The organism is Acidovorax sp. DMC1, from assembly GCF_056314325.1.
In genome coordinates this window covers 149,559-205,867 of sequence record NZ_JBQUYO010000002.1, presented here as the reverse complement: position 1 = coordinate 205,867, position 56,309 = coordinate 149,559, and the positions used below count along the sequence as shown (strand labels likewise).

General features: G+C 67.1%; 48 protein-coding genes (2 of these 48 cut by a window edge). 19 read left to right on the top strand and 29 right to left on the bottom strand.

Annotated features, from left to right (window positions below):
• The 5 genes from ACT531_RS05370 to ACT531_RS05350 form a co-directional block, all read right to left on the bottom strand.
• Positions 1 to 299, bottom strand: partial view of a VOC family protein gene (locus ACT531_RS05370; protein ID WP_476016758.1) — the 5' portion only. Its footprint begins 244 nt before the window's first position; 299 of the gene's 543 nt are visible here — the first part of the coding sequence; its start codon is at positions 297 to 299; its stop codon lies off the left edge, out of view.
• 109 nt (positions 300 to 408) lie between these two features.
• Positions 409 to 1,209, bottom strand: coding sequence for a transporter substrate-binding domain-containing protein (locus ACT531_RS05365; protein WP_476016757.1), 801 nt, complete (start codon positions 1,207 to 1,209; stop codon positions 409 to 411).
• Between the two features lie 51 nt (positions 1,210 to 1,260).
• Complete coding sequence (locus tag ACT531_RS05360; RefSeq protein WP_476016756.1) at positions 1,261 to 2,043, bottom strand: amino acid ABC transporter ATP-binding protein; 783 nt, start codon at positions 2,041 to 2,043, stop codon at positions 1,261 to 1,263.
• Between the two features lie 14 nt (positions 2,044 to 2,057).
• Positions 2,058 to 2,744 carry an amino acid ABC transporter permease gene (locus ACT531_RS05355; RefSeq protein WP_476016755.1) on the bottom strand — a complete coding sequence of 229 codons (687 nt, stop codon included), beginning with the start codon at positions 2,742 to 2,744 and terminating at the stop codon, positions 2,058 to 2,060.
• The gene (locus ACT531_RS05350; RefSeq protein WP_476016754.1) at positions 2,741 to 3,424 is read right to left on the bottom strand and encodes an amino acid ABC transporter permease; all 684 of its coding nucleotides are present in this window, start codon (positions 3,422 to 3,424) and stop codon (positions 2,741 to 2,743) included. Before ACT531_RS05350 ends, ACT531_RS05355 begins: the two co-directional genes overlap by 4 nt.
• A gap of 229 nt (positions 3,425 to 3,653) precedes the next feature.
• On the opposite strand from ACT531_RS05350, the gene ACT531_RS05345 reads away from it, so the two are divergent.
• The gene (locus ACT531_RS05345) at positions 3,654 to 4,700 is read left to right on the top strand and encodes a LacI family DNA-binding transcriptional regulator (protein WP_476016753.1); all 1,047 of its coding nucleotides are present in this window, start codon (positions 3,654 to 3,656) and stop codon (positions 4,698 to 4,700) included.
• A 25-nt stretch (positions 4,701 to 4,725) separates the two neighbouring features.
• Here ACT531_RS05345 and ACT531_RS05340 read toward each other — a convergent pair whose 3' ends face one another.
• On the bottom strand, positions 4,726 to 5,676 hold the full coding sequence (locus ACT531_RS05340; protein ID WP_476016752.1) for a DMT family transporter: 951 nt from the start codon (positions 5,674 to 5,676) through the stop codon (positions 4,726 to 4,728).
• Positions 5,677 to 5,825: 149 nt separating this feature from the next.
• Here ACT531_RS05340 and ACT531_RS05335 point away from each other — a divergent pair, with 149 nt between their 5' ends.
• Entirely contained in the window at positions 5,826 to 6,731 is a 906-nt protein-coding gene (locus tag ACT531_RS05335) for a LysR substrate-binding domain-containing protein (RefSeq protein ID WP_476016751.1), read from the top strand.
• A gap of 16 nt (positions 6,732 to 6,747) precedes the next feature.
• Here ACT531_RS05335 and ACT531_RS05330 read toward each other — a convergent pair whose 3' ends face one another.
• Complete coding sequence (locus tag ACT531_RS05330; RefSeq protein ID WP_476016750.1) at positions 6,748 to 7,509, bottom strand: DeoR/GlpR family DNA-binding transcription regulator; 762 nt, start codon at positions 7,507 to 7,509, stop codon at positions 6,748 to 6,750.
• Between the two features lie 158 nt (positions 7,510 to 7,667).
• On the opposite strand from ACT531_RS05330, the gene ACT531_RS05325 reads away from it, so the two are divergent.
• Positions 7,668 to 8,300, top strand: a complete 633-nt coding sequence (locus ACT531_RS05325; protein ID WP_476016749.1) for an NUDIX domain-containing protein — start codon at positions 7,668 to 7,670, stop codon at positions 8,298 to 8,300.
• Between the two features lie 21 nt (positions 8,301 to 8,321).
• On the opposite strand, the gene ACT531_RS05320 is transcribed toward ACT531_RS05325, so the two are convergent.
• A complete protein-coding gene (locus ACT531_RS05320) occupies positions 8,322 to 10,694 on the bottom strand; it encodes a penicillin acylase family protein (protein ID WP_476016748.1) in 2,373 nt (790 codons plus the stop codon).
• A 137-nt stretch (positions 10,695 to 10,831) separates the two neighbouring features.
• Between ACT531_RS05320 and ACT531_RS05315 the strand changes: the two genes are divergently transcribed.
• Positions 10,832 to 11,929 (top strand): GlxA family transcriptional regulator, encoded by a 1,098-nt coding sequence (locus ACT531_RS05315; RefSeq protein WP_476016747.1) that lies wholly within the window; start codon positions 10,832 to 10,834, stop codon positions 11,927 to 11,929.
• A gap of 158 nt (positions 11,930 to 12,087) precedes the next feature.
• Entirely contained in the window at positions 12,088 to 13,053 is a 966-nt protein-coding gene (locus ACT531_RS05310) for a class I SAM-dependent methyltransferase (RefSeq protein ID WP_476016746.1), read from the top strand.
• A 111-nt stretch (positions 13,054 to 13,164) separates the two neighbouring features.
• Here the strand turns inward: ACT531_RS05310 and ACT531_RS05305 are convergent, their stop codons facing one another.
• Positions 13,165 to 13,668 (bottom strand): flavodoxin family protein, encoded by a 504-nt coding sequence (locus ACT531_RS05305; RefSeq protein WP_476016745.1) that lies wholly within the window; start codon positions 13,666 to 13,668, stop codon positions 13,165 to 13,167.
• A gap of 122 nt (positions 13,669 to 13,790) precedes the next feature.
• Here ACT531_RS05305 and ACT531_RS05300 point away from each other — a divergent pair, with 122 nt between their 5' ends.
• The gene (locus ACT531_RS05300) at positions 13,791 to 16,595 is read left to right on the top strand and encodes a PAS domain S-box protein (protein ID WP_476016744.1); all 2,805 of its coding nucleotides are present in this window, start codon (positions 13,791 to 13,793) and stop codon (positions 16,593 to 16,595) included.
• A gap of 31 nt (positions 16,596 to 16,626) precedes the next feature.
• Here the strand turns inward: ACT531_RS05300 and ACT531_RS05295 are convergent, their stop codons facing one another.
• Positions 16,627 to 17,142 (bottom strand): EVE domain-containing protein, encoded by a 516-nt coding sequence (locus tag ACT531_RS05295; protein ID WP_476016743.1) that lies wholly within the window; start codon positions 17,140 to 17,142, stop codon positions 16,627 to 16,629.
• Between the two features lie 314 nt (positions 17,143 to 17,456).
• On the opposite strand from ACT531_RS05295, the gene ACT531_RS05290 reads away from it, so the two are divergent.
• A complete protein-coding gene (locus tag ACT531_RS05290) occupies positions 17,457 to 18,569 on the top strand; it encodes a DUF3592 domain-containing protein (protein WP_476016742.1) in 1,113 nt (370 codons plus the stop codon).
• Between the two features lie 25 nt (positions 18,570 to 18,594).
• Here ACT531_RS05290 and alkB read toward each other — a convergent pair whose 3' ends face one another.
• The 5 genes from alkB to ACT531_RS05265 form a co-directional block, all read right to left on the bottom strand.
• Positions 18,595 to 19,248 carry a DNA oxidative demethylase AlkB gene (gene alkB, locus ACT531_RS05285; protein ID WP_476016741.1) on the bottom strand — a complete coding sequence of 218 codons (654 nt, stop codon included), beginning with the start codon at positions 19,246 to 19,248 and terminating at the stop codon, positions 18,595 to 18,597.
• 64 nt (positions 19,249 to 19,312) lie between these two features.
• Positions 19,313 to 20,068: a 2OG-Fe(II) oxygenase gene (locus tag ACT531_RS05280; RefSeq protein ID WP_476016740.1), complete on the bottom strand. Its 756-nt coding sequence runs from the start codon at positions 20,066 to 20,068 to the stop codon at positions 19,313 to 19,315.
• Positions 20,065 to 21,198 carry a bifunctional DNA-binding transcriptional regulator/O6-methylguanine-DNA methyltransferase Ada gene (gene ada, locus ACT531_RS05275; protein WP_476016995.1) on the bottom strand — a complete coding sequence of 378 codons (1,134 nt, stop codon included), beginning with the start codon at positions 21,196 to 21,198 and terminating at the stop codon, positions 20,065 to 20,067. The genes ACT531_RS05280 and ada overlap by 4 nt, the downstream gene beginning before the upstream one ends.
• Positions 21,199 to 21,424: 226 nt before the next feature.
• The gene (locus tag ACT531_RS05270) at positions 21,425 to 24,244 is read right to left on the bottom strand and encodes a DEAD/DEAH box helicase (protein WP_476016739.1); all 2,820 of its coding nucleotides are present in this window, start codon (positions 24,242 to 24,244) and stop codon (positions 21,425 to 21,427) included.
• A gap of 39 nt (positions 24,245 to 24,283) precedes the next feature.
• A complete protein-coding gene (locus tag ACT531_RS05265; protein ID WP_476016738.1) occupies positions 24,284 to 25,156 on the bottom strand; it encodes a helix-turn-helix transcriptional regulator in 873 nt (290 codons plus the stop codon).
• Between the two features lie 162 nt (positions 25,157 to 25,318).
• On the opposite strand from ACT531_RS05265, the gene ACT531_RS05260 reads away from it, so the two are divergent.
• From ACT531_RS05260 to ACT531_RS05250, 3 genes are all read left to right on the top strand, one after another.
• A complete protein-coding gene (locus ACT531_RS05260; protein WP_476016737.1) occupies positions 25,319 to 25,795 on the top strand; it encodes a DUF3237 domain-containing protein in 477 nt (158 codons plus the stop codon).
• 70 nt (positions 25,796 to 25,865) lie between these two features.
• Positions 25,866 to 26,903, top strand: coding sequence for a Bug family tripartite tricarboxylate transporter substrate binding protein (locus tag ACT531_RS05255; protein ID WP_309824266.1), 1,038 nt, complete (start codon positions 25,866 to 25,868; stop codon positions 26,901 to 26,903).
• A 168-nt stretch (positions 26,904 to 27,071) separates the two neighbouring features.
• Entirely contained in the window at positions 27,072 to 28,751 is a 1,680-nt protein-coding gene (locus ACT531_RS05250) for a DUF6351 family protein (RefSeq protein WP_476016736.1), read from the top strand.
• Between the two features lie 79 nt (positions 28,752 to 28,830).
• Here ACT531_RS05250 and ACT531_RS05245 read toward each other — a convergent pair whose 3' ends face one another.
• The 3 genes from ACT531_RS05245 to ACT531_RS05235 form a co-directional block, all read right to left on the bottom strand.
• Positions 28,831 to 29,346 carry a hypothetical protein gene (locus tag ACT531_RS05245; RefSeq protein ID WP_110958627.1) on the bottom strand — a complete coding sequence of 172 codons (516 nt, stop codon included), beginning with the start codon at positions 29,344 to 29,346 and terminating at the stop codon, positions 28,831 to 28,833.
• A gap of 96 nt (positions 29,347 to 29,442) precedes the next feature.
• Entirely contained in the window at positions 29,443 to 29,694 is a 252-nt protein-coding gene (locus tag ACT531_RS05240; protein ID WP_015014032.1) for a GlsB/YeaQ/YmgE family stress response membrane protein, read from the bottom strand.
• An 83-nt stretch (positions 29,695 to 29,777) separates the two neighbouring features.
• A complete protein-coding gene (locus tag ACT531_RS05235) occupies positions 29,778 to 30,485 on the bottom strand; it encodes an adenylate/guanylate cyclase domain-containing protein (protein WP_476016735.1) in 708 nt (235 codons plus the stop codon).
• Positions 30,486 to 30,644: 159 nt separating this feature from the next.
• Here ACT531_RS05235 and ACT531_RS05230 point away from each other — a divergent pair, with 159 nt between their 5' ends.
• Positions 30,645 to 31,094: a hypothetical protein gene (locus tag ACT531_RS05230; RefSeq protein ID WP_476016734.1), complete on the top strand. Its 450-nt coding sequence runs from the start codon at positions 30,645 to 30,647 to the stop codon at positions 31,092 to 31,094.
• 43 nt (positions 31,095 to 31,137) lie between these two features.
• On the opposite strand, the gene ACT531_RS05225 is transcribed toward ACT531_RS05230, so the two are convergent.
• Entirely contained in the window at positions 31,138 to 31,725 is a 588-nt protein-coding gene (locus ACT531_RS05225) for a C40 family peptidase (RefSeq protein WP_291442932.1), read from the bottom strand.
• Positions 31,726 to 31,921: 196 nt separating this feature from the next.
• Here ACT531_RS05225 and ACT531_RS05220 point away from each other — a divergent pair, with 196 nt between their 5' ends.
• The 4 genes from ACT531_RS05220 (at position 31,922) to ACT531_RS05205 (ending at position 36,462) form a co-directional block, all read left to right on the top strand.
• Entirely contained in the window at positions 31,922 to 33,094 is a 1,173-nt protein-coding gene (locus ACT531_RS05220; protein ID WP_476016733.1) for a PQQ-dependent sugar dehydrogenase, read from the top strand.
• A 222-nt stretch (positions 33,095 to 33,316) separates the two neighbouring features.
• Positions 33,317 to 34,846, top strand: coding sequence for a thymidine phosphorylase family protein (locus ACT531_RS05215; RefSeq protein WP_476016994.1), 1,530 nt, complete (start codon positions 33,317 to 33,319; stop codon positions 34,844 to 34,846).
• Positions 34,847 to 34,848: 2 nt separating this feature from the next.
• On the top strand, positions 34,849 to 35,760 hold the full coding sequence (locus ACT531_RS05210) for a ribose-phosphate diphosphokinase (RefSeq protein ID WP_476016732.1): 912 nt from the start codon (positions 34,849 to 34,851) through the stop codon (positions 35,758 to 35,760).
• A 99-nt stretch (positions 35,761 to 35,859) separates the two neighbouring features.
• Complete coding sequence (locus ACT531_RS05205) at positions 35,860 to 36,462, top strand: isochorismatase family protein (RefSeq protein WP_056062923.1); 603 nt, start codon at positions 35,860 to 35,862, stop codon at positions 36,460 to 36,462.
• An 85-nt stretch (positions 36,463 to 36,547) separates the two neighbouring features.
• On the opposite strand, the gene chrA is transcribed toward ACT531_RS05205, so the two are convergent.
• Positions 36,548 to 37,900, bottom strand: coding sequence for a chromate efflux transporter (gene chrA, locus ACT531_RS05200; protein WP_476016731.1), 1,353 nt, complete (start codon positions 37,898 to 37,900; stop codon positions 36,548 to 36,550).
• Positions 37,901 to 38,085: 185 nt separating this feature from the next.
• Here chrA and ACT531_RS05195 point away from each other — a divergent pair, with 185 nt between their 5' ends.
• Entirely contained in the window at positions 38,086 to 39,987 is a 1,902-nt protein-coding gene (locus tag ACT531_RS05195) for a propionate--CoA ligase (RefSeq protein WP_476016730.1), read from the top strand.
• A 51-nt stretch (positions 39,988 to 40,038) separates the two neighbouring features.
• On the opposite strand, the gene ACT531_RS05190 is transcribed toward ACT531_RS05195, so the two are convergent.
• The 5 genes from ACT531_RS05190 to ACT531_RS05170 form a co-directional block, all read right to left on the bottom strand.
• Positions 40,039 to 40,485, bottom strand: a complete 447-nt coding sequence (locus ACT531_RS05190) for a GNAT family N-acetyltransferase (RefSeq protein WP_060986499.1) — start codon at positions 40,483 to 40,485, stop codon at positions 40,039 to 40,041.
• Between the two features lie 97 nt (positions 40,486 to 40,582).
• Positions 40,583 to 44,401, bottom strand: coding sequence for a sensor domain-containing protein (locus ACT531_RS05185; RefSeq protein ID WP_476016729.1), 3,819 nt, complete (start codon positions 44,399 to 44,401; stop codon positions 40,583 to 40,585).
• A gap of 169 nt (positions 44,402 to 44,570) precedes the next feature.
• Entirely contained in the window at positions 44,571 to 45,497 is a 927-nt protein-coding gene (locus ACT531_RS05180) for a DMT family transporter (RefSeq protein WP_476016728.1), read from the bottom strand.
• A complete protein-coding gene (locus ACT531_RS05175) occupies positions 45,494 to 46,045 on the bottom strand; it encodes a methylated-DNA--[protein]-cysteine S-methyltransferase (RefSeq protein ID WP_476016727.1) in 552 nt (183 codons plus the stop codon). The genes ACT531_RS05180 and ACT531_RS05175 overlap by 4 nt, the downstream gene beginning before the upstream one ends.
• Positions 46,046 to 46,125: 80 nt before the next feature.
• The gene (locus tag ACT531_RS05170; protein ID WP_476016726.1) at positions 46,126 to 47,745 is read right to left on the bottom strand and encodes a DNA-3-methyladenine glycosylase 2 family protein; all 1,620 of its coding nucleotides are present in this window, start codon (positions 47,743 to 47,745) and stop codon (positions 46,126 to 46,128) included.
• A 151-nt stretch (positions 47,746 to 47,896) separates the two neighbouring features.
• Here ACT531_RS05170 and ACT531_RS05165 point away from each other — a divergent pair, with 151 nt between their 5' ends.
• From ACT531_RS05165 to ACT531_RS05155, 3 genes are read left to right on the top strand one after another with little or no spacing between them, the layout of a single operon-like run.
• Positions 47,897 to 49,285, top strand: a complete 1,389-nt coding sequence (locus tag ACT531_RS05165; RefSeq protein WP_476016725.1) for a phosphomannomutase/phosphoglucomutase — start codon at positions 47,897 to 47,899, stop codon at positions 49,283 to 49,285.
• A gap of 20 nt (positions 49,286 to 49,305) precedes the next feature.
• Positions 49,306 to 50,085: a carbon-nitrogen hydrolase family protein gene (locus ACT531_RS05160; protein ID WP_476016724.1), complete on the top strand. Its 780-nt coding sequence runs from the start codon at positions 49,306 to 49,308 to the stop codon at positions 50,083 to 50,085.
• The gene (locus tag ACT531_RS05155) at positions 50,082 to 51,455 is read left to right on the top strand and encodes a 3-deoxy-D-manno-octulosonic acid transferase (protein ID WP_476016723.1); all 1,374 of its coding nucleotides are present in this window, start codon (positions 50,082 to 50,084) and stop codon (positions 51,453 to 51,455) included. Before ACT531_RS05160 ends, ACT531_RS05155 begins: the two co-directional genes overlap by 4 nt.
• Positions 51,456 to 51,507: 52 nt before the next feature.
• Here the strand turns inward: ACT531_RS05155 and ACT531_RS05150 are convergent, their stop codons facing one another.
• The 4 genes from ACT531_RS05150 to ACT531_RS05135 form a co-directional block, all read right to left on the bottom strand.
• Complete coding sequence (locus tag ACT531_RS05150; protein WP_476016722.1) at positions 51,508 to 52,842, bottom strand: TolC family outer membrane protein; 1,335 nt, start codon at positions 52,840 to 52,842, stop codon at positions 51,508 to 51,510.
• 102 nt (positions 52,843 to 52,944) lie between these two features.
• Entirely contained in the window at positions 52,945 to 53,286 is a 342-nt protein-coding gene (locus ACT531_RS05145; RefSeq protein ID WP_015014056.1) for a rhodanese-like domain-containing protein, read from the bottom strand.
• A 33-nt stretch (positions 53,287 to 53,319) separates the two neighbouring features.
• A complete protein-coding gene (locus ACT531_RS05140; RefSeq protein WP_422846711.1) occupies positions 53,320 to 54,033 on the bottom strand; it encodes a protein-L-isoaspartate O-methyltransferase family protein in 714 nt (237 codons plus the stop codon).
• Positions 54,034 to 54,074: 41 nt separating this feature from the next.
• Positions 54,075 to 56,309 carry the 3' portion of an efflux RND transporter permease subunit gene (locus ACT531_RS05135; protein ID WP_476016721.1) on the bottom strand. 948 nt of this gene lie beyond the right edge of the window, so the window shows 2,235 of its 3,183 coding nt (coding positions 949-3,183); its start codon lies off the right edge, out of view — the gene reads right to left on this strand; the stop codon is at positions 54,075 to 54,077.

Genomic DNA, 56,309 nt, shown 5'->3' with positions numbered 1-56,309 from the left:
CTGGTCCAGTAGGCCACGTGCTGCAGCCCGGTGCGCCCGGCCTGCAAAAAGTCGCGGTACATCGAGGGCACCTCGTTGCGGGTCTGGATCAGCTCGACCTGCACGTAGCCCGAGTTGGCCAGCGCCACAGAGTTGTGCGGCTCGTGCGACTCGCCCCGGTAGACGTAGTTCTTGATCGGAACCTTGGGGTTGTAGAACCAGGGGCCGACGCCCAGGGTCTTGCTCCAATAGTCCATTGCGGCTTCGATGTCGTGGACCACATAGCCCAGCTGGCGGATGGCGCCGAAATGACGGCTCATAAGAATTTCCTTTGGTGGTGATGGTGCGGGGCAGGGCGCAGCCGGGCGGGTGGCATGGCCCACCGCCCGTCATGCCGCCCCACGTTGCAGGCGCTGGGTTGGAAGGCGCTTACTTGGCGCCGTCGATGATTTCTTTGGGGATCGGCACGCCCGCGTACTTCAGGTGGATGTCGTTGAGCTTGCCGTTGGTCAGGTTGGTCTTGATCCAGCCGTTGACGGCCTTCATCAGCTCGGGTTGGCCCTTGCGCATGGCCATGCCCAGCTGGTAGGACTGCAGGATGAACTTGGTCTCGAACTCGCGGGCGGGGTTCTTCTTGGCAATGGCCGCGATGATGGGCGGCGTGATGGCCACGATGTCGGCCTGGCCCGTGGCGGCGGCGGTGATGGAGGCGGATTCGTCGTCAAAGCGCACCACCTTGGCCTGCGGCGCGCGTTCGGTCACGATCTTGTCCTGCGGGCCACCGCGCGTTACGGCCACCGTCTTGCCGGCCAGGTCGTCGATGCTGGTGAGCTTGAGGCCCTTGGGCGCGCCCACGGCCGCCTGGATGGCGCCGTAGGGCATGGAGAAGTCCACGGCCTTCTGGCGCTCGGGCGTGATGGAGAGCGACGAGATGATCAGGTCCACCTTGTTCGACAGCAGGTTGGGGATGCGCGCGGAGTTGGTGGTGTTCACGATCTCCAGCGTCAGCCCCAGGTCCTTGGCCAGCAACTCGGCCGCTTCCACGTCCGAGCCCACAGGCTTCATCTTCTCGTCCACATAGCCATAGAACGGCGCGCCAAAGTCGATGCCCACGCGCAGTTTGCCGGCGGACTTGATCTCGGCCAGGTCTGCCATGGCGGGCAGGCACAGGGCGGCTGCGGCGGTGGCGAGCAGGGCGCGGCGCAGGATGCGGGTACGTGAAGCGGTCATGTGAAATGTCTCCTGGTGGTTTTTGGCAAGGGAATCAAAAAAAGGAACGGATCACAGCCCGTGCGACAGAAAGTCGCGCAGCTCGGCCGTTTGCGGGTTCTTCAGCATGTCGCCGGGGCCGGTCTCCCAGACCTTGCCCTCGTGCATGTAGATCACGGTGTCGGCCACGCGCGCGGCAAATTCCATCTCGTGGGTGACCAGCACCATGGTCATGCCGCCTTGGGCCAGCGATTCGATGACGCGCAGCACCTCGCCGGTGAGCTGCGGGTCCAGGGCCGAGGTCACTTCGTCGAACAGCATCACCTGCGGCTCCATCGCCAGCGACCGGGCAATGGCCACGCGCTGCTGCTGGCCGCCCGAAAGCTGCTCGGGGTAAGCCTGTGCCTTGTCGGCCAGGCCCACCTGCTGCAGGGTGCGGGCGGCAATGGCGCGCGCCTGGGCGGCGGACAGGTTCTTGACGGCCTTGGGGGCGAGCGTGATGTTCTGCTCCACCGTCAGGTGCGGGAACAGGTTGTAGCTCTGGAACACGATGCCCACGTCCTGGCGCAGCTGGCGCAGGTCGATGGCCGGGTCGTGCACCGCATGGCCGCACACGTGGATGGTGCCGCTGTCGATGATCTCCAGCCGGTCGATGCAGCGCAGCGCCGTGCTTTTGCCCGACCCGCTCTTGCCGATGATGGCCACCACCTGGCCCTTGGGGATGGCGAACGACACGCCCTTGAGTACCTGGTTGCTGCCAAAGCTCTTGTGCACATCCTTCAGCTCAACGACGGTGTGCGCAGGCGAAGCCGCTGGCTGGGAGGGTTGCACGGCAGCGTCTCGGGCGAGGTTCATGGTGTCTTCTTGTTTCATGCGGTGGTCACAGAATGGGTGGCTGTGCCACGGTTTCCAAACTGCTGGCGCTGCTCCAGCTTGCGGCTCCATACCGACAACGGGTAGCACATCGCGAAGTAAACGATGGCAATCAGCAGGTACACGGTGAACGGCTGGAAGATAGAGTTGTTGATGAGCTGCCCGGCACGCACCAGCTCGATGAACCCCACGATCGACGCGAGCGACGTGTTCTTGACGATCTGCACCATGAAGCCCACCGTGGGCGGGGTGGCAATGCGCACCGCCTGGGGCAGCACCACCAGCCGCATGCGCTGGGTGCGCGACAGGGCCAGGCATTCGGCCGCCTCCCACTGCGTGCGCGGCACCGATTCGATGCAGCCGCGCCAGATCTCGCCCAGGTAGGCACTGACGTAAACAATCATCGCGATGCTGGCGGCCACGATGGCGGGCAGCTCCAGCCCCATGATGGACAGGCCGAAGTAGCACAGGAACAGCACCACCAGCAGCGGCGTGCCCTGGATGATCTGGATCCACGCAATCGCGGCCCAGCGCACCGCCTTGATGGGGCTGACGCGGCACAGCGCAATCACGCCCCCGGCAAGCCCGCCGCCCAGAAAGGCGATCAGCGACAGGCCGATGGTCCACAGCGCGCCGAACAGCAGGTACTGCAGGTGGTAGGCATTCAGTCCACCGTCGATCATTTGGCGCTCCTCAGTTTGCGTTGGCGCGTGAACACGATCTGGCCAAACAGCCACAGCCCGGCACGCATCAGCAGCGACAGCACCAGGTAGGCCACGGCGACCAGGATGTAGGCCTCGAAGGGGCGGAAGGTTTCAGACTGCACGCGGGCCGCGATGGCCGTGAGCTCCTCCACCGAGATCTGCGAGGTGATGGACGAGGCCAGCATCAGCAGCACGAACTGGCTGGTGAGCGCCGGGTAGACCTTCTCCATGGCAGGACGCAGCACCACATGCCAGTACACCTGCCGCCGCGTCAGGCCCAGGCATTCGGCGGCCTCGATCTGGCCCTTGTGGATGGAGTCCATGCCGGCGCGCATGATTTCGCAGGTGTAGGCCGCCACGTTGATCACCAGCGTCAGCAACGCCGCCGCAAACGCAGGCACCCTCCAGCCCAGGCTGGCGAGGCCAAAGAACACCAGGAACACCTGCACCAGCAGCGGCGTGTTGCGGAGCACTTCCACGTAGGCGCCACAGGCCTTGGCCACCCAAGGGGTGTGGCCGCGCCGGCCAATGGCCAGAAGCGTGCCGCCGACAAAGCCGAAGACGGTGGCCGGGAAGGACAGCAGGATGGTCATCCAAGCCCCTTGCAGAAACTGGGGCCAGTTCGCCAGCACGCTGGCAAAGTCGAATTCGTATTGCATGGAGCCGCAGCAGCGATCTAGCCCAGGCGGGCGGTGCAGGGCGAACGTCGGCGGAAGGAAGAAGGGCTATCAGGCATGGACTTGTCTCCTGTGCAGTCGGTCTGTGCCGCCGCAATCTAGGGTTTGTACTGATCGAATTTGATGCCTTTCGGCACCGAAGCTGCAGTGATACTATCCGTAGAATTCATCAAATACCAGCAAACAATATGATGGAATTTGATTGGTTTTTATGTCCAAACACCCCCGCATCCCCGATATCGCCAAGTTGTCCGGCGTCTCCACCGCCACGGTGGACCGGGTGCTCAACCAGCGCGCGGGCGTACGCAGTGCCACCGTGCAGCGCGTGATGCAGGCGGCCATCAGCCTGGGGTATTTGCCGCAGGCAGAGGCGCACGCGACGCTGCAGGCCCAGCCACAGCCCCTGCGTTTGATGGTTCTGATCCCCGAAGGCAGCAACCGCTTTTTGCAGATGCTGGGTGACGTGATCGGCTACGCGCAGGAGCACTGGGCACCGTTCAACGTGCGCTGCCAGGCGGCCTACATCGAGAGCTTCAACCCAGATGCTTTGGCCAAAGCGCTACTGCACCATGGCAAGCGCTGCGACGGCATTGCCTTCATGGCGCTGGAGCACCCCGTGGTGCGTGAAGCCGTGGCCCAACTGGCCGATCAAGGTGTGCCCACCGTCACGCTGATCTCGGACCTGTCGAGCTCGCGCCGGGCGGCCTATGTGGGCCTGGACAACCGCGCCGCGGGCCGCACCGCGGGCTACCTCATTGCCCGCTTCATGGGCCCGCTGGCGCACAGCCGCAACGCCCGCGTGGCGATGATCGTGGGCTCGCTGCGCTACCGCGCGCATGAGGAGCGCGAGGCGGGCTTTCTGCACTTGTTTGAAGAGCAGTTTCCGCTGGTGCAGGTGGTGGGCGTGCGCGAGGGCCAGGACGATGCCGAGCGCAACTACCAGCAGGCGCGCAGCCTGCTGGAGCAGCACCCGGACCTGGCCGGCATCTACAACATCGGCGGCGGCGCCGAAGGCATCGGCCGCGCCCTCAAGGAAGCTGGGCTGGAGCACAAGGTGGTCTTTATCGGCCACGGCCTCACGCCGGACACCCGCGCGCTGCTGATCGACGGCACCATGGATGCGGTCATCACCCAGAACCCGCTCGGCGCGGTGATGAACTGCGTGCGCATCTTTGCCAACCTGCGGGACGGGCGGGACGCCACGAGCGGCGTGGAGGTCACTCGCAGCCAGGTCATCTTTCGGGAAAACCTGCCCTAGCCAGTCAGTCCGGCAGACGGCGGGTCTACATCGCAGGCTTGGCGGCCTTCGGCAAGGGTGTGGGTGCGCTGCGGCGCCCGATCAACATCACCCCCGCGAGCACCAGCGCCGCACCACCCATCTGCCACCAGGTCAACGGTTCATCCAGCAGCCAGACGCCAAAAAAGATTGTCAGGATGGGCCCCAATGTGCCGATCAGCGCGGTCTTGGAGGCACCGATGCGGCGGATCGCGGCCGAGGTCATGAACACCGGCAACACCGTGGAGAACACAGCCATGCCCAGCGCATGCAGGTAGACCGGCGCAGGCTGCACCAGCGTACCCGCAGGCTGCGACACCACAAAATGCAGCAGTGTGGCGCCCGTGGAGACCAGCATCGCCAGCGCCGTGAAGCGCGCCGCGCCCATGCGGCGGATGGCAGGCTCGCTGCCCGCCTGGTAGAACGCATACGACACGGCCGAGCCAAACACAAACCCTGCGCCCACCAACACGGCGTGCGAATCGCCCGCCACATGCAGGTCGTGCGCAAAGGCCAGACCAATGCCTGCGTAGGACAGCAACAGCGCACCCAGCTCCTGGCGAGATGCCCGCTTGCCCATGAAGAGCACGCCGATCACGATGGTGAGCGTAGGGTAGGTGAAGAGGATCAGCCGCTCCAGGCTGGCGGTGATGTACTGCAGGCCGATGAAGTCGAGAATGCTCGCGCCGTAGTAGCCCAGCAGGCCCAGCGCCACGATGGCCAGCCAGTCGCGCCCCGCCAGCGGGGCCAGGTTGCGGCTGGCGCGCCAGCCCACCCAGGCGAACACGGGCACCGAAAACGCCATGCGCAGGCACAGCAGGGTGACGGAGTCTACCGGCACGGCCTGCGGCACAGCATAGGCCAGCTTCACAAAAATGGCTTTGAAGGAGAAACCCAACGCCGCAAGTATGGCAAGGGCGAGACCAAGGCGTTCGGAGGACCAGTTTTTCCAGGGCATAGAGTGGTTTTGCGCGTTTCGTGCGGTTCGGCCGAACGATTTGCATACTTTGTATCGGAATGGCTGGCATCCTGCCTTTGAATGCTGCAAGGCACAATTGCTGATCCAGCAAGCATGCGTTCGTTACTGGCGAACGCCAGGGGCCCGCTTTGAACTACGACCTGACCGACCTGCGCCTGTTTGTCGCCATTGCCGAAGAGCGCAACCTCACACGCGGCGCCGCACGTGCCTACCTGGCGCCGTCGTCGGCCAGCCACCGGCTGCGGCGGCTGGAGGAGGCGCTGAACACGTCCCTGTTCGAGCGCCAGACGCGCGGTGTGGCGCTGACCCGTGCAGGCGAGGCACTGCTGCGCAACGCCCGCCAAGTGCTGGCCAGCATTGAGCAGATGCATGCCAACCTCTCGCCCTTTGCCACCGGCATTCGCGGCCATGTGAGCCTGTGGGCCAACACACATGCCACCCATACCTTTTTGCCGGACGACTTGGCGGGCTTTCTCAAGCGGCACCCCCAGGTCAGCGTGAGCCTGGAAGAGCGCACCAGCGCCGAAATTGTGGTGGCCGTGGCCAATGGCGAAATCGAGGTGGGCGTGCTGGCAGACAGCGGCACGGGCGCCGGGGTGGAGCTGGCGCCCTACCGGCAGGACCGCCTGGTGCTCATCGTGCCCGCAGGCCATGCACTGGCAGGGCGTGGCCGCGTGGGCTTTGCCGAGGTGCTGGACCAGGCCTTTGTGATGCTGCACGCGGGCTCGGCCATCCACACCTTCACGACCAATGCCGCCGCCGCGCTGGGGCGGCACCTGGATGTGCGCATTCAGGTGCGCAGCTTCGAGGCCGTGTGCCGCATGGTGGGCGCGGGCGTGGGCATCGGCCTGGTGCCCCGGGGTGCGGCCCTGCAGGTGGCGGGCCTGAGCGAGCCGCCGGTGCTGGTGGAGCTTGACGAGCCTTGGGCGCAGCGCGACCTGCAGATTTGCGTGCGCAAGGGGACCGTTCTGACCGGCTTCGCCGCAGCCCTGGTCGCGCACCTGCGCCAGGGCGGTGGCGCCGCTGCTGCCTGATTGCCTGTTTGCAGGATCAGCCTGCGGCAATCTCTACCTTGGCCCCTCCGGCCTGCAGCTTTTTGCGCAGCGCCTGTGGCGTGGCGGCGGGCACCACCAACGCGGCCAGTTCGCGCAAGGGGGCCACGCTGAACGGCGATGCCGTACCCAGCTTGTCGAGGGAGGCCAGCACCACTGTCTCTGCCGCCCGCTGGTGCAGGGCGCGCTTGACGGCGGCTTCCTCGAAGTCTCCCGTGGTCAGGCCGGCCTCGGCATGCACACCGGTCACGCCCATCAGGTACAGGTCGGCCCGCAACTGGCCTGCGGCCTCGACCACGCTGGCCCCCACATTCACCATCGAGTGGCGGAACAAGCGCCCCCCCAGCACCAGCACCTCCACTTGCGTGTGCGTAGCCAGCGCCACGGCCACGGCCGGGCTGTGCGTGACCACGGTGGCGCGCAAGTCCAGCGGCAGGTGCTGCACCACCTGCAGCGATGTGGTGCCTCCGTCCAGGATCACGACCTGGCCGGGCAACACCAGCGCGGCCCCGGCGCGGCCCAGGGCGCGCTTGTCATCGGGGGCCAGCTGCTCACGCGCCTGCAGATTGCCCATGGCGGCCGAGGCGGGCAGGGCGCCGCCGTGCACACGCTGCAAGCGGCCCTCGGCCGCCAGCTCGCGCAGGTCACGCCGTACGGTGTCTTCCGAGATCCCCAGCTCCTCGCTGAAGGCCTTGGCCACGATCTGGCCGTCTTGCTGAAGTCGAGCCAGCAGCAGCTGTTTGCGTTGGGTGGTCAGCATGAAGGGTTAAATCCGGTGATTGCACGAAGTTGCATGTTTGTGCATGATATTGCGTAAATCAATCTTGTCAAAACCATGTACTTACCACCAGACCACACTGCCTTCCTGCAGGCGCCCGCCGTATGTCACCACCCAAGCCGGCCAAAAGGGAGCCTTGCATGAGCCGCGCCGTGCCCGATGTCCCCATCGCCGAGCTGAACGCCCGCACCGAGCATGTGAAGCTGCTGGATGTGCAAGTGCTCTCCGACAACTGGTATGTGCTGCGCAAGGTCACCTGCTCACAGCGCAGGCGCGACGGCCAATGGCAGACGATGAGCCGCGAGGCTTATGACCGGGGGAACGGCGCTGCGCTGCTGTTGTTCGATCCGCGCCGTAGCACGGTGGTACTCACGCGCCAGTTCCGGCTGCCCGCTTTTCTCAACGGCTGCGCCGACGGTCTGCTGATTGAGACCTGCGCAGGCCTGCTCGACGGCGACGACCCCGAAACTTGCATCCGCCGCGAGGCCGAGGAAGAAACCGGCTACCGCGTGCGCCAGCCGCGCAAGGTGTTCGAGGCCTACATGAGCCCAGGTTCGGTGACGGAAAAGCTGCACTTTTTCATCGCGGAATACGACCCCGGTGACCGGATCCGCAGCGGCGGTGGGCTGGAGGGGGAGGGTGAAGACATCGAGGTGATCGAGATGCCGCTGGCCGACGCCCTGGCGGGCATTGCCAACGGCACGATTCAGGACGGCAAGACCATCATGCTGCTGCAGCATGTGGCCTTGGAGCTGCGAGGCACCGCCCGGTAAAAAAGCGTCCCCCACAGGTCATCAGGGCCGCACCAGCCGCAGTGGCTCGCCCACGCGCGCCTTCACCACGTCGTCGCGGTGGAAGGGCAGGGTGTGCCAGCGCTTGGCCGAGAACTCGCGCATCTGGTCATTGGCGTGGGGCGATGCGGGGTTGGTGGACTGGCCGTAGGTCAGGATGGCCTGGGCCACCGGGCCCTTGGCGTCGAAGGTCACGGTCTGCACATAGCTGGTGCCGTAGTCGATGCGCAGGCCTGCCTTGTTGATGGGCGCGGGCTCCTGGCGGCCCAGGTTGTTGAGCACGCCTTCAAACTCCTCGCCGCCGTGCAGCGCAACCGCTTCTTCGGTGATGGCGGGGCGTTGCACGCTGCCCAGCGTGGCGTCGAGCGTGTAGCCGCTGGTGCGGATGGCTTTGACGGCGCCGTCCAGCGCCTCCCACACCTTGGCGGCGGTGGCAGCGTCATCCATCTTCAGGCCTGCCGGGGTGGCCACGGGTTGCGCAGGGTCGAAGGGCACGCGGTGCACGCCGGGGATGTTGCGCGCGGTGCGCCAGAACTCGCGGAACACATGGGCGCCGCGGGCATCGATGTTGTTGCGGCGGTCCCAGCCTTTCAGGGCCGCGCAGCCGTCGCGCGATTCGGCCGTGGGCGCCTTGTCGCAGGCGGCCAGCAGGTCGGGCACCACCACTTGTGCCATGAAGTTGCGGTTCTCGAACAACTGGCCCTGGATGGCCTGCAGCGTGACCTTGCCGCGGCTGAGCATTTCAGGAATCTCCGCCAGACCGGCGCGGGTGCGTGGCCGGGTCAGGCTGGCGTCGCCCACCAAGGGCGAGATGCCGTCAAACTTCTGGCCGGGGTGGGTGTAGACAAAGCTGTCGTTGCTGTTATGCACCCAGTCTGTGCGGAAGGCCACCGGCATGCGGCCGATGGGGATGAGTCCCGGCACGGGTGATGCGCTGTCGCGGCGCCAGTCGCACTCGGCGCGTGATCCGTTCAGCACCACCAGGCCGGCTGCAGCGCGCAGTGCGGCGGCGGGCTGGCTGGGGGCGCAACGGGCGAGTTGGGCGGCGTCCACATCGGGCACCACGCTCACGTCGGCATACATGGTCTGGCCGCTGCGGTCCGCCGCCAGGGTGTTCACCCAGGGCAGGCCCAGGTTGGCGTGGGCCTTGTGCAGGTCTTGCACCGAGCGGGCACGCGCAAAGGCCAGGGCCGCATCCATCATGCGGGTGTTGCCGGTGTTGGCGTCGCGCAGGGCGTAGGCGGTCTTGGCGTTCCAGGTCAGGCCCGCGCGGGGCACCACCACCAGCGGGCCCCAGCGGGTGGACCACACGGTGTGCTCTTGCGTCTGCAGCTTGCCGTCCGGGCCGGGGATCTGCGCGCTGACCTTGCGGGCGGTCATCTTCTCGGGCATGCCGTCCACCAGGTAGGTGGTGGGGTCGCCTTCGGCCAGCATCACTTCGTAGAAGGTGAAGCGCTTGCCGGTGGACACCGTGTGCGACCAGGCCACGTCCTTGTTGAAGCCGATGGAGACCATGGGGTAGGTGCCGATGCCCACGCCCATCACGTCCATCTGACCGGGGATGGTGAGGTGCATTTCATAGAAGCGGTTGGGGCCGCTCCACGGGAAGTGCGGGTTGCCCAGCAGCATGCCGCTGCCGTTGGCCGTCACGTCCTTGCCAAAGGCCCAGGCGTTGGAGCCCAGGGGCGAGTCGAGCAGGCCCACATCGCGCAGCGCCTGGGCGGCATCGGCCAGGTTCACGTCAGCGGCGGGTGCCTGCGCCGCCTTGGCGGCGGGCGGCTGGGCGCCCAGCATGCCGTCGGCCAGCGCGGCAATGCCGGCCTGCACGGCCACCACCTCGGCCATGCGGCGGTACTGGGCCATGGTCATGGGTTGCACCCAGGGCTTGCCCCGGCAGGCCTCGGGCAGCGTGGCGGCGTTGTCGGCCAGAAAACGGTTGTAGCCTGCCACATAGCCGCGCGCCAGGGCCTGCGTTTCGGCACTGGTCTGGGCCCAGGCGCGCTCCAGCATGGCGTCGTCCATGTGGGCGGCCATGAACAGGTCGATCTGCGCGTTGGGGATGTAGCGGCGGCCCAGCAGCCCGATGGTCTGGGCGCCGAAGGTGCTGCTGCGCTGGCCGCGCGCGGTGACGAGCTGGTCGGCCGTCATGCAGACGTTGTCTTGCGCGTAGGCGTACGCCACGCCATAGGCCAGCGACTCGGGGTCGTTCGCGGTTATGTGCGGAATGCCGTAGCTGGTGCGCTCAATGGTCACGTTGCGGTCTGTGCCTGCAGCGCCTGGCTGGCTGGCACAGCCCGCCAGAAAGAGGGCGGTGCAGGCCGCGGCCAGGGTGGTCAGGGCCATTGAAAGGCTGCGGTGGGTTGAGGGTTCGTGCATGGGTGGGTGTCTCCGTTTGTGTGGGCCCGCAACGCAGGCAATGGCTGCGGGGCGCTGTCGTCGCATGGTCATGCTACTGCCCGGTAACACTGTCAAGCGGTGGCGGTTTGGCCACAAAGGGTGGCAAGATCGCCACCATGTCCACTGCCAAAACTGCACTGCCGTCCTGCCTGAACGTGGGCATCCTCTGGGGGCACGGCAGCATTGCAAGCACCGCCGCCGCTGCAGTGGACGCCCTGCGCGCCATGAACATGCTGGCGGCGATGCGCCCCGGGGGCGCGCAGCCTGTGGTGCGCTGGTTCTGGCTGCGCATGCCGCAGGAGCGCGATGCCGCACCGCCGCCGGTGCCCGGCGCAGAACAGGGCCCAGAGGTGCTGGATGTGGTCGTCATCCCCGGTTGGCTCGTCCCTACCGGGCCGCAATTGCGCGAGATCAGTCAACGCTACAGCCAGCACTTTGGCGCCATGCTGCGGGGCCACCTGCAGCGGGGCGGGCTGGTGGCGGCGCTGTTCAACGGGTCCAGCCTGCTGGCGCACTGTGGCCTGCTGGCGGGGCGCAAGGCGGCGTTGCCGTGGGTTTTTGCGCCGTCCATCGTGCTGCAGTCCAGCGAGAGCGGCGCCAGAACGGCCGATGCGGCTGAAGTGATCTGGCAGCGGGAACGAACCTGGCAGCGCGATGGCGCCCTATGGACCACGGCCTCGCTGCAGGACACCCTGGCGGCCATGCTGGACCTGCTGGCCCAGACACCGGCGGCCGAGCTGGCGCAGGCCGCATCGCACGCGCTGCTGTTCGACCCCCAGCGCCAGCTGACCGCCACCACCGCCATGGAGACCCCTACTGGCCACCCCCTGGCTGCGGGCGCGCTGGAGCAGGCGCGGCGCTGGCTGCAGGACCACCGCAACGAGCCCTACAGCCTGCAGGCCACGGCGCGCGCCGCGGCCACCAGCCCACGCACCTTGCTGCGCTGGTTTGCCCAGGTGCACGGCGAAACACCGCAGGACTACCTGCACCGGCTGCGCATTGCCCAGGCCCAGGCGCTGCTGCAGACCACCTACCTCACGGTGGACGATGTGGCGCAGCAATGCGGCTACAACGACACGGGCAGTTTTCGCAAGGTGTTCACCCGGGTGGCGGGGGTGACGCCAGGGGCCTACCGTCAGCGCTTCAAGCTGCGCACGTCGCGCAAGCAGTGGCTGGGGCGGCAGGGGCTGTCTGGCGACGATTCGCTGGTCTAGGTAGGCCGATGGCATTCGCTGTCGCTGGTGGGTATCTGCGCCAGCGCCTGCGGTGATAATGCGGAATTGCTATTGAATCAATAGCTGCTCAGGCATGATGGACTAGCGCTTGGTGCCGTTTTGATTCTCAAACTGTTTTTTTGCCGCCATTCTTCTCCATGCAAGCCCTGCTCGACGCCATTGCCGCCATGCCCCTGCCCACCGACGCCCAGCGCGTCTTCCACGGCCGGGGTGGTTTGTTTCCGGGCTGCGAGCAGTGGGTGCTGGACGCGTACCCGCCGGTGCTGGTGCTGACCAGCTTTGCGCCAGCCAGCGAAGCCGAACTGGAGACCATTGGCGCTGCGCTGCAGGTGCGCTGGTCTCAAATTGCACCTGCGGGCGAGCCGCTGAACTGGGTGTTCCAGCATCGGGGCGAGGCCCTGCGCATTGAAGGGCGCAGCGAAACGCGCCTGATGGCCGGTGCCGTGCCCGACCCCCATGTGGTCACTGAAGCGGGCCTGCGCTACCGCGTGCATGTGCTGCGCGGCCAGAACCACGGCCTGTTCCTGGACATGGCCGCGGGCCGCCGCTGGGTGCACGACTACGCCGCCGCGCGTAGCCAGGACCGCTACGGCCTCAAGGTGCTGAACCTGTTTGCCTACACCTGTGCTTTTTCTGTGGTGGCGCTGCAGGCTGGCGCCAAACAAGTGGTCAATGTGGACATGAGCCATGGCGCCATTGGCATCGGACAGCAGAACCACCAGCTCAACGGCATCACCTCGGGCGCCACCTTCCTGCCGCACGACATCTTCAGCAGCTGGGGCAAGATCAACCGCAGTGGGCCCTACGGCCTGGTCATCGTGGACCCGCCCAGCTACCAGAAGGGCAGCTTTGTCGCCACAAAGGACTACGCCCGCCTGATGCGCCGCCTGCCCGACCTGCTGGCCCCTGGCGGCCATGCACTGCTGTGCCTCAATGCGCCTGAGCTGGGGCTGGCCTTTTTGCAGGACCAGATGCAGGAGCTGGCGCCTGATCTGCGGTTTGTGGAGCGTGTGGCCAATCCACCCGTGTTTGCCGATGTGCAGCCGGAGCGGGCGCTGAAGGTGCTGGTGTACCAAGCGCCTGAACTGGCGGCGGCAGCCTAAGAGCGGCTGACAAAACTCAGCGAAGCGGTTCTGGCTAGGCGCTGTGTCGCATGCAGTACGAGCAGTACGACAAGACATGGCAACGACGCCAGAAGAGTCTTGTTAGCCGCTCTAAAACACCCCCATCCCCAGCCCCGCCGCCATGGCCTCTCCCAGCGCGCGGCAGCGCTCCAGGTCGGCCGGGCCAATCTGCTTGGGGGCCAGGATGGCCTCGGGCGTTTGCGCGTGGGTGCAGACGATCAGCGGGTCTGCCACCGGCCGCAGGCGCCAGCCGGTGGCGATGCGTGCGATCTGGCGGGCTGCGTTGGTGCCGTCGCTGCCAGCGCAGACCAGGCTGGCATAGGGGCGGCCATTGATCTGGTCGAGTGCGCCGTAGTACGTGCGGTCAAAAAAGTCCTTGAGCAGACCGCTCAACGCCGCCAGGTTTTCAGGCGTGGCAAACAGGTAGCCATCGGCCGCCAGCACATCGGCTACCTGGGCCTCGGGTGCACGCAAGAGCCGTACTGCCACCCCGCTGTCAGCCGCCTGGGCGCCAGCAACGGCGGCCTCCACCATCTGGCGGGTGCCGCCGGTGTGGGAGTGGTAGACGACAAGCAGGGTTTTGGTGGCGTGCATGGCGCCAGCATAGAGGACATGCATGCGGGTTTCTCCCCGCGCTGCTTTGCGCCACACAGCGTATGGGGCGCAGGGTTCGCTGACAGAATGGAGGCGTTCTGCATCCTGCACTTCCCGATTTCATGCATCTGACTTCCTCCGTGTCCCGCTGGCTGCACACCACGCGAGCGCGCCTGACCCTGCTGTTTGGCGGTACTGCTGTGGCCACCGGCCTGGCGGTGGGCTTGCTGGCCGACGAGTTGTTGACGCGCCAGCTCACGGACCTGAGCGGGCAGTCGCTCATGAACTCCAGCCAGCCGATTGCGCTGGCACTGGCCCAGGGCATGCAAGAGCGCGAGCGCGAGATTTCGCTGCTGAGCCACTTGCCGATGCTGACCCAGGGCTCGAGCTACGATCCGCAACTGCAGGCTCACTTGGAACAGCTCCGGCAGTCTTATCCGTTCTATTCATGGATTGGCGTGACCGACACCCAGGGCATGGTGCAGGTAGCTACCGGCAACTTGCTGCTGGGTCAGGATGTTTCTCAGCGGCCTTGGTTTGACGCAGGCCGCCAGGGCCCTTATGTGGGCGATGCGCACGACGCGGTGCTGCTGGATAAGGTGCTGCGCGCGCCGGGCAGCCAGGTGCCGCTGCGCTTCATGGACTATGCCTCGCCGGTGCGTGGTCAGGACTCGGCCTTCAAAGGCGTGGTCGCCGCCCATGTGAATTGGGCCTGGGTGCAGGACATCATCCAGCGCGCCAGCCCGTCCTCGCCCTTGGCGAGTGGGCTGGAGGTGATGCTGGTCAACAAGGATGGCGTGATCAACACCGAAGGTGCGGTGGATCAGCCCCGTGCGTCCTTGCCCATCCTGCCAGAGCCTGGCGCTTTCCGCGTGATGTCGTGGGGCGGTGCGTCCCCGCAGCCGTACCTGACGGCGGTCGTGTCTGTGCGCGCGCAGACCGCCACCGACCTGGGCTGGCTGCTGGTCACGCGGCAGCCGCTGGAGATGGCCCTGCAGCCCATCAGCCGTCTGCACACCCTGCTGGCGCTGTTGCTGGGGCTGATGGCGGCCTTGCTTGCCGGGCTGGCGTACTGGGTGGCACGGCGATTCAGCCAGCCGCTGGAGCGCCTGGCCCATGCCGCGCAAGAGGTGCAAGCCACCGGGCAGGTGGCCGCGCTCCACGTCGATGTGAAGACGCTGGAGTTTCAGTACCTGCGCTCGGCCCTGGAGAATATGGCGCAAGGCCTGCTGGAGGGGCGGGCCGCGCTGCAAAGCGCCAATGCCGAGCTGGAGCAGCGCGTGGCCGAGCGCACGCAGGCCCTGCACCAGAGCGAGCAGCGGTATCTCTCCATCCTGGAGGACCAGACCGAGATGATTTGCCGGTTTGATGCCGGCAACCGCATGACCTTTGTGAACGAGGCGTTCTGCCGTCTGTTCCACCTGCGCCGCGATGAGGTCGTGGGCCAGGTGTGGGCGCCCATCGTGCACCCGGACGACCTGCCCATGGTCACGCGGGCGCTGCAGGGTGTCAGCCCCGCACAGCCTGTGGTGGTGGTGGAAAACCGCGTGGTGGCGGGCGATGGCGCTATCCGCTGGTGCCAATTCAGCAACCGCGCGCTCTATGACGACGACGGCCAGTTGGTGGAGTGGCAGTCGGTAGGGCGTGACGTGACCGAGCGCCGACAGCTCGAAGCCGAGCTGGCACAGGCCTCCGAGCGGTTCCAGGACCTGTATGACCACGCCCCCTGCGGGTACTACGCGCTCGACCGCCAAGGCAAGTACGTGCACCTGAACCTGCTGACCCTGCAATGGCTGGGCCTGCCGCGCGAGGAGGTGATTGGCAAGCTGGGGCCGGCCGACTTTTTTGACGACGAAGGCAAGGCACTGTTCAACGCGTGTTTCCCGGTGTTCTTGCAGAACGGCAAGATCGGGCCGCTGGAGTTCAACCTGTGCGGCCGGGGCGGTGAGCAGCGCCGGGTGAGCGTGTCGTCCACCGCCATCCTCAATGCGCAGGGCGACTACGTGATGAGCCGCTCCATCATGTACGACGTGAGCGAGCTGCACGCCGCGCGCCAGCAATTGCACACGCTGAACCTGGAGCAGCAGGCAATGCTGGATAACGACCTGATCGGCATTGCCAAGGTCAAGGACCGCGTCATCGTCTGGCGCAACCCGGCGCTGGAGCGCATCTTTGGCTATGCGCCTGGCACGCTGCAGGGGCGCACAACCGAAGAGATGTACGTGGACCAGGAGGACTTTCTGGCCTTTGGCCGCGACGCTTATGCGGTGCTGGCCTCCGGCCAGCACTATCGGCAGCAGCGCCGCATGCGCAAGGTGACGGGCGAGATCGTGTGGATCGACGTCAACGGGGTGTTGCTGGAGGGGCAGGGCGAGTCGCTGTGGCTCATGCAGGACATCACGGAGATGAGACAGTACCAAGAGCAGGTGGAGCACATCGCGTTCCATGATGCGCTCACCCACCTGCCTAACCGGCTGCTGCTGGCCGACCGCATGACCCAGGCCTTCGCGCTGAGCGACCGCACCCAGACCCAGGTGGCGGTGTGTTATTTCGACCTCAACGGTTTCAAGCCCATCAACGACCGTTACGGGCACGACATGGGCGACGAGGTCCTCAAGATCACCGGCCGCCGCCTGCTGGAGCAGGTGCGGGGCAACGACACGGCGGCCCGCATCGGGGGGGATGAGTTTGTGCTGGTGCTCACCGCCGTGAAGGACCCGTCCGAGGTGGACCAGGCGCTGCGACGGGTGATGGCGGCCATTGAACAGCCCATTGACCTGGGTGGGGGGCGCGTGGTCCGTGTGTCAGCAGCAGTGGGCACGGCGCTTTACCCCCGCGACGGCACCACGAGCTTCGAGCTGCTGCGTGCGGCGGACCAGGCCATGTACGCCGACAAGGGGCATGTGTCGGCCGAGCGCAGCTTGTGACCCTTCCTGGGCCCCACTGCACCAATACCTATCAGTCGCCCTGCATCAGCACCCCAGTGATGTAGTCCCACTCAGACGCCTCCACCGGCGTGATCGAAAGGCGGCTGCCTTTTTGCAGCACCCGCATGTCCGCCAGTGCCGGGTGGGCGCGTAGCTCGGCCAGACTGATCAGCCGCGTCTTGCGAATGGCCTGCACGTCCAGCAACAGCCAGCGAGGGTTGTCTGCCGGGGACTTGGGGTCGTGGTAAGGCGATGTAGGGTCGAACTGGGTGGGGTCGGCGCGGGTGCCGCTGACCACGCGGGCCAGACCGGCAATGCCGGGCTCGGGGCAGCTGGAGTGATAGAACAGCACGCCGTCACCCACCTGCATCGCATCGCGCATGAAGTTGCGGGCCTGGTAGTTGCGCACGCCGGTCCACGGTACGGTGGCATCGGGCGCGGCCAGAGCGTCGTCGATGGAGCACTCGTCCGGCTCGGACTTCATGAGCCAGAACTGGGCGGGCCGAGCGCCGGGGGCGATGCTGGAGGAGGAAGGGGCAGTGACCATGCACGCATTCTGTCAAAGATGGAGCGGGTTATGGCAGGTGCCGGCGGGTCTGGAGGTGCTGCTGACGTATGGTGTTTGCTATACAAGTGATAGCTATTTGGGTATGTTCGACTAGCGCTTGTGGCCCAAAACACCACAAAAGACCCGTAAGCCCATCGTGTGGGGCCCGCCACCCGCACAGGCAGATTGCGCAGTGCTGGAGCGCGCCGCAGAATCTGGCATGGCAAGGTTCGTGGCCTCCATCGGCCGGCAGGCAGCCAATCCCCCGGCATTCTCAGCCCGCCAGTGGGCAGCGTCTTTTTCCCCGTTCATTCATGGCCAGACACTCATCCACACCCGCCGCGCAACGCACGCCCAGCTCGGTTGAAGGCAAGACCCAGCGCGCCGGCGGCTGGCTGCTGGGCCTGTTTGCCCTGCCATTTGCGGCTGTGGGCGTGGGCATGCTGCTGCTCAGCGTGCTGCCCACGCTGTACGACTGGGCACGCATGCAGTGGTGGCAGCCCGTGCCCGCCACGCTGGTGGCGGCACGCCTGGAGACCAGCCGCAGCAGCAAATCCAGCTCCTACACCGTCAAGGCCAGCTACCGCTACCAGGTGGCGGGGCGCGAATACCAGGGGGACCGCGTCGCGATCAGTGGCGGGGGCGACAACGTGGGCGATTTTCAGGAAGCGCTGGGTGCGCGGCTGGAACAGGCGTTGCGCGATGGCGCGCAGGTCCAGGTGTGGGTCCATCCGTCCGACCCGTCGGAGTCCGTCATTGACCGCAGCCTGCGGCCCGGCCTGCTGGCCCTGAAGATGGTGTTTGTGGTGGTGTTTGGCGGCGTGGGCGTCGGTCTGCTGGTGCATGTGCTGCGCCCCACCCGCGCCCCGCAGGGCAGTGCGGGCAGCAGCAGCCAGCCCCTGACGGCGGGCATGCCCGGGCGGGTGGAGCGCATACCCGGCGGGGTGACCATGTACTTTCCGGCGGGCCGGTGGTGGGGACTCAAGTTGGCACTGGCAGTGATGGGGACCGTGTTTCTGACCGTCGGGGCGCTGGTGCCCTGGGAGCAGGAGTCCTCCGGCGAGGTCGGACCGTGGCTGTTTCGCCTGCTGTTTGGCGGTGTGGGCGGTTTGGTGTTGCTGGGCAGCTTCTACGCCCTGGCCAACAGCCTGCGTGTGCAGCTGGACCACAACGGCCTGCGCACCGAGCGGCGTCTGCTGGGCCTGATGCTGCGCTGGCACCAGGTGCCCCCGCACGACATTGCCCGACTGTGGGTGGTGGAGAGCTACACGGTGGAGAGCAACAGCAAACGCGACGTTTACTACCGCATCACAGCCGAGCTGCGGGGCGGGCGGCAGCTCACCATCGCCCAGGACCTGAAAGGGCGCGCCCAGGCCGACAAACTCTTGGCATCGATTGGCGGCTGGACCGGCTACGCCACGCGCTGAGTGCTGCGGGCTCGCTGCGACGACTTCAACCGGCCTTTCTGAATGTGAGGTTGATGCGGTGCGTACCCGTCAACGGGTGGTGCGCCTCGGGCAAGGGCAGCACTCCATGAAAGCGCAAGCGCGCCGGTCCACCCCACACCACCACATCGCCGTGCAGCAGCGCGATGCGGCGGGTCTTGTCCGCCCGCTGCGCGCCGCCCCACAGAAACATCGCCGGAACGCCCAGCGACACGGACACGATGGGATGGGCGTAGTTGCCTTCTTCGCGGTCCTGGTGCAGTGACAGGCGCGCGCCGGGGGCATAGCGGTTGATGAGGCAAGCGTCGGGCGCAAAACCGGCGAAGCCAGCTGTGTCAGCGGCTTCGCGTGCAAGTTGGCGAAACAGCAGCGGCATGGCGGGCCATGCCTGGCCGGTCTGCGGGTCGATGGGGTCATACCGGTAGCCGCTGCGGTCACTCACCCAGCCCAGCGCGCCGCAGTTGGTCATGGCTACCGACATGGTCAGGCCGCCAGGGGTCACCAGGTGCCTGAAGGGTGCCTGGGCGGTGATCTGCTGCACGGCAGCCAGCAACTCCGCCGCCTGCGCCCGTGCAAAGCCGCGCAGCACCACGGCGCCGGGCTCCAGCACCTCGGGTGGCCCGGCGGGCTGGGGTGGGTCGTCGAACAGGCTGGAGGTCATGGCATCGGTCATTGTGGGCGAGTGTGCTGCCTGCAAGGGCACTGCGGGCACTGTGGGCGCAGCGTCACTCAGCATCATGAAAGATGATGCCCAGCGTGTGCCGCTGCCCGCTGCGCAGGCGGCTCACGCCATGGCGCATCTGCACGCGGTACGGCCCGCGCGTGCACTGCACGGGGCGGTGGTGCACGGCAAACACCACGGCGTCGCCGCGCGATAGCGGCACCACCTCGGCCCGCGACTGCATACGCGGGCGCTGTTCGGTCAGCACGAACTCGCCGCCGGAGAAGTCGCGCCCCGGCTCCGACAGCAGGATGGCCACCTGCAGCGGAAACACATGCGCGCCATACAGATCCTGGTGCAGGCAGTTGTAGTCGCCCGCAGCGTACTGCAGCAGCAGCGGGGTGGGGCGCACTTGGCCTGCCGCGTGGCAACGGCCGATGAAGTCGGCATGCTGCGCGGGGTAGCGCACGTCGATGCCCATCGCGGCGTTCCATTGGTTGGCGATGGGGGCCAGATGCGGGTACAGCGCCTCGCGCAGACCCGCCACCCGGTCAGGCAGCGGGTAGCTGAAGTACCGGTATTCACCCTGCCCAAAGCCGTGGCGTTGCATAACCACGCGGCTGCGAAACGTGCCCTCCGGCGCGTGCCCGTACAGCCGGGCCAGCGCTGCGCATTCGGTGGCGTCCAGCAGTTGTGGCAGCACGGCGTTGCCCTGCTGGTGCAGGGCCTCGGTGGCGGCCTGCCAGTCGATGGCGGCCGCGCGTTGGTGCCACGCGTCGTCCGCTGGCGTGCCGGGTGCTGAAGGAGCCGCCAAGCTCATGCCACCTTCTCCGCCGGCAGTGGGGTCGCTTCTGCATCGGATTCGCGCGCCAGCAGAGCGCGTTTGCGCTCCACGCCCCAGCGGTAGCCCGACAGCGCGCCATCGCTCTTCACCACCCGGTGGCACGGGATGGCCACCGCCAGCCCATTGGCCGCGCAGGCCTGGGCCACGGCCCGCACAGCCTTGGGGCTGCCGATGCGCTGCGCCACCTCGGCGTAGCTGGCCGTTTGTCCGGCCGGGATGGCCTGCAGCACCCGCCACACCCGCTGCTGGAACGCGGTGCCGCGCACATCCAGCGGCAGGTTCAGCCCCAGGCCGGGCGCCTCGACAAACGCCACCACCTGCGCCACCAGGGTTTCAAATGCGGCGTCGCTGCCGATCAGGCGGGCCTGCGCAAACCGGTCTTGCAGCTCGCGCAGCAGCGCATCGGGGTCGTCGCCGAGCAAGATCGCGCAGATGCCCCGGTCGCTCTGCGCTACCAAAATGGCGCCCAGCGAGCATTGGCCGATGGCAAAGCGGATGTCTTGCGACGCGCCCCGCGCACGGTACTGGCTGGGCCGCATGCCCAGCACCTGGGCCGACTGTTCGTAAAACCGGCTGCTGGACTGATAGCCCGCGCCATAGATGGCGTCCGTCACCGAGTCCGTGGTTGGGCTGTCCAGCGCGCTGCGCAGCCGCTGCGCACGCTGGGCCACCGCATAGGCCTTGGGGGTGAGGCCTGTGGCCTGCTTGAAGATGCGGTGCAGGTGCGAGGCGCTCAGGCCCACGCGCTCTGCCAGTGCATCGAGCGTGGGGGCGTCTCCGGGTGCGGCGCTTTCGATGATGCGGCAGGCCTCCGTCACAAGAGCCGCGTGGTGTGACAGCGCAGTGGCCTGGCGCGGCTTGCAGCGCTGGCAGGGGCGGAACCCGGCGCGCTCTGCTTCATCGCAACTGGCATGGAACAGCACGTTCTCCGGCCGGGGTGTGCGCGACGCGCAGCTGGGGCGGCAGTACACGCCCGTGGTCTGCACCGAGTACCAGAACGTTCCATCGGCCCCAGTGCTGCGCGCCAACACCGCCGCCCAGCGCGGGTCGGCCTGGGTGGCGGCGGCCTGCGCGGCTTTGGTGTTGGGGCGGTGGCGGGTGGGCATCGGGGCGCTGTGGGGCAGAAGGGTGGACACGTTCATCATGGTGCACGGCTCCCTAGATGGGTTGCAATGCCATGCACTCTAGGGACGGAGGCCGTGGGGCGCACTCCGAAGCTTGCTTTTGAATTCTGCGCTTTTGCGCAAGGTTCCTTGAGTGTATGAGTCCGCTCATTTATTGATAGCTGCCAGCGCATGATTTACTAGCGCTACAAGGCAAAACGCCCAAAAATCAGGTTTCAGGTGGCTGCAGCGGCCGGGGTCGCCGTTTGCCTGTACCGCCCCAGCGCAGCGCGTCTTCGCCGGGGATGCCCAGCGGGTTGTTGGCCGGTTCGGTCAGGGGCGCCAGCAGCGCATGCAGATCGGCCTCGCTGAACTTGACCGCGCCCTCGGCATCGTGCCCCAGCACGCCCTGGGCCAGCGCGGCCTTGCGGGCCTGCAGCTCGAGCATGCGCTCCTCAATGCTGCCTTCCACCACCAGCTTGTAGACGAACACCGGCTGGTCCTGCCCGATGCGGTGGGCGCGGGCGGTGGCCTGTTCTTCGACGGCGGGGTTCCACCACGGGTCCAGGTGGATCACGGTGTCGGCGGCGGTGAGGTTCAGGCCCAGGCCGCCGGCCTTGAGGCTCACCAGCAGGATGGCGGCGCTTGCGTCGCCCTGTGCCTGGAACTGCCGCACCACCGCGCCGCGCTGGCGGGGCGGCGTCTGGCCTGTGAGGGTGAGGTAGGGCAGGGCCAGGGTGTCGAGCAGCTCGCCCGCCAGCGCCAGCATTTCGGTGAACTGCGAGAACACCAGCACGCGGCGGCCTTCATCGACCAGGGCGGGCAGCAGGTCGGCCAGCAGTTCGAGCTTGGCGCGCTCCATCGAGTGCGATGTTTTCGTGGTGCCTTTGACGAGGCGTGGATCGCAGCAGACTTGGCGCAGTTTCAGCAGGGCATCGAGGATGGCGATTTGTGAACCCTCAAAGCCCTGCCGTTCCAGGGCGCGGCGCACCTGTTTGTCGGCCGTGGTGCGCACGGCCTCGTACAGCTCACGCTGCTTGCCTTGCAGCTGCACGCGCAAGGTGGTTTCGGTACGCGGCGGCAGTTCGGTGGCCACGTCCTGCTTGCTGCGGCGCAGGATGAAAGGGCGCACGCGCTGCGACAGCAGCTGGGCGCGCAAGGTTTCGCCGTTTTCCTCGATGGGCTTGCGCCAGCGGGCGTTGAAGCTGCGCACATCGCCCAGAAAGCCGGGCATCAAAAAGTCAAACTGCGCCCACAGCTCGCCCAGGTGGTTCTCCAGCGGCGTGCCCGTCAGGCACAGCAGGTGTGGCGCCTGCAGTTTGCGCAGGGCGCGGGCGCTGCGGCTGCCGGCGGTTTTCACCATCTGGGCTTCGTCCAAGATCAGCAGGTGAAAGGGCTGCGCGGCCAGTGCCTCCACATCACGCCAGAGCAGCGGGTAGGTGGTCAGCACCAAGTCATGGTCTGCGATGTGCAGGTACCGTTTGCCGCGGTCCGCGCCATGCAGGGCCAGCACGCGCAGGCTGGGCGCCATGCGCGCGGCCTCGGCCTGCCAGTTGAAGAGCAGCGAGGTGGGTAGCACCACCAGCGCCGGGCGCTTCAGCCGCCCGGCCTCCTTTTCGGTCAGCACGTGGGCCAGCGCCTGTGCGGTCTTGCCCAGGCCCATGTCGTCGGCCAAGATGCCGCCCAGGCCTTGGGCGCGCAGGTACTGCAGCCAGGCCAGGCCTTCAAGCTGGTAGGGGCGCAGCTCCACCTGCAGGCCCTGCGGTGCGGCCACCGGCTGGGGCGCGCCGATAGAGCGCAAGCGCTTGGCGAGCTGCGCCAGGCCCACGTCGCCCTGCAGCTGCCAGTCGTTGTTCCAGCCGTTCGCCGTGCCCACGCGGTGCGCCTGCACCAGCCCGGCGCGCAGGGCCTCAATGCGGCGGGCCTCCCAGGCACCCAGGCGCAGCGGGTCGCCATCCTTGAGTTGCTTTCGGGTGGGGTCGGTCAGCAGGTCCACCATGGCGCCCACGATGGCCTTGAGCGGCCCGGCGGGCGCCTCGATGTGCTTGCCGCCGGGCGCACGCAGCGAAATGATGGCGATGTCATCGATGGCGGCCATCTGCCGGGCGTTGAGCCAGCGGGCGTCGCGGCGCAGCAGGTCGGCCAGCATGGGGGCCAGATCCAGCGTTTCACCGTCGATCTCGATGCCCAGGCTCAGCAGCCAGGCGCCCTCGCGCTCGGGCAGCATGAGCTTTTGCACCGGGCGCTCGCGCGGGGCCAGCGGGCCGTCCACTTCCTTGCCCAGCAGCTCGCCGGTGTCGGGGGCGATCAGCAGCTTCCAGCGCGACACGGGCACGCTTTCGTGCGCAAAGCCGGGGTGCACCACCACGCTCCAGCCTTCGGTGCGCAACTGGGGCACCACGTCGGCCCAGAAGTCGCCAAAGTGCGCCTCTTGCGCCAGGGTCCACCCGGGGCCCAGGGTGGCAGCGGCTGCGCGGTGGCGCCACTGCAGGTTTTTGGCGTCCACGGGGGTCAGTCCCAAGTCCCATACGCGGTCCATGGCATCGGCCTCGGCGGCCAGGTTGCGCTGCATGCGCACCACCGGGCCACCGGTGTCGAACAGGTCTTGCACCGGGGCCGGGCGGGCGTTGAGGATGGAGGTGGGGGCCGGCGTCTGCCAGGTGGCGCCGCTGTCGGTGCGGTAGGTCCAGTCGATCTGCACCAGCGTCACGCTGTCACCGCGCGGTCCCAGCTTGCCCTGCGGCGCCATGCCCAACAGGCCGTCGCCTCGGCCCAGGGTCATGAGGGTGATGCGCGGGCGAAAGTGGCCGGGGACGACGCCATCGGGTGTGTCGGGCGTGGCGGGTGCCGCGCTGTGGTCCGGCCGGTGCCCGCCATCGCCCCGCAGCTGGGCCATGACCTGCGCGGCCTCGGCATCGGTCAGTGGGGGCAGCTGCTGCAGGGCGGCACTGTCAGCCCGGTTGCGCAGTGCCTGGGCCCATTGCGCGACCACATGGGCCCGGCCTGCGGGGGGCATTGGTGGAACGGGTGACGGCGGCAGGCTGGGCATGGGCTGGCATTGTGCCCATGCCTTGAGCGGGGTTGAACGCTAAGCGCTGCGTTGGGTGCCCAGCGCCAGCGCAAACAGCTCGTTGCGAAAGTGGATGCCCAGGCGGCTGAATGCGCGGTTGCGGTAGGTTTTGACGGTGGGCAGGCTCAGGCCCAGGTCGCAGGCAATGCCCTCTTGCGTCATGCCTTGGAGCAGGCGGGCGCACACGTCCAGCTCGCGCTCGGTCAGCCCTGCGTGGGCACGCAGCAGGCGTTCGCGCAGCGCAGGCAGGCTGTGGGACAGCGGGGGCACCGTGGCCTGCGCCGGGGGCTGCAGTGCGGGTTGCAGCACGCCGGGGCGCTGGGCCAGGGCGATGTGCTTGCGGGTCAGCGCCAGCAGCACCGGGGCCATGCCCTCAAAGTCGCTGATCTGTCGGTCCTGAAACGGCTTTTGGTGCTGGTGGCGGTAGAAGTTGACGGCAAAGACCGAGCCATCGCTCTCGTGTTCCACCACCGACACCCGCTCGGCCACTCCATGGGCTTCGTACACGCGGGCGCGGTGTTCTGCGTCCACCTCGGGCGCGGTCAGGTGGCACAGCTGGGTGGGTGCTTCGGCGGGGGCGGCTTCGTCCAGCGAGCGGCCCCAGGTGCGGTCGGTGCGGTAGGGGCCCGAGAGGTACGCCCACCAGCAGTCCTGCGTGGTGTCGGGAATGCCGTAACTGGCCGACATGAACAACGTGGGTTTGCAATGGCGCCCGGTGCGGTACACCGACCACGACGCTGCGGGCAGCACGGGGGCCAGCTCTTGCAGCATGCCGCAGGCAAACCCGTCGTCGCCCAGCTGGTGAACCATGGCGCCCAGGGCCGAGCCCGTGAGGTTGGGCGGGGGCACCATGCCGCTGCCCGAGGTGCTTGCAGGGAGCCAGTGCCTCATGGGTTGCGCGGGGTGTGCCGGGTGGGCGTTGTCATGGCTGTCATCTTCAGGGATGACAGGGGTCAAGCACCACGGGATTTACGCTAGGTACAACCCCGCAAGCAGGTTGGGTGCACGCCGCCCCTAGCCCCTTGCCTGCCAGACACCCGAAAGATGGAGCCCATGACCGAACCCGTGCCCTTTGTGGAACCTAGCTTGCGATTTTTTGCCGACCTGCGTGTGGAGGTGGGCGCGCCCCAGGAGGTAGGCCGCACCGTGCACGGCCTGCGCCGGCTCATCCCCATCCTGGGCGGGAAAGCCCTGGGCGATGGCTGGCAGGCCCGGGTGATGCCTGGCGGGGCGGATTTTCAGCTCATCGTGAGCGACACCCTGGCCGAGCTGGACGCGCGCTACACGCTGGAGGCGGACGGCGGCGACCTGATCTATGTGCAAAACCGTGCAGTGCGCTCCGGCCCGCCCGAGCTGATGGCCCGCTTGGTGCGTGGCGAGGTGGTGGACCCGGCGCAGATCTACTTTCGCTGCAGCCCCCAGTTCGAGACAGCGTCTCCCGCGTTGCGATGGATTGGCGAGCGCATGTTCACCGGCACCGGGGCGCGGTTCCCGGACGCCGTGGCCATGCGGTTCTGGGAGCTGATGTAGCCGCACCGCAGCCCTGCTATTCCTTTTTTTGATGACCGACAGCACACAACAACACCCTGGAGACCTTGTCATGACCTCTTTTTCCACGCTCACCCGCACCCTGTCCCGTGGACTCTCCCGCCGCCATGCGCTGCGCAGCGTCTGCCTGGCAGCCACGGTGGTGGCGGGCCTGGCCCCCGCCACTGGCGCCCTGGCGCAGACGGCAAGTTACCCCAACAAGCCAGTGCGCATCATCGTGGGCTTTCCGGCGGGCACGGGGCCGGACATCGTGGCGCGGCTGCTGGCGCAGAAGCTGTCGGAAGGCTGGGGCAACCTGGGTGTGATCGTGGACAACAAGCCCGGCGCCGGGGGCCTGATCGCTGCGACCGAGGCCGCACGGGCCACCCCTGACGGCTACACGCTGATGCTGGGCGAAACCGGCCAGCTCAGCATTGCGCCCAGCAGTTACAACAAGCTGCCTTATGACCCGCAAAAGGACTTTGCGCCTGTGAGCCAGGTGGTCACCGCCGACTTCGCGCTGCTGGTCAACCCGCAAAAGGTGCCGTCGCGCAATGTGAAGGACTTTGTGACCTGGACCCAGCAGCAAAAGGGCCTGTTCCTGGCCACTTTTGGCGCGGGTACCCCCGGTCACTTCGGCGCCTTCATGTTTGGCGAGGCTGTCAAGCTCAAGCCCGAACCCGTGCACTACAAGAACACCACCGATGCGCTGGGCGGCCTGTTCAGCGGTGATGTGCAGGGCGTGTTTGCCAGCGTGGGCCTGGCCGCGCCCAACGTGAAGGCCGGCAAGCTGGTGGCGCTGGGCACCACAGGCGGTACCCGGTCCAACGCGCTGCCCGACGTGCCCACCATCAAGGAGCAGGGCTACCCCAGCCTAGAGTTCAACTCGTGGTTTGGCATCGTGGCCCCTTCCAAGACGCCCCCCGAGATCGTCGCCAAGCTGAGCGCCGACATCATCAAGGCCGTGCAGTCGCCCGAGGGCAAGGCCAAGATGGAAGAGGCCGGTTTCCGCGTGACGGGCACCAACCGCGAAGAGTTCGCCCGCATCATCGCGGCCGACACGGTGACCTGGGGCAAGGCCGTGGCCGCCACGGGCTTCAAGGCCGACTGAGTCTGTACGGGCCCGTTATCACAGGGCGCAAAGCCCTGCGATAGCAGCAAGGCCCTTCGCCCTCCAAAAAATCTGCGCACCTTCTTCTGCGACGCCCTGACGGCCGTCGCCGGGCATTCCTGCGCCGATGGTTCAACCCCACAAGACCGATTCACCGAGGAGACCACCATGCCATCCCTGTCATTGGACACCCCCATCGCGCAACGCGTTGCGCTGCCCGCCGCCATGCTGCTGCCGTTGTTGCTCAGTGCCTGCGGCGGCGGTAACGCCGTGCTGGTGACCGAGAGCGCCAACCCGGCCGCCGCTTGCGCCGCATTGAGCACCAACGCGCAGCTCAGCAACACCAACTTGTCCACCAGCTATGTGCCACCCGGCACGCGCCGCCCCGGTGGCGCTGCGACGGGCGACTTTTTGCCCGGGCACTGCGTGGTCACGGGCGCCATCAACCCGCGTGTGGGTGTGGATGGCAAGAACTATGCGATCGGTTTTCAGCTCAGCCTGCCCGACCGGTGGAACGGGCGCTTTCTGTTCATCGGCGGGGGCGGCAACGACGGCATCCTGCGCGACACCTCGCTCAGCTCCAGCATTTCGGGCGGCACGCCGTCGCCGCTGGGGCAGGGCTTTGCGGTGGTGTCCACCGATGCGGGCCACACCGGCACCAGCGCCAGCTTTGGCGCCGACCCGCAAGCGCGCATCGACCACGCCTACAACTCCTACGACAAGACGGTCGTGGCCTCCAAGTCGCTCATCAGCACCCGCTACGGCCGCAAGCCGGACTACTCGTACTTCTCGGGCTGCTCCGGCGGCGGGCGCCAGGGCATGATGTTCTCGCAGCGGTTCCCGGACTACTTTGACGGCATCACTGCCGGCGCGCCCGCCATGCGCGTGTCCAGCGGCGCCACCGTGGCCGCGATGTGGAACACCATCCAGTTCAACGCGATTGCGCCGCAGGATGCCAGTGGCAAACGCATCCTCTCCAAGGCCTTCAGCAACAGCGACCTCAAACTGGTGGCCAACGCGGTCAATGCCACCTGCGACGCCGCCGACGGCGTGGTGGACGGCTTGGCCCAGAACGTCAATGCCTGCAAGGCGTTCGACCCCGCCGTGCTGCAATGCACAGGCGGCAAGACCGACAGCTGCCTGTCGTCCGCCCAGGTGGGTGCGCTCAAGAGTGTGTTTGCCGGGCCCCGCAACTCCGCCAGCAAGGCGCTGTACACCGGCCAACCGTGGGACGCCGGGCTGGCGGCACCGGGCTGGCGGTCGTGGACGCTGGGCAACTCGACCACGGCCACGCCCGATGCGCGCTACATCACGTTGATGGTGGATGCACTGGTCAACGAGTTCTTCACGCCGCCCGATCTGTCGTTCAACCCGCTGGCGTTCAACTTCGACACCGACCCTGCACGCATGGCAGCGTACTCGGCCATCTACGACACCTACGCCGACGACAAGCTGGCGGCCTACAAGCAGCGCGGCGGCAAGCTGTTGTTCATCCACGGCATGTCCGACCCGATCTTCTCGGCGTTTGACACCGTGGACTACTACGAACGCCTGGCGGCCAACAACGGCGGCCTCGCGGCGACGCAGAACTTTGCGCGAACCTTCCTGGTGCCCGGCATGAACCACTGCTCGGGCGGTCCAGCCACCGACAACTTTGACTCGATCCAGACCATGGTGGACTGGGTGGAGAAGGGCATTGCCCCGCAAAGCATTGCGGCCAAGGCACTGCCCACAAACACCGACTTCCCCAACCGCACGCGTCCACTGTGCCCCTACCCGCAATTCGCCAAGTACAAGGGCTCGGGCAGTGTGGAAGATGCCAGCAGCTTTGTCTGCTCGGCCAGTTGACGTGCAGCCGGTACGGCGTCGCTGCGACGAAAAAAGGGCCCTCGGGCCCTTTTTTCTTGTTGCCATTTGGCTCAGAGAGTCAGTGTTTTACCGCAGAGGCTGACGCCGGTGGCGGCAAGCGCAGCTGCGCCTGCTGCACCACACGGATGCAGTCACGCAGATGCTGCTCGCCCAGGTAGCGCAGGGTGGCGTAGCCGATGGTGGCCGCCACCGCCTGGCCTGCCAGGGGCACGTATTTGGCGACCTGCTTGGTGCTGAGGCGCAGCCCCACGGTCTGTGTGGCCCGCAAAACCAGCTCGCGCGTGATCAGCTTGCCGATGAGTACCGACCCTACCAAGCCCACCGCCTTTTGCACCTGCTCCCGCTTTTTGGGGTCCAGCTGGTCGATCTGCTCGGCTGTGAGGCCGAACTCAGCGTTGATCTGGGGGATCAGGCGGGAGAGCAGGGCGGCATCCACCGCCCAGTCTAGCCCCGGGACAGGCACCACGCTGGCCGCTGCTGCCACCACCGCGCGGCGGTGCAGCAGCTTGCGAGCGCGGCGCACGGCCGCAGCCAGTTCAGGGTCTCCGGCAGCCATTTGCAGTGAGGTGGGCATGGGTGGCAATTTGAAAGAGGGTGGGTGGACGAACGTGGGTGTTTAAGAACAGGTTCTACGCACCGATGTGGGCTACTCAGCGCGTTTTATCAAGTCTCAAGACTTGCCCTTGACGAGGCCATACACCACCAGCAAGGCGACGGCTCCGAGTACCGAGGCAATCCAGCCAGCACTGTCCCCCTGCGCATACCAGCCCAGGGCCATACCGACATAGCTGGCCAGAAAAGAGCCAGCAATACCCAGCAGCGCCGTCATGATCCAGCCCAGCTTGTCGTCCCCGGGTTTGACGGCCCGGGCGATCAGGCCCACCACCAAACCAATCAGCAACATCCCCAGCAATGACAGCATGTTTTTCCCCTTGATAGTTGGTTCAGACGATGGAGTCACTTTACAGATCGGGCAGTCCAAATGCTGTCGGACAATGCCCCCTGTCAGCGTCCCGCAGGCAGGGATGTGGTGGGAGATGCGGCCGCCGAGGGATGCAAGGGGCGGTCAAAAAGGCAGCGATCAAAGCGGTAGGCGTGCAATTCCATCCCCGATATCTGGTGGTCGGTGCGTGAACACACATAGCGTCCGGTCGGCAGGATGGCCCAGGCCGCCTCGGTGAGCAGGATCTCGTTGGCCATGGCAATGTCTTCGCCCAGTTTGCAGGCGCAGTTCATTTCGGGACCAAACAGGTCTTCGCGCGCAATCACCAGGGTGGGGCCAAAGCCAATGCCTGCGCTCACGTTCAGCGCCCGCTCGGGGGGGAGCACGGTGTTCATGGCGCTCAGGGCGCGCAGGGTGTCCAAGGCGGCCTCGAGCGCTTGCTCGGGCGTGGCGAAGACTGCAAACAGGTTGTCGGCCTCCTGCTTGATGACCTCGCCGCCGTTGCCCTCGATGGCCGGGCGCGCCGCCTGCTCCATCTGGTGGATCATCGCCAGGAAATGGATGATGCCGTGGCTCTGGGTGATGCGTGAGAAGCCGCACATGTCCAGCACCAGAATGGCCACGCTGCGCACAAACGCATGTTCAATCGCGGCATCAATCACGCCGGTGCCGCTGGCTGGCGTCTGGTTGCGCTCGGACAGCAGGCGCCGTAGATAGCCCTTGTCATGTGCAGCCGCTGCGTGGGGAGGCAGTGCGGGAGGGTGGTTCATGGCAATGCTCTGTGGGTGGTGTCCGACATGGTAGCGCGGCCCGTGCTGGCGCTTTGCAGGTCGTGCACGGGGCTACAGTGGGGCATGCAAAGGGCAGTTGGGTGCATCTCGCAGTTGCAACCGCCGCAAACTTTATCAAGACAGAAAGGTGTACCGACCATGTTCACTTCGTCCTCCACTCTCCTCACTTCTGGCTCCGTGGCATCGGCCGGGGCCCAGCGCCGGTCATGGAGTCTTTGGGTGGCGCGTCCAGCTGCCGTACTGGTTTCGGCCCTGGCCTTGGGCGGTGCGCTGTCGTTACCGGCAGCTGCGCAGTCCCAAAGCGACGAGGCTTCGCTGGCTCGGGGCGCAGTGCCTGATACCACGCCGCAGCAACGTTATCAGTCTGCGATTCGCGAAGCGGGTGGCGGGCTCAAGGTGAGCCTGGAGGAGTGCCGTGCCATGCCGACGGCTGAGCGCAAGGGGTGTGAGTCCGAGGCCAGGGCACGCTACCAGGCCGATATGGCAGCTGCCAAGGCACTGCTGCGGGGCGATCCGTCTGCTGGGCCCGTCAATGTGACGGGTGGCCCGATCCGCAGCACCGAGACGGTGTACGTGGTCAAGCCCTGATCCCCACGGCTTGCCAATGGGCAAGCCGTGAGCGTTTTAGAGGCTACTTCTGAGCTTGGGGCGCCTGGGCGCTCTCGACACCCTCGCCGGGGGTTACGCGGCGCGCACCGTTGAAGCGGCGTGCCCAGTAGGCGATGCTCATGTCTTCCACCCGGATCTCCGAGCCGCTGCGGGGCGAGTGGATGAACTTGCCGTCCCCCACGTAAATGCCCACGTGGCTGAAGTTGCGGCGCATGGTGTTGAAAAACACCAGGTCACCCGGTTGGAGTTCTTTCTTGTCGATGACCTGGGTGGCAGCCGCCTGCTGATCGGCACGGCGGGGCAATAGCAGGCCCACGGTCTGTTCGTAGATGGCGCGCACAAAGCCGCTGCAGTCAAAACCGGTTTCGGCACTGTTGCCGCCGCGCTTGTAGGGCACGCCCAAAAAGCCCATGGCGTTGACCACCAGGTCACCCGCATGGCCGGCAACAGTCTGGGCCTTGTCTGCCACCTTGTGGCTCACGTCTTCGAGTCGGGTGAGAAGCCCTTTGTCCGCGAGCAAGCGGTCCATATCGTCAGAATTGGTGCCCTGGGGCGCAGCATGCGCTGCGGTGGCGCAGGCAAGGATGAGGATGCATAACCATCTGGACATGGGGGCGAAGGGTAACACGATATGGTTATTTATAAAAAATAATCGTTTTTACAAGCTGTTGATTTCATTCAGATAAATCGGTGGTTCCAGCCTTTTCACAGGCAACTGCAGCTTGCAAGATGTGCGCCAGATGGGGGCTGTACCGCGCTGGTGCAGGACGTAAAGCATGGCCCGGGAATACAAGGAGGTTGAAGGCATGGGTTGGACACCAAATCGGCGGGTAGCGCTAGTGCGCAAAGCCCAGATAGCTCTGTTTTTGATAGTGACGGGCGCGCAGACCGTCACCCATGCCCAAAATGCGCCCGCCCCTGCGCCAGCGGTGTCACTGGTGCCCGTTGCCACCGGTTTGGTGCATCCCTGGGCGGTGGCCTTTTTGCCCGGCGGGCAGTTTTTGGTGACCGAGCGCCCGGGGCGCCTGCGCGTGGTCAGTGCAACGGGGCAGGTGGGGCCTGCGCTGGCAGGGGTCCCGCCGGTGGCAGCGGGCGGGCAAGGCGGCCTGCTGGACGTGGTGACCGACAACGACTTTGCCCGCACCCGCCGTATCTACTTTTGTTTTGCCGAGCCCGCCGCTGGTGGCACGGTGGGCAACAGCACGGCGGTGGCGCGCGCCACCCTGTCGGCAGATGCCAGCAGCCTGCAGGACGTGCGCATCATCTTCAGCCAGCGGCCCAAGGTCGAGAGCGCGCTGCACTTTGGCTGCCGCATTGCCCAGGCCAGTGATGGCAACCTGTTTGTGGCGTTGGGCGAGCGCTACCACCGTAAGGACGACGCCCAAAAGCTCGACAACCACCACGGCAAGGTCATCCGCATCACGCCCGACGGAGCAGCGCCGCCCGACAACCCTTACGTGAAGCAGCCCGGCGCCTTGGCCGAGATCTGGAGCTACGGCCACCGCAACCCCCAGGGCGCCACGATGGCCCCCGACGGCAAGCTGTGGATGCACGAACATGGCCCGCAGGGCGGTGACGAAATCAATCTGCCCCAGCCCGGGCGCAACTACGGCTGGCCTGTCATCACCTACGGCGAGAACTACGGCGGCGGAAAGATGGGCGAGGGCACGGCCCGCTCCGGGATGGAACAGCCGCTGCACCACTGGACACCGTCCATCGCCCCCTCGGGCATGGCGTTTCTGACCAGTACGCGCTACGGCGCGGCGTGGCAGGGCAGTTTGTTCGTCGGGTCGCTCAAGTTTGGCACCCTGCACCGGCTGGAAGTGTCTGGCGGCAAGGTGCAAAAGGAGGAGCGGCTGTTGCAAGGCAATGGCGAGCGCATCCGCGACGTACGCCAGGGGCCAGACGGCTTGTTGTACCTGCTGACCGACAGCCCGCAGGGACGGTTGCTGCGCTTGCAGCCCGCTGCGGCCCCATGACCGGTTTTGCTTGATGCAGGTCAAGCAAGCCCGGAGATGGGTGACCGAACCGGTGGACCCGGGGTGATCCCGCAGGCTGGGCGCGTATTTTCGGTATAGGCTGGCGCGATGCATGCTGAGCCCACCACCTCTTCCCCTGCCACGCCTTCCGCACCTCCTGCGGCCTCGGTCAATCCGGGCACCGCGCCCGACGATCTGGCGAGCACGCCGGCCCGGTCCCAGCTGGCCCTGCGCCGTGTGGCGATCGACACCTGGCGAGAAAACGTCGTCTACCTGCACCGCGACTGCGCCGTGTACCGGGCCGAGGGCTTCCAGGCGCTGTCCAAGATCGAGGTGCGCGCCAACGGCCGCCGCATTCTGGCCACGGTCAACGTGGTGGACGATCTCGCCATCGTGGGTTGCAACGAATTGGGCCTATCGGAAGACGCGTTTGCCCAGCTGGGCGTGGAGAACGGCCACACCGTGTCGGTGGCGCAGGCCGAGCCGCCCGAGTCCATGGGCGCGCTGTTCCGCAAGATCGCCAGCGAGCGCCTCTCGCGCGAGGATTTTGGCGCCATCGTGCGCGACATTGCCGATCACCGGTATTCCAAGATCGAACTCACCGCCTTTGTGGTGGCCTGCCACCGCAGCGAGCTGGACCGGGAGGAGGTTTTCTTTCTGACCGACGCCATGGTGAACAGCGGCCGGCGCCTGGACTGGCACGAGCCGCTGGTGGTGGACAAGCACTGCATCGGCGGCATCCCCGGCAACCGCACCACCATGCTGGTCGTGCCCATCGTGGCCGCGCACGGCATGCTGTGCCCTAAAACCTCGTCGCGCGCCATCACCTCGCCCGCTGGCACGGCCGACACCATGGAAGTGCTGGCCAAGGTGGAGCTGCCGCTGGAGCAACTGGCCGACATCGTGCGCGACTACCGGGGCTGCCTGGCCTGGGGTGGCACGGCCAACCTGTCGCCTGCGGATGATGTGCTGATCTCGGTGGAGCGGCCACTCTCCATCGACTCGGCCGGACAGATGGTGGCGTCCATCCTGTCCAAAAAGGTGGCAGCTGGTGCCACGCACCTGGTGCTCGACATTCCCATCGGCCCCACGGCCAAGGTGCGGTCCATGCCCGACGCGCAACGCCTGCGCCGCCTGTTTGAATATGTGGCGCGGCGCATGGGCCTGTCGCTGGACGTGGTCATCACCGACGGCCGTCAGCCCGTGGGCCAGGGCGTGGGCCCGGTGCTGGAGGCCCGCGATGTGATGCGTGTGCTGCAAAACGATCCACGCGCGCCCCACGACCTGCGGCAAAAGGCACTGCGCCTGGCCGGGCGCCTGATCGAATGCGACCCCGATGTGCGCGGCGGCGACGGTTATGCGATTGCGCGCGACATCCTCGACTCGGGCCGGGCCTTGGCGCGCATGAACGCCATCATCGCCGCCCAGGGCGCCACGGGGTTTGACCACAACCACCCAGCGTTGGGTGCGCTGACGCTGGATGTGGTGGCACCCGCCAGCGGCGTGGTGGCGGGCATCGACAACTACCAGATCGCCCGCGTGGCGCGGCTGGCCGGTGCGCCCAAGGTGCCGGGTGCCGGGGTGGACCTGATGCACAAGCTGGGCGACACCGTGGCCGCTGGCGACCTGCTGTACCGCGTGCACGCCAGCTATCCGGCCGACCTGGAGTTTGCGCGCCACGCGTGCGATCGGGACAGCGGCTACCGCCTGGGCACCGCCGATGAAGTGCCGCGCGTGTTTGTGGAGTTCTGACCATGGCCGCACCTGAAGCCGCTTGTGTGCTGTATTTCGACGACGAAGTCGCGCCTGCGCTGCGACTTGCACAGGCTGCGGGCCTGACGGCCTGCGCCATTGAGCGCCACCGCTTCCCCGATGGCGAACTCAAGCTGCGCCTACCGGTGGACGACACGGGCTGTCTGCCCCAACGCGCCGTGTTGCTGCGCAGCCTGCACCAGCCCAATGAAAAACTGGTGGAGCTGCTGCTGGCCGCCCGCACGGCCCGCAGCCTGGGCGTGCAGCACCTCACGCTGGTGGCGCCGTACCTGGCCTACATGCGGCAGGACATCGCCTTCCACCCCGGCGAGGCCGTGAGCCAGCAGGTGGTGGGTGGATTTTTGGCGGGCTTGTTCGATGCCGTGATCACGGTGGACCCGCACCTGCACCGCATCGACCGGCTGGAGCAGGCCATCCCTGTGCCGCAGGCCGTGGTGCTCAGCGGCGCCGAGCCGCTGGCCGACCTGATCGCTGAGCGCCGTCCGAATGCGCTGCTGGTGGGGCCCGACGGCGAATCCGCCCAGTGGATCGCCCAGGCCGCCGCCCGCCACGGCTTTGACCATGCCGTGTGCACCAAGGTGCGCCATGGCGACCGCAATGTCGCTATAGAGTTGCCCGCCCTCAACGCCCAAGGCCGGGCCGTGTTGCTGCTGGACGACATGGCCAGCACCGGCCGCACGCTGGCGCTGGCCGCCCGGCTGCTGCTGCAGGCGGGCGCCGCCTCGGTGGAGGTGGCCGTGACGCATGCGTTGTTTGCGGGCGATGCGCTGCAGGCGCTTCGCGACGCCGGGGTGGGGGAGGTCTGGAGCACGGACTGCATTCCGCACCCGAGCAACGCGGTGGCGATGGCCGGACCGCTGGCGGGGGCACTGCGGTCGGTCCTGGCTGTGTAACCGGCGCCGCCGGGCACCGCCGGGCTGCGACAATGCGCCATTCCCCTGCGCCCCGTCCCGGCCAGCGCATTCCAGAACACGCACACGATCGAACACACCATGCTGCTTGACGCCACCGAATCCCAACTCGTCCTGGTCGATTACCAGGAGCGCCTGATGCCCGCCATCCACGAAGGCCCCGCCGTGCTGGCCAACGCCCGCCGCCTGGCCGAGATCGCCCGCATGCTGGACGTGCCCGTGTGGGGCACCGAGCAAAACCCCTCGCGCCTGGGAGCCAACGACGCCGCACTGCGCGCCCTGTGCCAGAAGACCCTGGCCAAGATGCACTTCAGTGCCGCCGAAGAAGGCCTGGGCGAATGGCTGCGCCCACCGGCCAAGCCCCAGGGCGGCAACGCACGCAGCCTGCCCAAACACTTGCAAAAGCCCGCACCGCTGGCGGCAGAGCGCGGCACCATCGTGATTGCCGGGTGCGAGGCCCATGTCTGCCTGCTGCAGACCGCGCTGGACCTGATCGACGACGAGTTTGAAGTGTGGGTGGTGACCGACGCCTGCGGCTCGCGCACCGAACGCAACCGCGACGCCGCCTTCGACCGCCTGGCCGGCGCAGGCGCTGAGCTGGTGACCACCGAGATGGTGGCGTTTGAATGGCTCGGCAGCTGCGAGCACCCGGCGTTCAAGGACGTGCTGGGGCTGATCAAATAATCAGTTTTGAGCCAAATTGGCTGCTAGCGCTTGATATTCAAGCGCTAGCAGCTATCAAAATCATAGTGATTGGAGTGAGTTTCGGTCAGGCGAAGTAGGGCACGGCCACTTTGACCAGCAACCCCACCACCGCACAGCCGCCCAGCAGCGGCATGACGCCTAGCTTGAAGCGGAACAGCGCCACCAGCGCCCCCACGGCGATGACGGCCGATACGGCGTCAAAGCGGCCGCCAAAGCCCTGCGGCCACAGCAGGTGGTAGGCAAAAAACAGCGCCAGGTTCAGGATCACGCCCACCACAGCAGCCGTGATGGCCGACAGCGGCGCGGTGAATCCCAGCTTGCCGTGCGTGGCCTCCACCAGCGGGCCGCCCGCCAGGATAAAGATGAACGAGGGCAAAAAGGTCACAAAGGTCACGACCGCGGCCGCCGCCACGGCGCCTGCAAAGAGGGCGTCCGGCCCCCACACCTGCTGCAGCCAGCCGCCCACAAAACCCACAAACGCCACCACCATGATCAGCGGGCCGGGCGTGGTCTCGCCCAGGGCCAGACCATCGATCATTTGCGGGCCGCTGAGCCACTGGTAGTGCTCCACCGCGCCCTGATACACATAGGGCAACACAGCATAGGCGCCGCCAAAAGTGAGCATGGCCGCCTTGGTGAAGAACCAGCCCATCTGCGTGAGCGTGCCTTGCCAGCCCTGCGTAGCCACCAGCAGGCCCATGGCCGCCAGCCACAGCCCCAGCCCCGCCAACAATACCTTGACCAGGTGGACGCGGGAGAAGCGCGCATGGGTGGGCGTTGGCGTGTCGTCATCGATCAGGGCCGGGCCATAGCCCTGGTGGGCGTTGGCATGGCCGCCCCCCAGCGCAAACACGGCGGGCCAGCGCTGCGCGCCCAAGTAGCCGATCAGCCCGGCCGCCAGCACGATGGCCGGGAAGGGCGTGTCGAACGCAAAGATGGCCACAAACGACGCGGCAGCAATGCCCCACATCCAGCCGTTCTTGAGCGCGCGGGTGCCGATGCGGTGCGCCGCATGCAGCACCAGCGCCGTCACGGCGGGCTTGATGCCATAGAAGATGCCTGCCACCACGGGCACGTCGCCAAAGCGCAGGTACACCCACGACAACCCGATCAGGATGAACAGCGAAGGCAGCACAAACAGCGCCCCCGCCACGATGCCGCCCCAGGTGCGGTGCATGAGCCAGCCGATGTAGGTGGCCAGCTGCTGCGCCTCGGGGCCGGGCAGCAGCATGCAGTAGTTGAGGGCGTGCAAGAAGCGGTTTTCGCTGATCCAGCGGCGCCGCTCCACCAGCTCGGCGTGCATGATGGCGATCTGGCCAGCCGGCCCGCCAAAGCTGATGAACCCGAGCTTGAGCCAGAACCAAAAGGCTTCGCGGAAAGGGACGGAGGTGGGGGCAGGGGACTGCGCTGTTTGCATGGCCCCGGAGTGTGACAGGCCGATGTGACGCTTGCCGACATATCCGTATTCCAACGGCACTTGGAACCCTGTGGGCAGAGAACAGGGTCCGCCACGTCAGTTTGCCGCAAGCCCGTCATGAATAATTATGAATTCAAAACCTGCTGTCCTGGCAGGGCGAGAGAGATGCCGAGGAGACACCCACAATGACCGCACACAGCACCTACGCCGACTTCTACCGCCAGTCCATCGACCACCGCGACACCTTCTGGAGCGAGCAGGCGAAGCTGATCGACTGGAAGACGCCGCCCCAGCAGGTGTGCGACTACAGCAACCCGCCGTTTGCCAAATGGTTTGTGGGCGGCACCACCAACCTGTGCCACAACGCGGTTGACCGGCACCTGACCACGCGCGCCAGCCAGGCGGCGCTGGTGGCAATATCGACAGAAACCGACACCGAGCGCAGCTACAGCTTTGCCGAACTGCACGCCGAGGTGCAGCGCATGGCGGCCGTGCTGCTGTCGCTGGGCGTGAAGAAGGGCGACCGCGTGCTCATCTACATGCCCATGATTGCCGAGGCCGCGTTTGCCATGCTGGCCTGCGTGCGCATTGGCGCGCTGCATTCGGTGGTGTTTGGCGGCTTCGCCTCGGGCTCGCTGGCCTCGCGCATCGAAGACGCCGAGCCCGTGGCGGTGGTCAGTGCCGATGCCGGATCGCGTGGCGGCAAGGTGGTGCCCTACAAGCCGTTGCTGGACGAGGCCATTGCGTTGTCCAAACACAAGCCCGCCGCGGTGTTGATGGTCAACCGGGGCCTGGCCCCCATGCACCTGCAGGCCGGGCGCGACCACGAATGGGCCCCCTTGCGCGAGCAGCATCTGAACACCGTGGTGCCCTGCGCATGGGTCGAATCCACCCACCCCAGCTACACGCTGTACACCAGCGGCACCACGGGCAAGCCCAAGGGCGTGCAGCGGGACACGGGTGGCTATGCGGTGGCGCTGGCGGCGAGCATGAAGCACATCTTTGATGCCAAGGCGGGCGATGTGTACTTTGCGACCAGCGATATCGGCTGGGTGGTGGGGCACAGCTACATCATCTACGGCCCGCTGATTGCGGGCATGACGACCATCATGTACGAGGGCCTGCCCACGCGGCCCGATGCGGGCGTGTGGTGGAGCATTGTCGAGAAGTACCAGGTCACGCACATGTTCTCGGCCCCCACGGCGGTACGGGTGCTCAAGAAACAAGACCCGGCCTACCTGGCGAAGTACAACGTGCAAAGCCTCAAGGCCCTGTGGCTGGCCGGTGAGCCGCTGGACGAGCCTACCGCCCAGTGGATCAGCGACGCCCTGCAAGTGCCCATCATCGACAACTACTGGCAGACCGAAACCGGCTGGCCCATTCTGACCCTGGCCAATGGCGTGGAAAAACAAACCACACGTTTCGGCAGCCCGGGCAAGGCCATGTACGGCTACGGGGTGAAGCTGATCGACGAGGCCACGGGTGAGGAACTGACAGGCCCCAACCAGAAGGGCGTGGTCGCCATCGAAGGCCCGCTGCCCCCCGGCTGCATGCAGACCGTGTGGCGCGACGACGCCCGCTTTGTGAACACCTATTGGAAGAGCATCCCCGGCCGCCTCATCTACAGCACGTTCGACTGGGGCATCCGCGATGCGGACGGCTATCACTTCATCCTGGGCCGCACTGACGACGTGATCAACGTGGCCGGCCACCGCCTGGGTACGCGCGAGATCGAGGAGAGCATTGCCTCCCACCCCAACATCGCTGAAGTGGCTGTGGTGGGCGTGGCGGACAGCCTCAAGGGCCAGGTGGCCATGGCGTTTGCCGTGGTGCGCGATTCCTCGGGCCTGACCGATGACGCCGCACGCCTCAAGCTCGAAGGCGAGGTGATGAAGCAGGTGGACCACCAGCTGGGCGCCGTGGCGCGACCGTCGCGCGTGTACTTTGTGACCGTGCTGCCCAAGACCCGCAGCGGCAAGCTGCTGCGCCGCGCCCTGCAGGCCGTGGCCGAGCGGCGCGACCCGGGCGACCTCACGACGATGGAAGACCCGGCTGCGCTGCAACAGGTGAAGGACTTGGTGGGCTGAGTTCAGGCCAGCGCCAACCAGCAGGGCGGGCGCCGTGCTGGTCCTGCCGAGTCACTGCGGTGGCTTGGCCACAAACGCCTGTTTACCGTGCCGGTCAAACCCCGCCTGCTCGTAAAAACGCAGGGTGTGTTCGTCCTTGCGGCCTGTCATCAGCATGACCTTGTAGCAGCGCTCTCGCCAGGCATGGGCCAGGGTGTGCTGCAGCAGCGCGTGCCCCCAGCCCTCGCTGCGGTGGGCGGTGTGTGTCACCACGTTCTCGATGACGCCATAAGGGCGGCAGGCGCGCGTGAGGTTGGGGATGACGGTCAGCGTGCAGGACGAAACCAACTGGCCTTCATCCCACCCTCCAAAGTACCGAATGCGTGGGTTGGCGAGCGCCTCAGTCCACACGGCTTGCACCTCGGGTCCAGAGGGCAGCGGGTCGTCATGCTCGTGCAGGTGGGTGTACAGGCCAAGCAGAGGGGCAAGGTCTTCGGCGCGGAGTTCGCGGATGTTCAAGGCCTGCCTCCAGGTGACGACGAGAATGCTTGGTTACTATTAAAACAATAGCTGTTAGCGCATATGGCACTAGCGCTTGGCAACGATTTCAGTGTTTTTAAATGGGCCGGTTGCGCCGCCACCCTGCAGGGGGCTGCCAGTGGGGTGTCCAGCCGATGAAGTCCTCCAGCGGCATGGGCCGGGCGATGCAGTAGCCCTGCGCTTGCAAACAGCCCAGCTGCAGCAACATCTGCCCCTGTTCAACGGTTTCCACCCCCTCGGCGATCACCCGGTAGCCGAACGAGCGGGCCAGGCCGATCACGCCCTGCACGATGGCCAGGTCGCCGGGGTCACCCATCATGCCGTGCACAAAGCTCTGGTCGATCTTGAGCGTGTCCATGGGCAGGCGGCGCAGGTAGGTCAGCGACGAGTAGCCGGTGCCAAAGTCGTCCAGCGCCACCGTCACGCCCATGGCGCGCAGGGCGTTCAGGGTGTCGGCCACGGCGCTCAGGTCGTACAGGGCGGCGCTTTCGGTGATCTCGATCTCGACCAGGTGCGCGGGCACGCGGGGGTGGCGCGCCAGGCAAGCGGCCACCCAGTCGGCAAAACCCGGCTGCTGCAGGTGCTGGGCGGCAATGTTGATGCTCAGCGGCATGGGCATGCCCCGGTCCTGCAACTGCTCCAGCACCGTGAGTGCCGCCTCGGCCACCCATTCGCCAAAGCCGATCTCCAGGTCGGTGCCCTCCAGCAGCGGCAAGAATTCGCCGGGCGGCACCAGGCCCCGCTCGGGGTGTAGCCAGCGCGAGAGCACTTCGGCGCCCACCACGGTGCCGCTGCGCATGTCCACCTTGGGTTGCAGGTACAGGGTGAACTGGGCTTGCGCCAGCGCCTCGCGCAGGTAGTGTCCCTGGGCGCGCAGCAGTTGCACGGCGCGCTCCTGGGCGGCGTCGAACTGGTGAAAACGGTTGCGCCCGGCCTGCTTGGCGGCATACATGGCTTGGTCGGCATGGCGCAGCAGGGTGTCGGCGTCGGCGTCGTCCTGCGGGAAGATGGTGTAGCCAATGCTGGCCGTGACGACCACGCGCTCGGTGTCCAGCGTGTAGGGGGCCGAGACGCTTTCCATCACGCGGCCCAGAATGCGCTCGCAGTCGGCCACCGACTCCAGCCCGGGCATCAGGATCACGAACTCGTCGCCCCCCAGCCGGGCCACCGTGTCCACCGGCTGCAGTGCGCGCGTGAGCCGGCCGCCCACCACCACCAGCAGGCGGTCGCCCGCGCCGTGGCCCAGGCGGTCGTTCACGGGCTTGAAACCGTCCAGGTCCAGGTAGGCCACGCCCAGCTGCTTGCCGGTGTCACGGGCCTGGGCCATGCATTCCTGCAGCTTGCGCGCCAGCAGCACGCGGTTGGGCAGGCCGGTGAGGGCGTCGTACAGCGCCAGGCGCTGCAGCATGACCTCTTGCTCGCGCTGTGGGGTCACGTCGATGGCCACACCCAGCATGCGGGCTGGCCGGCCTTGCTCGTCAAAGCCGACGATCTTGCCCAGGTTGCGCACCCAGCGCACCGGTTCGCTCGGCTGGTTCAGCCGCCAGGTGGCGTCGAACGGTGTGCCCAGGTGGGCGGTGTGGCGCGACAGCTCGGCGGTGATGCGGTCGATGTCGTCCGGGGCGATGGCCGTGGTCCATTGCACGGCCGCCGTGGTGTCGCCGGTCGCCGCCAGCCCGCGCATGGCGCGCCAGCGGCGGTCGCCTGTGACCAGGCCGGTCTGCAGGTCCCAGTCCCACAGGCCCAGCGAAGCGGCGGAGATGGTGAGCGACAGCAGGGCCTCGCGTTCACGCACCTGTACCTCGTTGCGCTTGCGGTCGGTGATGTCGTGCACCGAGAACAGCCAGCAGGGCTCGCCGTCGAACTCGGTGGCACGCATCGATTGCAGCACCGTGCGTCGGGGGCCATTGCGCACGTTCAGCGTCACTTCGTAGTCGCTGAGGTGGCCGGTCTGGCTGACCTGCTCCATCAGGCGTTGGCGGTCTTCGGCCGTGAAGATGCCCAGCTCCACGGCGGTGCGGCCAATGGCTTGCTCGCGGGGAATGCCCAGCATGTCGACCCAGGCGGGGTTGATGTCCACATAGCGGCCGTCGCTGCGGTGCGACAGGCCCATGGGGTAGGGCATGAGGTGGAAGATGCGGGAGAAGCGCTCCTCGGACTGGCGCAGGCGCTGGTCGGCGCGCTTGGCCTCGTCGATGTCCTGCATCACGCCGCGCACCTTGACCACGCGGCCGTTCTCGATCACCGGTTCGCCGCTTGCGCGCACCCACAGCAGATGGCCGTCGGCGTGATAGACCTCCATCTCCATGCTCCACTCGGTGCGCGAACGGATGCTCTGGCGGAATTTTTCGCGCAGCGCCTCGCGGTACTGCGGGGCCACATGGCGGTCGATGTAGTCGCTGGGCGGCGGCTGGTTGGGGGACAGGCCGTGGATGTCAAAACACACGTCCGACCAGTACACTAGTCCGCGCCCGCGCTCGTCCTCCCACGCGCCCAGCCGGGCCAGGCGGCCGGCTTGCTGCAACTGGTGGTACAGCGCCCGAAGTTCGTCGCTGGTGCGTTGGGCTTCGGTCATGTCGTGGAAAACGAAAACAAAGCAGTTTTCGCCATTCACAAGCACAGAGCGTGCCGACATCAGGCCCGGCACCTGCACCCCTTTGCTTTGCGCGACCAGGGGCAGACGGTCCACCTTGCCCTCGCGCTGGTAGGTCTCCAGCAGCCGCTTGCGCTCGTGCTCGTTGGCCCAGATCTGTAGCTCTGACGAGGTGCGGCCCAGAACCTCCTCGCGCCTGAAGCCCAGCAGCGCGCAGAACGCCGGGTTCACGTCGATGTAGCGCCCGTCGGCAATGCGGGTGATGCCTGCCGGGTCGGGCAGCGTCTGGTAGAAGGTGGTGTATTTGGCCTCGGCAGATTGCAGCGCCTCCTCGGCCTCCCGGTGGGCGGTGATGTCCACGTCCATGCCGATCAGGCTGGCCGGGCGGCCCTGGGCGTCGCGCTTGGCAACGGTGCCGCGCGACATCAGCCAGCGCCAACGGCCCTGGGTGTCCATCACGCGGAACTCGGCCTCGTAGCTTTCCTCCAGCCCGTCCATGGCGCGCGCCAGCTTGGCGGCATTGCGTTCGGCGTCCAGCGGGTGGCGCCGGGCGTACCAGCGTTGCCAGAGGTCGGGCGACTGCATGTCGGCACTGGTGATGCCATAGGCCTCGTAAAACCGGCCGTCACACGAAAACTGGCGCTCCACCACATCCCACTGCCAGCGGCCGCCCCCCAGGGCGTCCAGCGCCAGGCGCAGCTGGTGCTCTTGCTGGCCCAGCGTCTGCTGGATCTCGCTGCGCGCCAGCTCGGCGCGGGAGCGGGCGGCGATCACCAGCCAGCCAATCCCCAGCATCAACACCCCGGCGCCGTGGTGCCAGTGCAGGTTGCTGGTGCCTTCGGGGGCCGTGCCGGTGGCCGTGGTGACCAGCGACACCACCAGCGGCAGCGTGAGGGTCAGGCCCGCCAGCGGTGCCCAGTCGGGCCAGGCCCAGCGCCTGCCCAGGCTGCGCCAACCCCAGCCAGTGGCCAGTGCGCCCCCCAAAACGGAGGTGGCGGGCCAGGCGGCCGAAGTGTCGGTCCAGAGGGCGGCCTGCAAGGCCAGCAGGGCGGTAATGGCCGCCGCCGGCACGCCAAAGAACAGCGCCATGAACGCCGTGGCAGTGGGGTAGGCCACGATGTGCAGCTCTGGCGCGTTCCAGCGCAGGGCCTCAAAAGCGGCGATGGAGACCAGCCCACCCGCCACTCCGAGCAGGATCAGCGTGCGCCGGGAAGGGTGCAGCGACTCTTGTGGTGACAGCCAGACCGGCACCAACAGCAGCAGCATGAGGGCCGTGCCTGCCAGTAGCGTGTTGTCACCCATGGCGTTTTCCTTGGGCGGCCTGGTGCCGCGAACACGCCTTAGAGGGGGCTGGATGGGCGCTAACGACGGGCGGGCGACCCTGCGGGAGGAGCGGGGGCATGTCGCGACCCGTGTCGCATGGGGCTTTCCTCAGAAAGCATGCACCCGATAAAAAAACCATGTGTCAAGTTTAGGCCTGTTCTGAGGCGGCCCGGGCGGGACGCAGCGTCCTGATAAGTCCGGTTGACAACAAGGTGCCACACACGATCACCAGCGCGCAGCCCACCATCCATGGCGTGATGCTCTCGCCCAGGAACAGCGTGCCATACAGCACGGCAAACACGGGCGTAATGAACGTGACGGCCAGCGCCCGGCTGGGGCCTGCGTGCTCGATCAGGCGAAAGTACAAGATGTAGGCAATGCCGGTGCACAGCACGGCAATCGCCAGGATGGCCGCCCAGGCGCGCACCCCGGGCATCTGGGCCGGCCACAGCCACAGCGTAGGCAGCGCCATGCCAAGCGCCGCCCCCAGCTGGCTGCCAGCAGCCGTGGCCAGCGGCGGCAGGCCCGTGAGGTGGCGCCGCGCAAAACTGGCCGACACGCCGTAGAACGCCGATGCCAGCAGGCAGGCCGCAATGGCCCAGTGGGCATGGTCGGTCTTGAACCCGGTGCCGGCGGGGGCGCGCCAGGCCAGCAGGGCCACGCCCACAAAACCCAGCGCCAGCCCCACCCAGCGCAAGCGGTTGATGCGGTCGCCCAGCCACACCCAGGCGATCAACGCGCCAAACAGCGGCACCGTGGCGTTGAGGATCGAGGTCAGGCCCGTAGCAATGTGCAGCACCGCCCACGAGAACAGCGAGAACGGAATCGCCGAATTGATGACGCCCGCAAACAAAATGGGCCGCCAGTGCGCGCGCAGCGCAGGCCAGTGGCCCTGGCGCAGCATGATGGGCCACAGGAACACCGTGGCCAGCGCCACCCGCAGGCCGGCAGTGGGCAGCGGGCCAAAGTCGGACGCGCCCAGGCGCATGAACAGGAACGACGCGCCCCACAGTGCGGCCAGCAGGATGAATTCACCGATCCAGGTGGAGACGGGCCGGGTGGCGGGGCTGTTCATGCAATGGCTTTCATGGGATGGGCGGCAGCAGCAAAAAGGGGTGCATTCTCCAATGTCAGCAAAGCCCTCTTACGATCGAGGCCGCCCGCGTAGCCGGTCAGGCTGCCATCGGCACCCAGCACGCGGTGGCAGGGCACCACCACGCTCAGCGGGTTGCGGCCCACCGCCGCGCCCACGGCCCGCACGGCGCTGGGGTTACCTAGCTGGCGGCCCAGCGCGCCGTAGCTGGTGGTCTGGCCCCGGCCAATCTGCAGCAGCGCGCGCCACACGGATTGCTGGAATACCGTGCCGCCTGACAGATCCAGCGGCAGGTCGAAGAGCTGGCGCTCTCCGGCCAGGTACTGCTGCAGCTGGTGCGCAGCCTCTTGCAGCACGGGGTGATGGCCTGGCCCCATTGCCCAGGCTTTAGGGCCGTGCAGGTGGGCCGTGGGCTCGTGGCGCTGGCCTTCAAACCAGACGCCCGACAAGCCGGTGGGGGAGGCGGCCAGCCGCACGGGCCCCAGCGGGGTGTCGGCCCGTGCCTGCACGGTGAGGGGGTGAAACTGCATATGGAGCGGTCGCTAGAGGGTGATGGGGGACGTTTTGGGGCGAAATCGGCACCATGCGCTAGTGCCTATTGCCTGAGGCGCTATGGTTTTGATAGTTTCTGGGCGTCTGCAGGTGCAGGCGTGCCGGCACCGCTGCTGCCAGCGGCCCAGGCGCGCAACACGGCATAGCTGCGCCAGGGGCGCCAGGCTTGCGAGGCTTCTTGCGCCGCGCGTGCCGGGTTTTTGTGCTGCTGTACCCCCAGCGCTTTGTGCAGCGCCACGTCACCGGCCGGAAAGGCGTCGGGCCAGCGCAGCACCCGCATGGCGATGTACTGCGCCGTCCAGTCGCCAATGCCGGGCAGGGCGCACAGGGCGACGGTGGTGCTGGGCACGTCGGCGCCCGCATGCAGGGCGAGGGCGCCGCTGTCCACCGCGCGGGCCAGCGCCACGATGGCCGCCTGCCGCTGGCGCACGATGCCCAGTTGGCCCAGCGTGTCGCCGTCGGCGCGGGCCAGGGTGGCTGCGGTGGGAAACAGCCGGTGCAGCTCGGGCCAGGGCGTGGCGATGGGCTCGCCCAGCCGCTCCACCAGCCGCTGGCCTAGTGTGCGCGCGGCTGCCACGGTGATCTGCTGGCCCAGCACGGCGCGCACGGCCAGCTCAAAGCCGTCAAACGCGCCGGGCACGCGCAGGCCGTCGCCGTCCGGGAAATGCGGGTGCAGCACGGCGTTGATGGCCGCCGGGTCGGCATCCAGGTCCAGCATGGCACGCACCCGGCGGATGACCAGCGGCAGCACTGGGTACAGGCTGTCGCTGGTTTGCAGAAGCACCTGGTTGCGCGCCACGTCAAAGCGGGCGCTGAACCAGCCCGTGGTTTCCGGGGCGAGGCCTGCGCTGCCCGATGCCGGATGCTGCAGGCGCACTGTGCGGCGCAAGGTGGCCTCCTGGGGCAGCACCCATTCCACCCCGTGGAACTGGCGCCGCTCAAAAAACGCCAGCAGCGCTGCCACATCGAATGGTGGCCGCCACGCCAGGCGCAGCGTGCTGCTGGCTCCAGGCCCGTCTGCGTGGACGGGCGCCGCTCCACGGCGGCGCAGCTGGGTGGGGTTGAGGCCATAGTGGCCCACAAAGGCTGCGTTGAACCGCCGCACGCTGGCGAACCCGCTGGCCAGCGCCACCTGCGTCACGGGCATCGCGGTGTCGGTGAGCAGTTGCTTGGCCGTGAGCAGCCGCCGCGTCTGCAGGTATTGCAGCGGCGATACGCCCAGGGCGGATTCAAAAATGCGGCGCAGATGCCGGTCGCTCACGCCCAGCCGCTCGGCCAGGCGGGCCACGGTGGCGCTCCCCTCGCCGGGTGCGGCCGGTGTGGGCCAGAGGTCGGGGGCATCCAGCAGGCGCACGGCCTGCTGCACCAGGATGCCGCTGGCGTCTTGCACCGACCACGCCATCGCCTGGGGGGCCAGCTCGGGCCGGCAGCGCAGGCAGGGGCGAAACCCGGCGCTTTCGGCCTGCGCTGCCAGCGCAAAAAACCGGCAGTTTTCGCGCCGGGGTGTGCGCACGGCGCAGACAGGGCGGCAGTAGATGCCGGTGGACGTCACCCCGGTGAAAAAATGCCCGTCAAACCGCGCATCGCGCGCCTGCAGCGCCAGGTAGCGGCCTTCGTCGGCTGCCGTGTCGGCGGTAGGGTTGGAGGGCAGGGCGGTGGAGGTCATGGGCCAGATCATAGGAGCCTGGCGCCCGGCCACTGGCCGTTTTCGGACCTGTGCCTTGGGCGGGTGTGGGGCTGGCGCCTGCGGCATCGACTGACAAACACCGGCGAGGCCGCCGCCTACAATGCAGCGGACTTTTCAACCCCTCCGCGAAAGGCCCCCCTGCGTGCAACCGACCCCCGCCATCTTCAAAGCCTATGACATCCGCGGCATCGTGCCGTCCACCCTGAACGAAGACGTGGCCCTGGGCCTGGGCCGGGCCTTTGGCACGGCAGCCCGTGCAGAAGGGCAGACCACCGTGGCGGTGGGGCGGGATGGCCGTCTGTCAGGCCCTGCGATGTCGGCGGCGCTGATCCAGGGGCTGGTGGAGGCGGGCATCGAGGTGATCGACGTGGGCCTGGTCACCACGCCGCTGCTCTACTTTGCGGCCAGCACGCTGTGCAGCAGTGGCATCCAGGTTACCGGCAGCCACAACCCCAAGGACTACAACGGCTTCAAGATGGTGCTGAACGGCCGCGCCATCTATGGCGACGAGATCCAGGCCCTGCGCCGCACCATGGAGCAGGAAAGCTGGCAGCTGGTTCCAGGCGGCTTGGTGCGCCATGTGGATGTGCTGCCTGCGTACCGCGAGCGCATTGTGGGCGATGTGAAGCTGGCCCGCCCCCTCAAGATCGTGGTGGACTGCGGCAACGGCATTGCAGGCGCCTCGGCGCCCGCCATCTTCCGAGCTCTGGGCTGCGAGGTGACCGAGCTGTACTCCGAGGTGGACGGCAACTTCCCCAACCACCATCCCGACCCCAGCAAGCCCGAAAACCTGCGCGACCTGATCGAGGCCCTCAAGACCAGCGACGCCGAGCTGGGCCTGGCCTTTGACGGCGATGGCGACCGCCTGGGCATCGTCACCAAGGACGGCACCAACATCTTCCCCGACCGCCAGATGATGCTGTTTGCGCAAGACGTGCTCTCGCGCGTGCCGGGTGGCGAAATCATCTTCGACGTGAAGTGCACCCAGCGCCTGGCGCCCGCGATTGCGGCGGCTGGTGGCGTGCCGGTTATGTTCAAGACCGGCCATTCGCTGATCAAGGCGCGCATGAAGGAGACAAACTCCCCCCTGGGCGGCGAGATGAGCGGCCACATCTTCTTCAAGGAGCGCTGGTACGGCTTTGACGACGGCACCTACGCCGGCTGCCGCCTGCTGGAGATCCTGAGCCGCAGCAGCGACCCCAGCGGCGTGCTGAACGCGCTGCCCACCAGCTTCTCCACCCCCGAACTGAACGTGGCCTGCGCCGAAGGCGAACCGCACCGCCTGACAGCCGAACTGCAGGCCCTGGCGGCCGAAACCTTTGCCGCCCCCGCCGCCATCAGCACCATCGATGGCCTGCGCGTGGACTGGCCCGATGGCTTTGGCCTGATCCGCGCCAGCAACACCACGCCCGTGCTGGTGCTGCGCTTTGAGGGCCACACCCCCGAAGCCCTGGCCCGCATCGAGGCTGCCATGCTGGCGCTGCTGCACCGGGTCAAGCCCGACGCCCATGTGGGCGCAGCCAGCCACTGACATTGCCTGCCGCACGCCCGATGCTTTCGCTCTCCACCCCCCTGTGTGTCGCCGCCGCCCAGACGCCGTCGGCGCCTTGCGATCTTCAGCGCAACCTGCAAACGCACCTGGCCTGCGTGCGGGCCGCTGCCCATCAGGGCGTGCAACTGCTGCAGTTCCCGGAGCTGTCGCTCATCGGCTACGAGCCTTCGCTCATGGCCGACCATGTGCTGACGGCCGACCACCCCGTGCTGGCAGCCTTGCGCCAGGCGGCCCAGAGCCATGGCATGGCGCTGGTGGTGGGGGCTCCGGCAGCGCCGGTGCAGGCAGGCGCACGGCCCGCCATTGGAGCCTGGCTGCTGGGGCCGGACGGCAGCGTGGCGCTGTACCGCAAGCGCCATCTGCACGACAGCGAAGAACAATTTGCCAGCGCGGGCTCGGACGACGCACAGGTGCAGCTGGTGGCGGGCGAGCCCACGGCACTGGCCGTGTGCGCCGACATCACCCACCCCGAGCATGCCCAGGCCGCCCGTGGCGCTGGCGCAGCGCTGTATGCAGCGGGCGTGCTGATTTCTGAGAAGGCCTACGCAGCGGAATCGGCCATGCTGGAAGGCTACGCGCGCGACCACGACATGGCCGTACTCGCGGCCAACTACAGCGGCACGTCCGGTGGCTACGTGAGTGCGGGGCGCAGCGCCTTTTGGGCGCCCGGTGGCCGCTGTGTGGTGGCTGCGCCGGATGACGCGCCCTGCATCGTCTGGGCTGCGCGCAGCGAGAGCGGCTGGGCGGGTGGTGTGCTCAGCGTGTCTGTGCCCGCATGAACGTCGCGCGGGCCCTGTATTCGCTGCTGACCTGGAGCGCGCAGCCGCTGCTGCGCCGCAAGCTGCGCCGCCGTGCGGTGGCCGAGCCAGGGTACGCCCACGCGGTGGGCGAGCGCTTTGGCCGGTACCCGGCCCCCATCGACAGCCTGATGCCCCACAGCAGCACCGACCCGCTGGGCCGGTTTGTGTGGGTGCATGCGGTGTCGCTGGGCGAAACCCGGGCCGCCGCCATCTTGCTGGCCCAGTTGCGAGAGCAGCTGCCGGGCATGCGCCTGCTGCTAACCCACGGCACCGCGACGGGGCGGGCCGAGGGCGAAAAGCTGCTGCTGCCCGGTGACGTGCAGGTGTGGCAGCCCTGGGACACGCCGGGTGCGGTGGGGCGCTTCCTGCGCAAATTCCGCCCGGCCATCGGCATCCTGATGGAAACCGAGGTGTGGCCCAACCTGGTGGCGGGCTGCCGGCAGCGGCGCATTCCACTGGTGCTGGCGAATGCGCGATTCAACGAAACATCGCTGCGCAAGGCGCAGCGCCTGTCGGCCCTGGCGCGACCCGCCTACGGAGGGCTCGCGGCCGTCTGGGCCCAGACCCAGGAGGACGCCACGCGGCTCGCAGCCATTGGCGCGCCGGTGCGTGGCGTGCTGGGCAACCTCAAGTTCGACGTGGTGCCCGACGCACAACTGCTGGAGCGGGGCCGCGAGTGGCGCACCCGCACCGGCCGCCCGGTGGTCTTGCTGGCCAGCAGCCGCGAGGGCGAGGAGGCCATGTGGCTGGAGCAGATCCAGAAAATACGGCAAAAATCGTCCCAAGCGCCAGTGGATCATGCCTCGGCAGCTATCAATAGTGAAGCGCCTGGCGATGATCTGCCCGCCGTGCAGTGGCTCATCGTGCCGCGCCACCCGCAGCGGTTTGACGAGGTGCACCAGCTGCTGCAGCGCGCAGGTTTGTCGGTGTCGCGCCGCAGCACCTGGGCGGCAGCGCCTGGGGCGGCTGACGTGTGGCTGGGGGACTCGATCGGTGAAATGGCGCTGTATTACGGCCTCGCCGATGTGGCCTTGCTGGGTGGGAGTTTCGCCCCGCTGGGCGGCCAGAACCTGATCGAGGCCGCTGCCTGCGGTTGCCCCGTGGTGCTGGGCCCGCACACCTTCAACTTTGCCGAGGCGGCCGAACTGGCGTGCGCGGCGGGGGCAGCCCAGCGGGTGCCCGACCTGGCACAAGGAATTGCACAGGCTGCAGCGCTGGCGGGGGACGCCCGCGCCCATGAACAGGCCAGCGAGCGGGCCACCCGGTTCGCGGCCACGCACCGAGGGGCTGCGCAGGCCACGGCGCGTGCGATTGTGGCGATGGTGCAGCCCGAGGGCGGCCTGCACTAGGCCTCAGCAATTCGTGCACGGGATGCACCCCGGCGCGGGGTGCAAGGACCCATTACTTGGCCAGCAGTGCGTTGACCGCTTCGATGTCCTGCTGCGACAGCGTGCCCGCCGCCTGGCGCAGCTTGAGCCCGCCCAGCAGCACGTTGTAGCGGGCCTGGGCCAGGTCACGCTTGGTCTGGTAGAGCTGGCTTTGGGCGTTGAGCACGTCGATGTTGATCCGCACACCCACCTGGTAGCCCAGCTTGTTGGCGTCCAGCGCGCTCTGGCTGGAGGCTTCGGCTGCTTCCAGGGCCTGCACCTGGCCCTGGCCGGACTGCACGCCGTAGAACGCGGCGCGCGTGGCCTGGGCCACGTTGCGGCGGGCGGTCTCCAGGTCGGCTTCGGCCTTGGTTTCCAGCGCCAGGGTTTCCTTCACGCGGTTTTGCACGGCAAAGCCGGCAAACAGGGGCAGGTTTAGCGCCACGCCCACGCTGGCGGCATTGCTGCGGGCCGTGACGCCGGGCGAGGTGATGGTGCCGTGCAGGTTGCGCGTGACGTTGTAGCCCGCCTGCAGGTCCACCGTGGGCAGGTGGCCGGTTTCGGCCTTTTTGGTTTCCAGTCGCGCAATATCCAGGGCAATGGCAGCCTGGCGCACGCCGGGCTGCTGGTCGCGGGCGGTGTCCACCCAGGTGGTGAGGTTGTCAGGCACCACGCTGGGCAGTTGCACGGGCAGGGCCAGGGGCTGGGGCTTGGTGCCGGTGATGCCGACCAGCTGGTCCAGCGCCAGGCGTTTCACGCGCAGATCGTTTTCGGCAGCGATCTCCTGGGCAATCACCAGGTCGTAGCGGGCCTGGGCCTCACGCGAATCGGTCACCGTGGTGGTGCCGACCTCGAAATTGCGCTTGGCGGCGGCCAGTTGCTCGGACACAGCGGCCTTTTGGGCCTGCACAAAGGTGAGGGTGTCTTGCGCCGCCAGCACATCGAAGTAGGCCTGGCTCGCCCGCACCAGCAGGTCTTGCGTGGCCGCGTCCAGCTGCGCCTGGGCCACATCCACTCCGCGCTGGCCTTGTTCCAGCGTGATGCGGTTGGCGGGGCGGTACAGCGGCTGCGAGGCGTTGATGCCCACCGTCTGCGCCGTACCGGTGTTCTCGATCTTGGGTTTGCTCAGCTCCACGTTGGAGCGGGTAAGGCCCCCGGTCAGTGCCGCCGAAGGCAGCAGGCCGGCGCGGGCCTGGTCGGCCTTGCGGGCGGCGGCGTCCAGCTGCGCACGCGCCGACTGCCAGGCCGTGTCATAGGTGCGGGCGGATTCCACCAGCTCCAACAGGCTCTGCGCCTGGGCCGGCGCACACAGCGCTGCGCCCAGCGCCAGGGACAGGATGGACAGGGACAGGGGCCTAAACGGTGTCATCGGGGGGTCCTTCGGAAGAGTCTGCGAATCGAATCAGGGCGGGCAACGGCGGGCAGCATGGGGCCACAAGCTGAAAAGTGCGGTCCATACAACCCCATGGCATCAGTAGCGCGGCACCGCCGGGTCGCTTTCGTGCGACCAGGCGTCGATGCCACCGGTGATATTGGCCAGATGCTCGAACCCGTGGTGCTGCAAGAACGAGGCCACGCGCAGGCTGCGGGCGCCGTGGTGGCACAGGCAGGCGATGGGACGCGCGGGGTCCAGCTCAGCCAGGCGCGCGGGCAACTCGCCCATGGGGATGGCCACCAGCTCAAACCCGTCGGCGCGCACACTGGCGGTCTGCAGCTCCCAGGGCTCACGCACGTCCAGCACCAGGGGCCGGCTGCCTTCCGGCGCGGAGGCAAACCAGGCAGACAGCTGGGCGGGGCGGACGTGATCGATCATGCAAAACTCCGAAGACAACCGAAGGGCAGGGGGTCAGAACGTGAAGCCAGAGGGCTCGGGGAAGTTCACCAGGCGCGGCGCGATGGTGTCCCACGGCGACGTGGTCTCAAAGCGGTCGCCGGTGCGGCGGGTAACGGTGAAACGCATCACGGGCTCGCTGCCCACGATGGCGCCTAGTCGGCCACCGTCACGCAGCAGGGCCAGCAGGTGGCTGGGCACCTCGGCCACGGAGCCGCTGAGCACGATCACGTCGAACGGACCGTCCGGGATCGCATCGCGGGCACCGTCGCCCTGGCGCACGTCGGCGTTTTGCACGCCGGCATCGCGCAGGTTCTCTCGGGCCATTTCGGCCAGCTCGGGGTCGATTTCGAGGGAGACCACACGTTCGGCACGAGCAGCCAGTAGGGCGGCCATGTAGCCCGAGCCTGCGCCGATTTCGAGCACGCGGTCGGTGGGCAAAACCCGCAGATCTTGCAGAATGCGGGCCTCTACGCGGGGCTGCAGCATGCTGTGTCCCTTGCGGACGGCCTCTTCGGCGTCATTGCCCAGCAGCGGGACTTCAATGTCCATGAAGGCCATGCTGCGGTAGGCCGGGGGCACAAAGTCTTCGCGGCGCACCACGGCCAGCAGGTCCAGCACGTCGGCATCGAGCACGTTCCAGGGGCGGATCTGCTGCTCGATCATGTTGTAGCGGGCCTGGGCGACGGGGTCGCTGATGTTGGCGGACGTGTTCAGGGGCAGGTTCATGGGATTTCTCCGTGGGGCAGATGCAAGGCCGATCGGGACGATCAGGACAAACCTTCGATTTTAGGCGCTGCCGGAGCGCGTCCCATCTTGCGAAGGGCCCACTGGGCCAAGTCGTCCATGTAGCAATACACCACCGGCACCACCACCAGGGTCAACAGGGAAGACGTAATGACGCCGCCAATCACCGCCTGGCCCATGGGCGCGCGCTGTTCCGAGCCTTCGGACAGCGCAAACGCCAGGGGCACCATGCCGAAGATCATGGCCAGCGTGGTCATAAGGATGGGGCGCAGCCGCACGCGCGCGGCCAGCAGCAGGGCGTCGGCGCGGGGCAGGCCTGGCGCGGTCTGGCCCTGGTCGTTCACGTGCTCCTCGCGGGCGCGGATCGCAAAGTCCACCAGCAGGATGGCGTTCTTGGTCACCAGGCCCATCAGCATCACTACGCCAATGATGGAGAACATCGACAGCGTGGAGCGGAACATCAGCAGCGCCAGCACCACGCCGATCAGCGTGAGCGGCAGCGAGGTCATGAGCGCCAGCGGCTGCAGGAAGCTCTTGAACTGGCTAGCCAGGATCATGTAGATGAAGATGATGGCCATGGCCAGCGCCGAGATGGCGTAGCCAAACGATTCGGCCATGTTCTTCGTGGAGCCGCCAAACTGGTAGCGATAGCCCGGCGGGAAGGTCACGGTCTCCAGCGCCTTCTTGATGTCGTTCGACACTTCACCGGCCGAGCGCTGGGACACGTTGGCGTTCACCGCCACTTCGCGGGTCAGGTCGCGGCGGTTGATCTGGTTGGCGCCGGTGGATTCGGTGACGCTGGCGACCTGGTTCAGGCGCACGATGCGGGTCGTACCATCGTTGGCGGCCAGGGCAAAGGGCAGGCGCTCCAGGTCGGCCGGGGTGGTGCGCGCCTCGGGCGCCAGGCGCACATTCACGTCATAGGTCTGGTCGTCGGGCGCACGCCAGTTGCCCACCGTGGTGCCTGCCACCAGCGTGCGCAGCGAGGCCGCCATGGGCGCCACCGACAGGCCCAGGTCCGACGCCACTTCACGCTTCACATCCAGCGCAATCACGGGCTTGTCAGGCTTGGCGCTGGTGTCCAGGTCCACCAGGCCGGGGATGCCACGGATCTTCTCGGTGACGATTTTGGTCAGGCGCTCCAGTTCGCGCAGGTCGGGCCCCTGCAGCGAGAACTCCACCTGTTTCTGTCCGCCCACCGCGTCCAGCAGGCCCACATGGGTCACAGTGATGCCGGGCACGGTCTTGAGGCGTTCGCGCAGCACGTCGGACATCTGGTCCACGCTGCGGCTGCGGTCCTTGCGGTCCACCAGCCGCACATAGATGCTGGCGTACATCTTGCCTTGGGCGTTGCCGGTGTTGATGGTGGACAGCGTGTAACGCACCTCGGGCATCTCGCGCAGGATGCCTTCCACCTGCCTGGCCTTGGCCTCGGTGGCCTCGAGCGACGAACCCACGGGGGTGTAGAAATTGAGGGAGGTCTCTGAAAAATCGGCCTTGGGCACAAACTCGGTGCCCAGCAGCGGCACCATGACCACGCTCAGCACGAACACCGCCAGGGCGATGACCATGGTGGCCAGCTTGTGCACCAGCGACCACCGCAGGATGTGCTGATAGCCCTCTGCCAGCGCATCGGTGGCGCGATCAAACCAGCCGGTGACGCGGCCAATGGTCTTGTCGTAGAAGGTGACGGGCGCCGTCTTTTGGCCGTGCGCATGAATGCTCGGGTCGTGCCAGATGCTCGACAGCATCGGGTCGAGCGTGAAGCTCACAAACATCGAAATCATCACCGCCGCGACGATGGTGATGCCGAACTCGTGGAAGAACTTGCCGATGATGCCGCCCATGAAGCCGATGGGCATGAACACTGCCACGATGGACAGCGTGGTGGCCAGCACCGCCAGGCCGATCTCCTGCGTGCCGTCCATGGCGGCCGCGTAGGCGCCTTTGCCCATCTGCACGTGGCGCACGATGTTCTCGCGCACCACGATGGCGTCGTCGATCAGCAGCCCCACGCACAGGCTCAGCGCCATGAGCGTGATCATGTTGATGGTGAAGCCAAACATGTTCATGAACAGGAACGTGCCGATCAGCGCGATGGGCAGGGTCAGCCCGGTGATCACGGTGGAGCGCCAGGAGTTCAGGAACAGAAACACGATGAGCACCGTGAGGATGGCCCCCTCGATCAGCGTCTGTCGCACGTTGTTGACCGCCACGCGGATCGGGCGGGCGCTATCGCCAATGGTTTCGAGCCGCAC

What these genes read in the sequence shown, in the direction of transcription:
- ACT531_RS05225 (WP_291442932.1), bottom strand. Translation starts at nt 31,725, where the DNA reads ATGTCCAGATGGTTATGCATCCTCATCCTTGCCTGCGCCACCGCAGCG.
- ACT531_RS05320 (WP_476016748.1), bottom strand. Translation starts at nt 10,694, where the DNA reads ATGCACGAACCCTCAACCCACCGCAGCCTTTCAATGGCCCTGACCACC.
- ACT531_RS05250 (WP_476016736.1), top strand. Translation starts at nt 27,072, where the DNA reads ATGCCATCCCTGTCATTGGACACCCCCATCGCGCAACGCGTTGCGCTG.
- ACT531_RS05230 (WP_476016734.1), top strand. Translation starts at nt 30,645, where the DNA reads ATGTTCACTTCGTCCTCCACTCTCCTCACTTCTGGCTCCGTGGCATCG.
- ACT531_RS05355 (WP_476016755.1), bottom strand. Translation starts at nt 2,744, where the DNA reads ATGATCGACGGTGGACTGAATGCCTACCACCTGCAGTACCTGCTGTTC.
- ACT531_RS05170 (WP_476016726.1), bottom strand. Translation starts at nt 47,745, where the DNA reads ATGATCTGGCCCATGACCTCCACCGCCCTGCCCTCCAACCCTACCGCC.
- ACT531_RS05240 (WP_015014032.1), bottom strand. Translation starts at nt 29,694, where the DNA reads ATGCTGTCATTGCTGGGGATGTTGCTGATTGGTTTGGTGGTGGGCCTG.
- ACT531_RS05325 (WP_476016749.1), top strand. Translation starts at nt 7,668, where the DNA reads ATGAGCCGCGCCGTGCCCGATGTCCCCATCGCCGAGCTGAACGCCCGC.
- ACT531_RS05205 (WP_056062923.1), top strand. Translation starts at nt 35,860, where the DNA reads ATGCTGCTTGACGCCACCGAATCCCAACTCGTCCTGGTCGATTACCAG.
- ACT531_RS05315 (WP_476016747.1), top strand. Translation starts at nt 10,832, where the DNA reads ATGTCCACTGCCAAAACTGCACTGCCGTCCTGCCTGAACGTGGGCATC.
- alkB (WP_476016741.1), bottom strand. Translation starts at nt 19,248, where the DNA reads ATGACCTCCAGCCTGTTCGACGACCCACCCCAGCCCGCCGGGCCACCC.
- ACT531_RS05270 (WP_476016739.1), bottom strand. Translation starts at nt 24,244, where the DNA reads ATGCCCAGCCTGCCGCCGTCACCCGTTCCACCAATGCCCCCCGCAGGC.
- ACT531_RS05340 (WP_476016752.1), bottom strand. Translation starts at nt 5,676, where the DNA reads ATGCCCTGGAAAAACTGGTCCTCCGAACGCCTTGGTCTCGCCCTTGCC.
- ACT531_RS05360 (WP_476016756.1), bottom strand. Translation starts at nt 2,043, where the DNA reads ATGAACCTCGCCCGAGACGCTGCCGTGCAACCCTCCCAGCCAGCGGCT.
- ACT531_RS05350 (WP_476016754.1), bottom strand. Translation starts at nt 3,424, where the DNA reads ATGCAATACGAATTCGACTTTGCCAGCGTGCTGGCGAACTGGCCCCAG.
- ACT531_RS05195 (WP_476016730.1), top strand. Translation starts at nt 38,086, where the DNA reads ATGACCGCACACAGCACCTACGCCGACTTCTACCGCCAGTCCATCGAC.
- ACT531_RS05210 (WP_476016732.1), top strand. Translation starts at nt 34,849, where the DNA reads ATGGCCGCACCTGAAGCCGCTTGTGTGCTGTATTTCGACGACGAAGTC.
- ACT531_RS05235 (WP_476016735.1), bottom strand. Translation starts at nt 30,485, where the DNA reads ATGAACCACCCTCCCGCACTGCCTCCCCACGCAGCGGCTGCACATGAC.
- ACT531_RS05305 (WP_476016745.1), bottom strand. Translation starts at nt 13,668, where the DNA reads ATGCACGCCACCAAAACCCTGCTTGTCGTCTACCACTCCCACACCGGC.
- ACT531_RS05180 (WP_476016728.1), bottom strand. Translation starts at nt 45,497, where the DNA reads ATGAACAGCCCCGCCACCCGGCCCGTCTCCACCTGGATCGGTGAATTC.
- ACT531_RS05280 (WP_476016740.1), bottom strand. Translation starts at nt 20,068, where the DNA reads ATGAGCTTGGCGGCTCCTTCAGCACCCGGCACGCCAGCGGACGACGCG.
- ACT531_RS05185 (WP_476016729.1), bottom strand. Translation starts at nt 44,401, where the DNA reads ATGGGTGACAACACGCTACTGGCAGGCACGGCCCTCATGCTGCTGCTG.
- ACT531_RS05160 (WP_476016724.1), top strand. Translation starts at nt 49,306, where the DNA reads ATGCTTTCGCTCTCCACCCCCCTGTGTGTCGCCGCCGCCCAGACGCCG.
- chrA (WP_476016731.1), bottom strand. Translation starts at nt 37,900, where the DNA reads ATGCAAACAGCGCAGTCCCCTGCCCCCACCTCCGTCCCTTTCCGCGAA.
- ACT531_RS05365 (WP_476016757.1), bottom strand. Translation starts at nt 1,209, where the DNA reads ATGACCGCTTCACGTACCCGCATCCTGCGCCGCGCCCTGCTCGCCACC.
- ACT531_RS05220 (WP_476016733.1), top strand. Translation starts at nt 31,922, where the DNA reads ATGGGTTGGACACCAAATCGGCGGGTAGCGCTAGTGCGCAAAGCCCAG.
- ACT531_RS05300 (WP_476016744.1), top strand. Translation starts at nt 13,791, where the DNA reads ATGCATCTGACTTCCTCCGTGTCCCGCTGGCTGCACACCACGCGAGCG.
- ACT531_RS05310 (WP_476016746.1), top strand. Translation starts at nt 12,088, where the DNA reads ATGCAAGCCCTGCTCGACGCCATTGCCGCCATGCCCCTGCCCACCGAC.
- ACT531_RS05145 (WP_015014056.1), bottom strand. Translation starts at nt 53,286, where the DNA reads ATGATCGATCACGTCCGCCCCGCCCAGCTGTCTGCCTGGTTTGCCTCC.
- ACT531_RS05290 (WP_476016742.1), top strand. Translation starts at nt 17,457, where the DNA reads ATGGCCAGACACTCATCCACACCCGCCGCGCAACGCACGCCCAGCTCG.
- ACT531_RS05260 (WP_476016737.1), top strand. Translation starts at nt 25,319, where the DNA reads ATGACCGAACCCGTGCCCTTTGTGGAACCTAGCTTGCGATTTTTTGCC.
- ACT531_RS05345 (WP_476016753.1), top strand. Translation starts at nt 3,654, where the DNA reads ATGTCCAAACACCCCCGCATCCCCGATATCGCCAAGTTGTCCGGCGTC.
- ACT531_RS05155 (WP_476016723.1), top strand. Translation starts at nt 50,082, where the DNA reads ATGAACGTCGCGCGGGCCCTGTATTCGCTGCTGACCTGGAGCGCGCAG.
- ACT531_RS05150 (WP_476016722.1), bottom strand. Translation starts at nt 52,842, where the DNA reads ATGACACCGTTTAGGCCCCTGTCCCTGTCCATCCTGTCCCTGGCGCTG.
- ACT531_RS05140 (WP_422846711.1), bottom strand. Translation starts at nt 54,033, where the DNA reads ATGAACCTGCCCCTGAACACGTCCGCCAACATCAGCGACCCCGTCGCC.
- ACT531_RS05295 (WP_476016743.1), bottom strand. Translation starts at nt 17,142, where the DNA reads ATGGTCACTGCCCCTTCCTCCTCCAGCATCGCCCCCGGCGCTCGGCCC.
- ACT531_RS05175 (WP_476016727.1), bottom strand. Translation starts at nt 46,045, where the DNA reads ATGCAGTTTCACCCCCTCACCGTGCAGGCACGGGCCGACACCCCGCTG.
- ada (WP_476016995.1), bottom strand. Translation starts at nt 21,198, where the DNA reads ATGCCCACCCGCCACCGCCCCAACACCAAAGCCGCGCAGGCCGCCGCC.
- ACT531_RS05245 (WP_110958627.1), bottom strand. Translation starts at nt 29,346, where the DNA reads ATGCCCACCTCACTGCAAATGGCTGCCGGAGACCCTGAACTGGCTGCG.
- ACT531_RS05265 (WP_476016738.1), bottom strand. Translation starts at nt 25,156, where the DNA reads ATGAGGCACTGGCTCCCTGCAAGCACCTCGGGCAGCGGCATGGTGCCC.
- ACT531_RS05255 (WP_309824266.1), top strand. Translation starts at nt 25,866, where the DNA reads ATGACCTCTTTTTCCACGCTCACCCGCACCCTGTCCCGTGGACTCTCC.
- ACT531_RS05330 (WP_476016750.1), bottom strand. Translation starts at nt 7,509, where the DNA reads ATGCTGACCACCCAACGCAAACAGCTGCTGCTGGCTCGACTTCAGCAA.